Annotated in this window: 58 protein-coding genes and 1 riboswitch (2 of these 59 cut by a window edge); of the genes, 27 read left to right on the forward strand and 31 right to left on the reverse strand. The window is 43.4% G+C overall.

Annotation, left to right across the window (positions count from 1 at the left end):
- The 4 genes from AB6D07_RS01320 to radC (AB6D07_RS01335) all read right to left on the reverse strand — a co-directional run.
- Positions 1-161 carry the 5' portion of a hypothetical protein gene (locus AB6D07_RS01320; RefSeq protein ID WP_017102406.1) on the reverse strand. The gene continues 406 nt to the left of window position 1, outside the view, so only the first 161 of its 567 coding nucleotides appear in the window; its start codon is at positions 159-161; the stop codon falls past the left edge of the window.
- Between the two features lie 203 nt (positions 162-364).
- Positions 365-532, reverse strand: coding sequence for a 50S ribosomal protein L33 (rpmG, locus tag AB6D07_RS01325; RefSeq protein ID WP_002535344.1), 168 nt, complete (start codon positions 530-532; stop codon positions 365-367).
- 13 nt (positions 533-545) lie between these two features.
- Positions 546-782: a 50S ribosomal protein L28 gene (rpmB, locus tag AB6D07_RS01330; protein ID WP_004728407.1), complete on the reverse strand. Its 237-nt coding sequence runs from the start codon at positions 780-782 to the stop codon at positions 546-548.
- Positions 783-1,074: 292 nt separating this feature from the next.
- On the reverse strand, positions 1,075-1,749 hold the full coding sequence (gene radC / locus AB6D07_RS01335; RefSeq protein WP_012603038.1) for a DNA repair protein RadC: 675 nt from the start codon (positions 1,747-1,749) through the stop codon (positions 1,075-1,077).
- Between the two features lie 223 nt (positions 1,750-1,972).
- On the opposite strand from radC (AB6D07_RS01335), the gene coaBC reads away from it, so the two are divergent.
- From coaBC to lpxL, 3 genes are all read left to right on the forward strand, one after another.
- On the forward strand, positions 1,973-3,214 hold the full coding sequence (gene coaBC, locus AB6D07_RS01340; RefSeq protein ID WP_017102407.1) for a bifunctional phosphopantothenoylcysteine decarboxylase/phosphopantothenate--cysteine ligase CoaBC: 1,242 nt from the start codon (positions 1,973-1,975) through the stop codon (positions 3,212-3,214).
- 138 nt (positions 3,215-3,352) lie between these two features.
- Positions 3,353-3,943: a nucleoid occlusion factor SlmA gene (gene slmA, locus AB6D07_RS01345; protein WP_017100198.1), complete on the forward strand. Its 591-nt coding sequence runs from the start codon at positions 3,353-3,355 to the stop codon at positions 3,941-3,943.
- 22 nt (positions 3,944-3,965) lie between these two features.
- On the forward strand, positions 3,966-4,916 hold the full coding sequence (gene lpxL / locus AB6D07_RS01350) for an LpxL/LpxP family Kdo(2)-lipid IV(A) lauroyl/palmitoleoyl acyltransferase (RefSeq protein WP_017100199.1): 951 nt from the start codon (positions 3,966-3,968) through the stop codon (positions 4,914-4,916).
- A gap of 133 nt (positions 4,917-5,049) precedes the next feature.
- Here the strand turns inward: lpxL and pyrE are convergent, their stop codons facing one another.
- The gene (gene pyrE / locus AB6D07_RS01355) at positions 5,050-5,691 is read right to left on the reverse strand and encodes an orotate phosphoribosyltransferase (protein WP_009847982.1); all 642 of its coding nucleotides are present in this window, start codon (positions 5,689-5,691) and stop codon (positions 5,050-5,052) included.
- Positions 5,692-5,795: 104 nt separating this feature from the next.
- Positions 5,796-6,512 (reverse strand): ribonuclease PH, encoded by a 717-nt coding sequence (rph, locus tag AB6D07_RS01360; RefSeq protein ID WP_017097394.1) that lies wholly within the window; start codon positions 6,510-6,512, stop codon positions 5,796-5,798.
- A 282-nt stretch (positions 6,513-6,794) separates the two neighbouring features.
- On the opposite strand from rph, the gene AB6D07_RS01365 reads away from it, so the two are divergent.
- Positions 6,795-7,661 (forward strand): YicC/YloC family endoribonuclease, encoded by an 867-nt coding sequence (locus AB6D07_RS01365; protein WP_009847984.1) that lies wholly within the window; start codon positions 6,795-6,797, stop codon positions 7,659-7,661.
- A gap of 201 nt (positions 7,662-7,862) precedes the next feature.
- Positions 7,863-9,080 (forward strand): site-specific integrase, encoded by a 1,218-nt coding sequence (locus tag AB6D07_RS01370; RefSeq protein WP_017102408.1) that lies wholly within the window; start codon positions 7,863-7,865, stop codon positions 9,078-9,080.
- Between the two features lie 26 nt (positions 9,081-9,106).
- On the opposite strand, the gene AB6D07_RS01375 is transcribed toward AB6D07_RS01370, so the two are convergent.
- The 12 genes from AB6D07_RS01375 to AB6D07_RS01430 form a co-directional block, all read right to left on the reverse strand.
- The gene (locus AB6D07_RS01375) at positions 9,107-10,177 is read right to left on the reverse strand and encodes a macro domain-containing protein (protein WP_017102409.1); all 1,071 of its coding nucleotides are present in this window, start codon (positions 10,175-10,177) and stop codon (positions 9,107-9,109) included.
- Positions 10,178-10,185: 8 nt separating this feature from the next.
- Complete coding sequence (locus AB6D07_RS01380; RefSeq protein ID WP_017102410.1) at positions 10,186-10,794, reverse strand: DUF4433 domain-containing protein; 609 nt, start codon at positions 10,792-10,794, stop codon at positions 10,186-10,188.
- The gene (locus tag AB6D07_RS01385; protein WP_017102411.1) at positions 10,791-11,384 is read right to left on the reverse strand and encodes a DarT ssDNA thymidine ADP-ribosyltransferase family protein; all 594 of its coding nucleotides are present in this window, start codon (positions 11,382-11,384) and stop codon (positions 10,791-10,793) included. The genes AB6D07_RS01380 and AB6D07_RS01385 overlap by 4 nt, the downstream gene beginning before the upstream one ends.
- Positions 11,385-11,432: 48 nt before the next feature.
- Complete coding sequence (locus AB6D07_RS01390; protein WP_017102412.1) at positions 11,433-12,266, reverse strand: hypothetical protein; 834 nt, start codon at positions 12,264-12,266, stop codon at positions 11,433-11,435.
- Between the two features lie 2 nt (positions 12,267-12,268).
- Positions 12,269-12,814 carry a hypothetical protein gene (locus tag AB6D07_RS01395; protein ID WP_017102413.1) on the reverse strand — a complete coding sequence of 182 codons (546 nt, stop codon included), beginning with the start codon at positions 12,812-12,814 and terminating at the stop codon, positions 12,269-12,271.
- Positions 12,814-14,037 carry a restriction endonuclease subunit S gene (locus tag AB6D07_RS01400; protein ID WP_017102414.1) on the reverse strand — a complete coding sequence of 408 codons (1,224 nt, stop codon included), beginning with the start codon at positions 14,035-14,037 and terminating at the stop codon, positions 12,814-12,816. Before AB6D07_RS01400 ends, AB6D07_RS01395 begins: the two co-directional genes overlap by 1 nt.
- Positions 14,027-15,661: a class I SAM-dependent DNA methyltransferase gene (locus AB6D07_RS01405; protein WP_017102415.1), complete on the reverse strand. Its 1,635-nt coding sequence runs from the start codon at positions 15,659-15,661 to the stop codon at positions 14,027-14,029. The genes AB6D07_RS01400 and AB6D07_RS01405 overlap by 11 nt, the downstream gene beginning before the upstream one ends.
- 6 nt (positions 15,662-15,667) lie before the next feature.
- Complete coding sequence (locus tag AB6D07_RS01410) at positions 15,668-18,844, reverse strand: type I restriction endonuclease subunit R (protein ID WP_017102416.1); 3,177 nt, start codon at positions 18,842-18,844, stop codon at positions 15,668-15,670.
- 10 nt (positions 18,845-18,854) lie between these two features.
- On the reverse strand, positions 18,855-19,784 hold the full coding sequence (locus tag AB6D07_RS01415) for a restriction endonuclease (protein ID WP_017102417.1): 930 nt from the start codon (positions 19,782-19,784) through the stop codon (positions 18,855-18,857).
- Positions 19,781-19,957 (reverse strand): methylation-associated defense system helix-turn-helix domain-containing protein MAD1, encoded by a 177-nt coding sequence (gene mads1 / locus AB6D07_RS01420; protein ID WP_017102418.1) that lies wholly within the window; start codon positions 19,955-19,957, stop codon positions 19,781-19,783. Before mads1 ends, AB6D07_RS01415 begins: the two co-directional genes overlap by 4 nt.
- Before the next feature lie 127 nt (positions 19,958-20,084).
- A complete protein-coding gene (locus tag AB6D07_RS01425; RefSeq protein ID WP_016788474.1) occupies positions 20,085-20,270 on the reverse strand; it encodes an AlpA family phage regulatory protein in 186 nt (61 codons plus the stop codon).
- Between the two features lie 162 nt (positions 20,271-20,432).
- Complete coding sequence (locus tag AB6D07_RS01430) at positions 20,433-20,870, reverse strand: RNase H family protein (protein ID WP_017102419.1); 438 nt, start codon at positions 20,868-20,870, stop codon at positions 20,433-20,435.
- Between the two features lie 220 nt (positions 20,871-21,090).
- Here AB6D07_RS01430 and radC (AB6D07_RS01435) point away from each other — a divergent pair, with 220 nt between their 5' ends.
- The 5 genes from radC (AB6D07_RS01435) (at position 21,091) to AB6D07_RS01455 (ending at position 23,819) form a co-directional block, all read left to right on the forward strand.
- Entirely contained in the window at positions 21,091-21,567 is a 477-nt protein-coding gene (gene radC / locus AB6D07_RS01435) for a DNA repair protein RadC (protein WP_017102420.1), read from the forward strand.
- Complete coding sequence (locus AB6D07_RS01440) at positions 21,564-21,989, forward strand: DUF2787 family protein (protein WP_017102421.1); 426 nt, start codon at positions 21,564-21,566, stop codon at positions 21,987-21,989. Before radC (AB6D07_RS01435) ends, AB6D07_RS01440 begins: the two co-directional genes overlap by 4 nt.
- Before the next feature lie 26 nt (positions 21,990-22,015).
- Positions 22,016-22,444 carry a DUF2787 family protein gene (locus tag AB6D07_RS01445; protein ID WP_017102422.1) on the forward strand — a complete coding sequence of 143 codons (429 nt, stop codon included), beginning with the start codon at positions 22,016-22,018 and terminating at the stop codon, positions 22,442-22,444.
- A 211-nt stretch (positions 22,445-22,655) separates the two neighbouring features.
- The gene (locus AB6D07_RS01450; RefSeq protein ID WP_017084306.1) at positions 22,656-23,216 is read left to right on the forward strand and encodes a tyrosine-type recombinase/integrase; all 561 of its coding nucleotides are present in this window, start codon (positions 22,656-22,658) and stop codon (positions 23,214-23,216) included.
- Between the two features lie 102 nt (positions 23,217-23,318).
- Positions 23,319-23,819, forward strand: coding sequence for a lecithin retinol acyltransferase family protein (locus AB6D07_RS01455; RefSeq protein ID WP_017102423.1), 501 nt, complete (start codon positions 23,319-23,321; stop codon positions 23,817-23,819).
- A gap of 54 nt (positions 23,820-23,873) precedes the next feature.
- On the opposite strand, the gene AB6D07_RS01460 is transcribed toward AB6D07_RS01455, so the two are convergent.
- Entirely contained in the window at positions 23,874-24,536 is a 663-nt protein-coding gene (locus AB6D07_RS01460; RefSeq protein WP_017102424.1) for an inovirus Gp2 family protein, read from the reverse strand.
- A gap of 398 nt (positions 24,537-24,934) precedes the next feature.
- On the opposite strand from AB6D07_RS01460, the gene AB6D07_RS01465 reads away from it, so the two are divergent.
- Entirely contained in the window at positions 24,935-25,903 is a 969-nt protein-coding gene (locus AB6D07_RS01465) for a hypothetical protein (RefSeq protein WP_017102425.1), read from the forward strand.
- 119 nt (positions 25,904-26,022) lie between these two features.
- Here AB6D07_RS01465 and AB6D07_RS01470 read toward each other — a convergent pair whose 3' ends face one another.
- The 8 genes from AB6D07_RS01470 to ulaR all read right to left on the reverse strand — a co-directional run bounded on the left by AB6D07_RS01470 (position 26,023) and on the right by ulaR (position 32,147).
- Positions 26,023-26,232 (reverse strand): AlpA family transcriptional regulator, encoded by a 210-nt coding sequence (locus AB6D07_RS01470; RefSeq protein WP_017100828.1) that lies wholly within the window; start codon positions 26,230-26,232, stop codon positions 26,023-26,025.
- A gap of 301 nt (positions 26,233-26,533) precedes the next feature.
- A complete protein-coding gene (locus tag AB6D07_RS01475) occupies positions 26,534-27,532 on the reverse strand; it encodes an SEC-C metal-binding domain-containing protein (protein WP_017102427.1) in 999 nt (332 codons plus the stop codon).
- Positions 27,533-27,589: 57 nt separating this feature from the next.
- Positions 27,590-28,900: a type II toxin-antitoxin system HipA family toxin gene (locus AB6D07_RS01480; RefSeq protein WP_017102428.1), complete on the reverse strand. Its 1,311-nt coding sequence runs from the start codon at positions 28,898-28,900 to the stop codon at positions 27,590-27,592.
- Positions 28,890-29,180, reverse strand: a complete 291-nt coding sequence (locus tag AB6D07_RS01485) for a helix-turn-helix transcriptional regulator (RefSeq protein ID WP_016786714.1) — start codon at positions 29,178-29,180, stop codon at positions 28,890-28,892. The genes AB6D07_RS01480 and AB6D07_RS01485 overlap by 11 nt, the downstream gene beginning before the upstream one ends.
- 263 nt (positions 29,181-29,443) lie before the next feature.
- Positions 29,444-29,866 (reverse strand): type II toxin-antitoxin system HigA family antitoxin, encoded by a 423-nt coding sequence (locus AB6D07_RS01490; protein WP_017102429.1) that lies wholly within the window; start codon positions 29,864-29,866, stop codon positions 29,444-29,446.
- A gap of 4 nt (positions 29,867-29,870) precedes the next feature.
- Positions 29,871-30,188: a type II toxin-antitoxin system HigB family toxin gene (locus AB6D07_RS01495; protein WP_017102430.1), complete on the reverse strand. Its 318-nt coding sequence runs from the start codon at positions 30,186-30,188 to the stop codon at positions 29,871-29,873.
- A 545-nt stretch (positions 30,189-30,733) separates the two neighbouring features.
- Positions 30,734-30,946, reverse strand: coding sequence for a cold-shock protein (locus AB6D07_RS01500; RefSeq protein WP_004735656.1), 213 nt, complete (start codon positions 30,944-30,946; stop codon positions 30,734-30,736).
- Positions 30,947-31,370: 424 nt separating this feature from the next.
- Positions 31,371-32,147 carry an HTH-type transcriptional regulator UlaR gene (gene ulaR, locus AB6D07_RS01505; RefSeq protein ID WP_012603034.1) on the reverse strand — a complete coding sequence of 259 codons (777 nt, stop codon included), beginning with the start codon at positions 32,145-32,147 and terminating at the stop codon, positions 31,371-31,373.
- 211 nt (positions 32,148-32,358) lie between these two features.
- Between ulaR and AB6D07_RS01510 the strand changes: the two genes are divergently transcribed.
- The 10 genes from AB6D07_RS01510 (at position 32,359) to AB6D07_RS01555 (ending at position 44,329) form a co-directional block, all read left to right on the forward strand.
- Positions 32,359-33,201: a Cof-type HAD-IIB family hydrolase gene (locus tag AB6D07_RS01510; RefSeq protein ID WP_009847986.1), complete on the forward strand. Its 843-nt coding sequence runs from the start codon at positions 32,359-32,361 to the stop codon at positions 33,199-33,201.
- Positions 33,202-33,210: 9 nt separating this feature from the next.
- The gene (locus tag AB6D07_RS01515; RefSeq protein WP_009847987.1) at positions 33,211-33,942 is read left to right on the forward strand and encodes a ribulose-phosphate 3-epimerase; all 732 of its coding nucleotides are present in this window, start codon (positions 33,211-33,213) and stop codon (positions 33,940-33,942) included.
- A gap of 115 nt (positions 33,943-34,057) precedes the next feature.
- A complete protein-coding gene (locus tag AB6D07_RS01520; RefSeq protein WP_017099280.1) occupies positions 34,058-35,218 on the forward strand; it encodes an iron-containing alcohol dehydrogenase in 1,161 nt (386 codons plus the stop codon).
- 53 nt (positions 35,219-35,271) lie between these two features.
- The gene (locus AB6D07_RS01525; protein ID WP_017099279.1) at positions 35,272-36,015 is read left to right on the forward strand and encodes an HAD family phosphatase; all 744 of its coding nucleotides are present in this window, start codon (positions 35,272-35,274) and stop codon (positions 36,013-36,015) included.
- Positions 36,012-36,965, forward strand: coding sequence for a transaldolase (tal, locus tag AB6D07_RS01530; RefSeq protein ID WP_017099278.1), 954 nt, complete (start codon positions 36,012-36,014; stop codon positions 36,963-36,965). Before AB6D07_RS01525 ends, tal begins: the two co-directional genes overlap by 4 nt.
- Positions 36,966-36,975: 10 nt before the next feature.
- A complete protein-coding gene (gene tkt, locus AB6D07_RS01535; protein ID WP_017099277.1) occupies positions 36,976-38,970 on the forward strand; it encodes a transketolase in 1,995 nt (664 codons plus the stop codon).
- Position 38,971: 1 nt separating this feature from the next.
- Complete coding sequence (gene rpiA / locus AB6D07_RS01540) at positions 38,972-39,685, forward strand: ribose-5-phosphate isomerase RpiA (RefSeq protein WP_017099276.1); 714 nt, start codon at positions 38,972-38,974, stop codon at positions 39,683-39,685.
- Positions 39,686-39,765: 80 nt separating this feature from the next.
- Complete coding sequence (locus tag AB6D07_RS01545) at positions 39,766-41,196, forward strand: Sapep family Mn(2+)-dependent dipeptidase (protein ID WP_017102431.1); 1,431 nt, start codon at positions 39,766-39,768, stop codon at positions 41,194-41,196.
- 9 nt (positions 41,197-41,205) lie between these two features.
- Positions 41,206-42,789, forward strand: a complete 1,584-nt coding sequence (locus AB6D07_RS01550; RefSeq protein WP_017102432.1) for a PTS transporter subunit EIIC — start codon at positions 41,206-41,208, stop codon at positions 42,787-42,789.
- Positions 42,790-42,910: 121 nt separating this feature from the next.
- Positions 42,911-44,329, forward strand: coding sequence for an alginate export family protein (locus AB6D07_RS01555; protein WP_029222821.1), 1,419 nt, complete (start codon positions 42,911-42,913; stop codon positions 44,327-44,329).
- Positions 44,330-44,418: 89 nt separating this feature from the next.
- Here AB6D07_RS01555 and AB6D07_RS01560 read toward each other — a convergent pair whose 3' ends face one another.
- Both AB6D07_RS01560 and AB6D07_RS01565 read right to left on the reverse strand, forming a co-directional pair.
- Entirely contained in the window at positions 44,419-44,844 is a 426-nt protein-coding gene (locus tag AB6D07_RS01560; protein WP_009848000.1) for a phosphate-starvation-inducible protein PsiE, read from the reverse strand.
- Between the two features lie 141 nt (positions 44,845-44,985).
- Positions 44,986-46,356, reverse strand: a complete 1,371-nt coding sequence (locus AB6D07_RS01565; RefSeq protein WP_017102434.1) for an NCS2 family permease — start codon at positions 46,354-46,356, stop codon at positions 44,986-44,988.
- Between the two features lie 58 nt (positions 46,357-46,414).
- Positions 46,415-46,514, reverse strand: a riboswitch (purine riboswitch).
- 324 nt (positions 46,515-46,838) lie between these two features.
- On the opposite strand from AB6D07_RS01565, the gene gmk reads away from it, so the two are divergent.
- The 4 genes from gmk to recG all read left to right on the forward strand — a co-directional run bounded on the left by gmk (position 46,839) and on the right by recG (position 52,443).
- Positions 46,839-47,462: a guanylate kinase gene (gene gmk, locus AB6D07_RS01570; RefSeq protein WP_009848002.1), complete on the forward strand. Its 624-nt coding sequence runs from the start codon at positions 46,839-46,841 to the stop codon at positions 47,460-47,462.
- Between the two features lie 279 nt (positions 47,463-47,741).
- Entirely contained in the window at positions 47,742-48,014 is a 273-nt protein-coding gene (gene rpoZ / locus AB6D07_RS01575; protein ID WP_009848003.1) for a DNA-directed RNA polymerase subunit omega, read from the forward strand.
- Between the two features lie 45 nt (positions 48,015-48,059).
- Positions 48,060-50,186: a bifunctional GTP diphosphokinase/guanosine-3',5'-bis pyrophosphate 3'-pyrophosphohydrolase gene (gene spoT, locus AB6D07_RS01580; protein ID WP_012603022.1), complete on the forward strand. Its 2,127-nt coding sequence runs from the start codon at positions 48,060-48,062 to the stop codon at positions 50,184-50,186.
- A gap of 178 nt (positions 50,187-50,364) precedes the next feature.
- Complete coding sequence (gene recG / locus AB6D07_RS01585) at positions 50,365-52,443, forward strand: ATP-dependent DNA helicase RecG (RefSeq protein WP_029222822.1); 2,079 nt, start codon at positions 50,365-50,367, stop codon at positions 52,441-52,443.
- Positions 52,444-52,510: 67 nt separating this feature from the next.
- Here the strand turns inward: recG and envZ are convergent, their stop codons facing one another.
- Entirely contained in the window at positions 52,511-53,806 is a 1,296-nt protein-coding gene (gene envZ, locus AB6D07_RS01590; protein ID WP_012603020.1) for a two-component system sensor histidine kinase EnvZ, read from the reverse strand.
- Between the two features lie 308 nt (positions 53,807-54,114).
- Complete coding sequence (gene ompR / locus AB6D07_RS01595; protein WP_009848007.1) at positions 54,115-54,834, reverse strand: two-component system response regulator OmpR; 720 nt, start codon at positions 54,832-54,834, stop codon at positions 54,115-54,117.
- A gap of 178 nt (positions 54,835-55,012) precedes the next feature.
- Here ompR and greB point away from each other — a divergent pair, with 178 nt between their 5' ends.
- Positions 55,013-55,495: a transcription elongation factor GreB gene (gene greB, locus AB6D07_RS01600; RefSeq protein ID WP_017079316.1), complete on the forward strand. Its 483-nt coding sequence runs from the start codon at positions 55,013-55,015 to the stop codon at positions 55,493-55,495.
- A 688-nt stretch (positions 55,496-56,183) separates the two neighbouring features.
- Positions 56,184-57,671: the 5' portion of a Tex family protein gene (locus AB6D07_RS01605; protein ID WP_017102436.1), read on the forward strand. It continues 843 nt past the right edge of the window; only the first 1,488 of its 2,331 coding nucleotides appear in the window; the start codon lies at positions 56,184-56,186; the stop codon falls past the right edge of the window.

Consider the following 57,671-nt stretch of genomic DNA (forward strand, 5'->3'; position numbering starts at 1 on the left):
GCTGCTGGATTTAAAAGAGAAGGATAAGAACCGCTGACCTTAACTTCAGGTTCAGGCTCGATAAGGTACGTTTTGATCAAAGTTGGAAGATTTAACACCCCAATAAAAGCGATCACACTGAACATGAGTATGTTGTTCCATCGACGTCCACGATATCTCATCTGATTCTGCTCATCTAACCTATTGAGTAATCAGTATATCGTGAAAGTGGCAATACTTTCTATGTTGTACGGTTTTCTATCTATCAGACTCTATATCAAACAATAATAATTGAGTTACTCAAATTCTAGATATAAAAAAACCCAGCTATAAGCTGGGTTTTTAATTTATTCTTCTATAAAAGAAGAGACAAAGGGGCTATCAATTACTTGATTTTAGCTTCTTTGTACATAACGTGCTGGCGAACTACTGGATCAAACTTTTTGATCTCAAATTTGCCTGGCATGTTACGCTTGTTCTTGTCAGTTGTGTAGAAGTGACCAGTTCCAGCAGAAGATACTAGACGGATTTTCTCACGAATGCCTTTAGCCATTGCTTAATTCCTCTTAAACGTTTTCGCCACGTGCACGGATATCAACAAGAACAGCATCGATGCCTTTCTTATCAATAATACGCATGCCTTTAGCAGTTAGACGTAGTTTAACAAAACGTTTTTCGCTCTCTACCCAGAAACGGTGAGTTTGTAGGTTCGGCAGAAAACGACGCTTGGTAGCATTGCGTGCGTGTGAACGGTTGTTACCCGTTACTGGACGCTTACCAGTTACTTGACATACTCGGGACATGAATGTCTCTCCAAATCGTTTCAGCTCGATATCAACCTTGGTGGCCGAACCTCTCTATCAATTCTGAAAATAGAGGTAAAAACCATAATGGAAAATCCATTCAAGGCTATCAAAGGTCGCGTATTATACTAACTTGACATGCATTGCTCAAGACCCGAACAGATCCTTTTTAAGGATTTCGTGATCTTTTTTTGAACAGGGCAGCTATTTGAGTAATCAGAGCTGATTTAAGGTTCTAAAATGTGGGCGGAATGATAGCAGATTTAACGCAACTAACAACCTAAAATGTGATTCAAATCCATCCGCGCTCTGCAAAAGAGATAACTTCGCCATCTCCAACGACAAAATGGTCGAGAATTCGGATGTCCACTAGTGCCAATGCGTCGGTTAATCTACGTGTAATTCGCCTATCTGCTTGGCTTGGCTCTGCGACACCGGAAGGATGGTTGTGCGCTAGGATTAATGCTGCTGCATTATGATGAAGTGCCCGTTTAACCACTTCTCTCGGGTATACCGATGCTGCATCAATGGTTCCTTCAAACATCACTTCATCCTTTATTACCCTATTTTGATTATCTAGGAACAATATATAGAAGGCTTCTCGCTGGCGATCACGCAATATACTCGAAAGATACAACTTGGTATGGCTTGGGCTAGTGAGTGCATCCCCTCGAGATAAAGTCTCGGCCAAATAACGTTGCGTCATCTCCAAAACAGCCTGCAACTGGACATATTTCGCCTGCCCCATCCCTTTATGGGCACAAAACTCGGCCTCCGTTGCAGAAAAAAGATGGCGAAGCGAACCAAAATCTTTGATCAACTTGTCTGATAGCTCTAAAACATTCATTCCTTGTGTGCCCGTTCGAAGAAATATCGCTAACAACTCCGCATCACTTAAGGAGTCGGGGCCTCTACTCAGTAACTTTTCTCTTGGCATCGACTCAACAGGCATTTTACTTATAGGCATATAAAGGCTATCTAAGGTGATGAATACGATCCATCAGCCTAATCCGTTTGTCTACGGAGAGCTTCCACAGCGTTATAAAGAAGACTAATGCCTAGCAAAACCGTGTAATTGATAAGTTTGATAACATCAACTTGATGAGTGTCAAACCTGTTCCAATTCTGCTTCTAGGCACTAATCCTTTGTTCTGATATCGTTAGTCCCAGAGAAATTAAGGAACAGAATCATGCAAACATTGGTTAATCAACTGGATAACGCTGACCAACAAGGCCTAGCTGGAAAAAAAATCCTACTTGGCATTAGTGGTGGTATCGCAGCTTATAAATGTGCCGAACTGACTCGACGCTTAATCGAACGTGGTGCGCAGGTACAAGTCGTCATGACTAATGCGGCTAAGGAGTTCATTACTCCTCTCACCATGCAAGCTGTCTCTGGAAGGCCAGTGTCTGATAGTTTACTTGATCCTGCTGCTGAAGCTTCCATGGGACACATCGAACTGGCGAAATGGGCTGACCTAGTCTTATTAGCACCCGCAACCGCAGACCTTATTGCGCGCATGACCGCAGGCATGGGTAACGACCTACTGACCACTTTGGTTTTAGCAACCGATGCGCCAGTTGCGGTATCCCCAGCAATGAACCAACAAATGTACAGCCACCCTGCAACTCAAGAGAACATCGCAACGCTAAAACGTCGTGGATGTGAAATCTGGGGCCCGGCAGCTGGTGAACAGGCCTGTGGCGATGTTGGTATGGGGCGTATGTTAGAGCCAATGCAACTGGTCCATCGTTGTGAAGACTTCTTCCAACCTAAACCTCTGACTGGCCGTTCGGTGTTAATTACTGCGGGTCCAACTCGCGAAGCGATCGACCCAGTTCGTTACATTACCAATCATAGCTCGGGCAAGATGGGCTATGCACTGGCTGAAGCGGCCGCGAAACAAGGTGCTACGGTAACTCTAATTAGTGGCCCTGTATCACTCGCGACACCAAATCAGGTTAATCGCATTGATGTAGACAGCGCACAACAGATGTTTGATGCCGTGAATGCCAATGCTGCTCAGCATGATATTTTCATCAGCTGCGCTGCGGTTGCCGATTACCGCCCAGAGACCATTGCAGACCAGAAGCTTAAAAAAGTCGATAGTAAAGATGACATGACCATTCAAATGGTTAAGAACCCAGACATTGTGGCTTCCGTTGCCTCAATGACTGAAGATCGTCCATTTACTGTCGGCTTCGCAGCAGAAACTCAAGATGTCGAGAAGTATGCGCGCGGAAAATTGGAAAGAAAGAACCTCGATATGATTTGTGCTAACGATGTCTCTGTCGAAGGCCAAGGCTTTAATAGTAGTAGTAATGAGTTGCACCTTTATTGGAAAGGTGGCGATAAATCTCTACCTCTAGATAGCAAAGACTCTCTTGGTTTCCAGATCCTTAATCAGATCCAACAGCTTATTGACGTATAAACGCACAATTTTACCCTGACAATACGCTGACACCTCTCGATTCTGTTGACCTAGGTCTTACAAAACTAGGAACAGAATTGAATGGTGTTTATAATCCTGCTTCACTCAATCCTCATCTTTAGGAAAGGAAGTAAATAGATGGCCGGTACTCGAAAATCAAACCGTCGTGAAGAAATCCTGCAAGCTCTAGCACAAATGTTGGAATCGACCGAAGGTGCTTCTCGTATCACAACGGTAAAGTTGGCCAAGCAAGTTGGTGTTTCTGAAGCTGCTTTATACCGCCACTTCCCAAGCAAAGCTCGCATGTTTGAAGGCTTGATCGAGTTCATTGAAGAAGCGTTGATGTCTCGAATCAACCGTATTCTAGATGAAGAGAAAGACACACTAGAGCGCATACGCCTAGTGCTACAACTTATCTTGGTTTTCTCAGAACGTAACCCAGGCCTGACTCGAATTTTGTCTGGTCATGCTCTAATGTTTGAAAATGAACGCCTGCGCGATCGCATCAATCAGCTTTTCGAACGTATTGAGACGCAACTTCGTCAAATTCTACGAGAAAGAAAGCTTCGCGAAGGGAAGTCATTCCCGGTTGATGAAAAAATCTTAGCGGCTCAATTGTTAGGTCAGGTTGAAGGAAGTTTAAATCGATTTGTTCGCTCGGACTTCAAATATCAACCGACAGCGAACTTTGAAGAGTATTGGGCACTTCTGAGTGCACAAATCGAATAGTAATCAGCATTAAGCCAAATATATGAACAAAACCACATATGATAAGCCTGAATTTTCACTCTTACTGCTGCACCCTAAATACTGGCCCGTATGGCTAGGCTTTGGGTTGTTGGCTCTAATTGTTAACCTGCTACCTTACCGTGTGTTGCTCTCCTTAGGGCAGCGACTTGGCTTACTAGGCGTGCGTTTTGGTAAAAAACGGGTTGATATTGCAACTCGTAATATGGAGCTAGCCTTTCCTGAAAAGCCCATAGAAGAAATAAATCAATTAGTTAAAGAAAACTTCAAAAATACTGGATTAGCGTTGATTGAAACCGGCATTACTTGGTTTTGGCCTACGTGGCGATTTAAAATGTTGCTGGTTGATAAAGATACTGCAGTAATGAGATCGCATAGCAAAAACGGTAAAGGCGTTCTACTTTGTTGTGTGCACGCTCTCAACCTTGAAATTACCGCTCGCGCTTTTGCCGTACTCGGACAACATGGATATGGCGTGTATCGCCCACACAACAACGCTGTATATAACCTTATTCAGTTTTGGGGCCGAACCCACAATGGCAATCTGACTATTGATCGTAAAGATGTGAAAAAGATGATACGTGTTCTGCGTAACGGAGATCGCCTATTCTATCTCCCTGATCATGACTACGGTCGCAATAAATCTGTATTCGTACCTTTCTTTGCAGTAGAGGATGCAAGCACCACCACTGGAACCAGCATTTTGGCTTACACCAGTCGATGCGCGGTCGTTATTGGGTCTGGCTTTAGAAATGCCGACGGAAAATATGAAATCATGGCCGACGAATCAATCGAAGATAACTATCCGCAGAAAGATGAAAAAGCGGCAGCAGCGTATATGAACCGCTATCTTGAGAAGATTATCTTAAGAGCCCCAGAACAATGGATGTGGCTACACAAGCGCTTCAAAACCATGGAAGATCCAGAGGCGGAAAAAGGCATTCGTTACAAGTAAGCGAGCCTTGTTCTGTCCAATAAGATTTAAGTAAAAAAATGCCCGAAAGAGTTTCATCTCTCGGGCATTTTTCTTTTTTAAGCTCTAAACCTAAGGCACTAAACCATTAGGTTCAACTTCTTCAGTTTACGAATTAGATTCCGTATTGAGTTCGGTACGCTTTTACTGAATCAAGATGTGCTGCGTCTGTGCCTTTCTCTTCAAGAAAAGTCACTAAATCAGTCAGGCTAACGATTGAGATAATCGCACAGCCGAAGTCGCGCTCTACTTCCTGAATCGCAGACAACTCTCCTTTGCCCTTCTCTTGACGGTCGATAGCAACAAGCACACCCGCTAAATCAGCGCCGTTTGCTTGGATGATTTCCATCGACTCACGAATCGCAGTACCAGCAGTGATCACGTCATCCACTAACATGATGCGACCTTCAAGTTCGCTACCCACTAGGTTGCCACCTTCACCGTGGTTTTTCGCTTCTTTACGGTTGAAGCAGTAAGGCGTGTCCACATCATGGTGATCCGCTAGTGCAACCGCTGTTGTTGTTGCGATTGGGATACCCTTGTACGCAGGACCAAATAGTACATCGAACTCAATACCTGAATCTGCTAATGCTGCTGCGTAGAAGCGACCTAAGCGTGCTAGATCACGACCTGTATTAAACAATCCAGCATTAAAGAAGTAAGGGCTCTTACGGCCAGACTTTAAAGTAAACTCACCAAACTTAAGTACTTCTTTCTCTAGTGCAAATTCAATAAATTCACGTTGATATGCTTTCATGTTTTTCCTCTACGTTTATTCAATAAAACTTAACTTACGCTCTGCACTACCCTTTCGAGTTTTACAGACAAAAAAATAGCCCCCAAATTGGGAGCTATTAAAAACTATTCTGCTAACGCCGACTTCTGCGCTTCGACGATATCAGTAATGCCCTTATTCGCCAGAGCTAAAAGCTGCATCAGCTCTTCGTGACTGAACGGTTCGCCTTCTGCGGTGCCTTGAATCTCAATCATCTTACCGTCTTCCGTCATTACAACGTTCATGTCGGTATCGGCTGCTGAGTCTTCAACGTACTCAAGGTCACACAGTGCTTGTGCACCAACGATGCCCACTGAAACTGCCGCTACGTGGCCTTTCATTGGGTTCTTTTTCAGTTTACCGCTTGCTAGTAAGCTGTTGATAGCATCAGCCATTGCAACGCTTGCACCTGAAATAGAAGCAGTACGAGTACCGCCGTCAGCTTGGATAACATCACAATCGACAGTGATCATGATTTCACCCATTACTTTCAGATCAACAACAGCACGTAGGCTACGCGCGATCAGACGTTGGATTTCCATCGTACGACCACCTTGCTTACCGCTCGCCGCTTCACGACGGTTACGAGTGTGCGTCGCACGTGGAAGCATGCCGTATTCAGCCGTTACCCAACCCTTTCCTTGGCCTTTCAACCAACGCGGTACGTTTTCTTCTACCGTCGCATTACATAGAACTTTAGTGTTGCCGAACTCAACTAATACAGAACCTTCAGCATAAGCAGTGTAGTTACGAGTAATTTTAATTGGACGAATTTGATCTACAGCGCGGTCATTTGGACGCATTGGTATCTACCTTATTAACAGTCTGAAGTGATTTACTATCGAAAGAGTGCATCACCTAAGAAAGGGGTGAGACAGTTTTGATTGGGGCAAGATTATATAGCAGTTTATCTTTCAAATCTATTTACCATTCAAAGTGGCCTACTACTTAAGGCGACTTACGACTCAAAGATACTTACCGTGAAGGCTATTTATAACGGAAAATCGACAAGCTTCGGGAGCACACCATATCGTGATACTATGCGTGCGCGTTATTTTCAGAATGATAAAAGACAGGAAAATTCGATGATTTATAGTATGACCGCGTACGCGCGCAAAGAAGTAAAAGGCGATTGGGGTACAGCAGTATGGGAAATCCGTAGTGTAAACCAACGCTACCTAGAAACTTACTTCCGTATGCCTGAACAGTTCCGTGGTTTAGAGCCAATCCTACGCGAGCGTTTCCGTAAGCGTCTAGCTCGCGGCAAGGTTGAATGTAACCTACGTTTTGAAGCAAACCCAGCAGCGAAAGGCGAGCTAAGCATTAACGAAGGTTTGGCTCAGCAAGTAATCAATGCTGCTAACCAAGTAATGACGATGACAGGTGAAGACAGCCGTTTGAACCCATTCCAAATCATGAACTGGCCTGGCGTAATGGAAACGCCAGAACAAGACATGGATGCCATCAACAAAGATCTACTTGAAGCATTCAACGATGCCATCGCAGAGTTCATTGACGCTCGTGCTCGTGAAGGCGAAAACATGAAAGCGCTCATCGTTCAGCGTTTAGATGCAATCACTGAAGAAGTCGTTAAAGTTCGTGCACGCATGCCTGAGATCCTAGAGTGGCAACGTGAGCGTCTTCTTACCAAATTTGAAGATGCGAAAATCGAACTGGAAGGTTCTCGCGTTGAGCAAGAGCTTATCCTACTGGCTCAGAAGTCAGACGTAGCAGAAGAACTAGACCGCCTAGACTCTCACGTGAAAGAAGCGAATGTAGTATTGAAGAAAGGTGGCGCTTGTGGCCGTAAACTTGACTTCATGATGCAAGAGTTCAACCGTGAATCAAACACGCTAGCATCTAAGTCTATCAGCACAGACATCACAGCATCGGGCGTTGAGCTTAAAGTTCTTATCGAACAGATGCGTGAGCAGATCCAGAACATTGAATAATAGTTATACTTGTATTTAACTGCACTTACATCATTAAAATACAATAACTTAGATAAAAGCACTTTCCACCAATGTATTCTTTAATACATTATTAACCACCACCAACTGGTGGTTAATGTGGTGGGTATGATAGACTTACCATCAAGATAGGTGGTGGGTAAGAAAGTATTCACCAAGATCAGGTACGATTAGAGGTGAGTTATGGCTAAGTTGTCCGTAAAGAAAGTAGAAGCGCTCATTAAGGCTGGTGGCGAGAGAACACAACGCCATGCTGATGGTGAAGGCTTATACCTAGTGGTTCCAGCGTCAGGTACTGCAAGCTGGATGCTACGCTTTACCTCTAATAAAAAGCGCCGTGAAATGACGCTTGGTAAGGTCAATGACCTTTCCTTATCTAACGCTCGCCTCGAAGCCGCCACTAAAATGAAACAAGTGAGAGAAGGCTTTGATCCCCTCATACAACGCAAACGTGCCGAACAGGAAAGCATTAAAACCGTTAATGACTTATTCGAAGATTGGTACCCCACCTTAGTTAAGCGCCTTAAACACCCTAATATCCCCAAACGTGTTTACACTAAAGATATAGCACCACACATAGGTGACATCCCTCTCGATAAGATTACCGCACGTGATATTCGCACAACAATCACTGCGATTAATGACTCTGGTCGCCCGACTATAGCCAATGACGCTCTAGGTCACTGTAAACAGTTATTTAATCACGGAATGAAGCTAGACCTTCTTCAAGGTAATCCGGCCTCTGCATTTACTGTGAGGGATGCTGGCGGCATAGAACAAAGTAAAGATCGTTTCTTGACTGAAGATGAATTGAAACAGTTCTTCAGTATCGCTAGAGAGAACAGCACTAACTTTAGCCGCGATAACTACCTAGCTTGTGCATTATTGGTTTGTTTAGGTGTGCGTAAATCTGAATTGTGTGAAGCAAAATGGGACGAATTTAATCTAGAGGAAGGCTTATGGCACTTACCAAAGGAGCGCAGTAAAACTAATGTCGGCTTTACTATTCCATTAGCACCAGAAGTATTGAAATGGTTTGAGGAATTGAGAGTAAGGAGTTTTGGTTCTGAGTATGTATTTCCTAGCAGGCGAGCCAGTAAGAGCCCTCACATGGGGCCGGATACGCTAAACAGGGCAATCACTAAGTTATTTGGACATGAAGCAGGGAAAAAGAAACAGCCGCCTAACTTGATGGGCGACATGCCGCACTTTACTGTACATGACCTACGCCGCACGTGCCGCACGCTACTGGCAAAACAAGGCACTCCCGGCCATGTGGCCGAGAGATGCTTGAATCACAAGTTAAAGGGGGTTGAAGGTATTTATGACCAGTATGATTATTTGGAAGAGCGAACTACAGCACTGTTGCAGCTTGCTTTAAGCATAGACAAGCTAATTTAAACCAATTTAATTACAACTTACCTAGTTTATAGCATTGCGGGTGCCTTATAAGACAACCAGTTTTGCTCTTGTAGCCTTCGTAAGGCTGCAAGGATATGCACCGACTTCATTCTGGCTTTACGAGGGTTCCAACTATGCACTTTTGCCACTAATTCATCACCATCAATATTTGATGACTTAAGCTCTTGTGTTATCACCCAATGAACGGTTGATAGTAACTCCATACCATTTTGAGACTCAAACCCTTCTATTAGCTTGGCAACCTTATCAAAGCGCTGTTTGGTCTCTGTATGCTGCTCAAGATAATTAAGAGCCTCAATTACAGCATCGCCTTTAAGCTCAATCGGTGTTTCAGGCTTATTTAGACCATCGGCATAACCTGAAATAAAATGGCCTTCCATTTTATCGAGCACATGACGAAGTACATCAGCATAAGGACCATAGTGATGCTTTTGAAAGACAACCTTGTTTAATGGCTCACCAACCGCTGTTAGAAAGTACACGAGCTTCTGTACTTCAAGTAAAGATAAGCGATAACCAAATCCCGTTGACACATAGCGCTCTATCAAGCCAAGCACAGCCGCTCGGCCCGTTGTCATAGCAGGTCGTTTAGTTTTATTTAGCATAGCTTCTGCTTTAGGTGCTGCTTGTGGTGGGTAGATCCGCCATTCAACATCAGGCATATCAGCTAAATGTTCTTTAATGAGTAACTCGACTTGTTGCCAAGGTAATCCTCCCAAACCACTACCTAATGCTGGGATAGCGACCGATTTAAGTTCTAAGCGCTTTACTTCTGCTTTCAAGCTCTTTAAACCTTGCTCTATAAATTCAAGCTTAGAGCGGCCTTTCCAATGTGCTTTTGTTGGAAAATTAATCACATAAAATGGTGCACTGATTGAGTTTAGGGGTACGGATAATACTTGCCCTATGACGAGAGATTTATCATCACATGCTTTCTTATAAACTTTAAAGTTATCAGGAAATGCTTTTTTAAATTGCAGAGCTAAGCCTTTCCCCATCACGCCTACCGTATTTACGGTGTTGATGATAGCGTCAGCCTGATCATGCAAAATATTACCTGTCTGATAAGTGATCATAGTAACCTCTAGTAATACCATTCAGGTCGTATGACAACCTCTGGCTTATGCTGTTCAGCCTGAAGCAGGGCATTGACCTCACCTGCAATAGCTTCCGTCTTAACGCCAATTTGCTTAATTGTGGTCCATTGCACTGATTCAAAAGCTAAGAACTCAGCTTGCTTTTCTTCTTTAAAATCTTGCCAGTACTTCTCATTAATAATCCGCTGAATATCCAGTTCACCAATCCGATCAAAGTCATCAATCTGCTCGGCATAATCTAAATCTGCATGGATGTCGGTGAAGAAACAATGCTGATTGCTAAAACGAATAGTATCTGTATCACTAATTAAGTGTAGCACTCGGTCTTGACCACCTTGAAAATCAGGGTGCCCCTTATAGATAACAAACAGCATGACAGAACGAGGACAGAAGTTAAAAGGCACATACTGACCGATAGTTCCGCCAGCAGCCACATTTACAGGCCGTACAAGACGGCGCTGTTTAATATGGTTATAACCTATATTCTGATTCACTAACCCTAGTTCAAGACGCTTATCATCAGACCACAGACATGATTGTTGTAAGATACTACCGAGGTTATCAATATGTGTGATGTGTGAAACTTTTACTGTCATGTCATAACTCTTGGAAACATGTTGGGGCGTTTATTGACGTATAAGCTTAACTTGTACTGTCTTACCATTTTAGTCACTCTAGCTTCACAATCATCTGTTTTAACAAAAATGGTATAAATGTGGTCCGCATTTACAATTCCAGGAGCAAGGCATTCAGCCATACAAACACTCTTGCTATTTGCATCACTGTAGTCCCGTGTATTCATTGCGCCCCAATCAATAGCTTCCATTCCTTCATCGTATGTCATTAACGAGATTAATTCATTCGCTAACGGATGACGGGGGATTACTTCCCAATTTTGTGATTTAGAATGAGCTCTCAAAATGCCGAGGATAACAAATGCCTTTGTTGGATTGGCTTTGACAACGCCTCCGTCAAAAGGGTTATTGGCAAAAAAATGAAAAGGAACTTTCTCATCAAGGTTTAACCGCTTTCTTTTCTCAAGTATCTCCGGATCTGCAACATCAGAAAAACCAGCAAGTTCACACCTTGGCTTTATACCTTCACTTAATATCGAATCAAGATTCATTATATCTGTAATGTGATAGATAAGTTTTTGCTCTCTGATATCTGCTCTTTTGTAAGCCATTAGAACCCTTAACCTAAGAAAATAAACAACACTACTCTTAAAAGAGTATTAATCCATAGCCTGTACAGAGTTAGCCAAACGCTTTTCATGCCCTAAAGGTGTAGTGTAAAAACGCTGTTCAATACCGTAGAGCAAATATTTGAGCTCATCGTCTGAGTTGATTTCAAACTTACTGTTTTCTTTATCGAACGTTAACTTTTGCTCACAGTAACTATGAATATACGAGTACATTTGATCTCGCTCTTCCACTGGTAATGCCGCCAGTGTACCCATTGCCAATGCGATACGTTTACGATTAGGCTTCGATACTTTAGACGTATCATAGCCATCAGAAAGTTCGATAAAGTCCTCTTCTAAGAACCTTTCAACCTCTTCTTTTGTAGCTTCTTTGTAGAGCTCATCAATGCCTTTAAAGATGCTAGATATTGTCGTTAGGCTCTTAAATACTAACTTATCCTGCGCTTTGTAGTAGACAGCATCAGCCACTTGATTAACTACCAAACGCTTTTCAGTACTTTCAAGCTCCGCGGCTTCGCCGAATGCAATCATCTTCTTGGTAACAAAAAGAGAAGGCGTTATTTTTTGAAAATAAAAATCATCGCCTTGAATAGCATAAAGCTGAACAATATCTTTGAACTTAGCTTTTGGAAGGTCGTCATAATCTTTTGAATCAAAATCGACTTTAAGAATATCAAGACAGTATGGCTGTTGACTAAAGTTATCGATTTTAAACCACGAATCCTCGTCTAGGTTGTGGTCAGGGGCATAATCGACACAGGCATCATCAGTAACGAGCAACTCCTCGAACAGTGTTTCGTCGGAAAGCAACTTAAAGACATTCTTTTTATTGCGACCTTTAACTTTAGTCAGTACTGAATCCACGATTACCCTCGCTCAATAAATGTATAATTATTAATACGATAAGCTTTGCCTATCACTATATCACCTGGTGTTTTATAGCGCTCTCGGCTTATCAAAAAGATGGTTGCACCATTTTTCGTTGTGATGTTGTAGAACTCAAATCCAAACAATAAAAATAGTGGGTTGAAGTAAAGCGCCTGTGATAAGAAAGTAAACACGAACAGGACACCATAGACAAAAAACAAGGTTTCCCAGTTGCCGATACTTAATGCAACAAAAAAGTAGCCTAAGTAGCTAGGAAGAAAGCTGTTATTAGCATGTTCAACCTCAACCACCTGTCCCGCTTTGAACTCATCTTTACCAAGGTATTGACTGAAGAAAATACTCAGCCCACTTAACGAGATTGGTATTAGGAGGTAAATAATGTATGAAATTGCGTTCGGCAAGGTGGCTAAGTATGTGCACTTATCAAAAAAGTAACCTAACGTGTAGCCCTTCTGCACCACAAAGATCATCAACAACAAAGAAGTTGCGGTAACAGTGAGCAATAGCCGATACGCAACATTCATCATTTCACCGTAACTTGACCATTCATTAGCATTGGGAGAAGCCAATCTCTTAGCTTAATCAGCTCACTATTCTCTGCTTTAATATTTTCAATTTTACTTACGCCATTCGATGTTACACACACGAACTTTTCTAGTAGGTCTTTGTATGGCAATATTATCTTTTGTCGAGAAACTTGGGGGGCAGTCAATTGCCTCTGGACTGAACCCGAGTTATCAAACTCTATAGACTTTATGTATTCGTCTATATATTTTAAGTAGGCCTGATCGTTTGGCGTAACAACAATAAGCCTAATGATTGGTACAAATGGAATCATTCTTAAAAAGCTAACTCCAATAGTCCCTCTTGCGGATATAGTTACACTCGGCTCTTTTATCTTAGCTTGATCCGTGTAGCCATAGAGTCCATAGTCTTTAACTCCATTTGAGTAAATTGGAACTGAGCATTTAAGAGTAACTTCTTCAGAAAACACCTTTGGCTTATCACCACCTGCCTTAATTGTAGCGATTTCAGATAACTCCTTTACTTGCCAACCATTAGGGATTTCGCGTTTCAACCCTTCGTTATAAACCATCTTCCCGCCAGATGTTTTGTAAGGCTTTCCGTCTGTATCCGGAAAATCAAACTGTACGAACCAGTAGTCATAGACAATTTTTACCATAGCTTCTAGTTCGCTATGTATACGATTATTAAGTTCAAGTTTTTTGTCTAGTAAAGAAAGTACTTCAACGATTTTATCTTGATAAGTCTTAACAGGTACTTTAAATCTTAGCGCTGTTAGGTAATCAATATTAATGTTGTCTTGGATGCTTCCACTTGCAGAGTTTTGAATCGCTTTTCTGATATACGTGAACACATAATGCATAAAAAGCTCAGAAGATTCTTCTGAATCAGCATTAAAGCCAACTACACTATCAGGAAAACACATTGGATAACCTAAAAGAGCTGTTTCAGCTATATTTGCTGCAATGGTTATACACAAGGTATTTTCTGGCCAAATAGCGCTTTGAGCTAAACCAAGTTCACTATAAGCTGCACTGTGGCTACGAATGTAAAGTTCTGTACTCTTAACCTCGCCCGTTTGCACTAATGGGTATATACCATTCTCAAAAAGTTTAGGATCATTACGAGGTCGATGACGTGATTTCCCACGTCGAAAGGCACCTAAGTCAGACAACTTTTTATCTTGCCAATGTTCGTTATACTTAGACTCATTAAAGATCATACTTTAACCCTGACAGTTGCTGCTTTATATTTAATTCTAATTCTGCCGAATCTTTAAATAAGTTATCTAGATTACTTGTAATCCTCTGTATCTCTTCAGCAAACTGTTCTTTGCTAATATCAGCATATTCAATTTTCGCTTCAAAATACTGTCCAGCACTTAGGCTATGGTTTTTGGCTTCAATATCGGCATAATCAACTACAACAGAGAAATCGTCCACGGCTTCTTTAGCTTTAAATACATCAATAATTTGCTGCTCTTCTTCGACCGTTAGCACCGTCTTTTGGTTTTTTCCTTCTTTTACCTTTTTACCGAGGTTAGATGCATCAATCAAAACCACTTTATCTTTATTAGTATCATCGATAAACAGGATAGAAACGTTAGTACCTGTGGTGGCAAAAATGTTGGCTGGCATCGACACTACACCAGCCAGCATTTTTTTATCGACTAAGTATTGACGGATTTTCTTGTCAATACCGGACTGAGCGGTAACGAAACCTGTTGGCAATACTACCGCCGCTTTCCCACCAGGTTTTAATGATGAAACGATATGCTGTAAAAATAATTGGTAGATTGCCATCTTATCTTTGGCTTTTGCTGGTACTTTAGGTACGCCAGCAAAGAAGCGTTTTTTATGATCCTTCCCCTCCAGCTCTTCGTGGATATCACTAAAATCAAGCTTAAATGGTGGGTTAGAAACGATGTAATCAAACTGCTTTAAGACGGCGCCATCTTTGTGGTGAGGATGACGCATAGTGTCACCTTCAATCACATTAGGAATTGAATGTACCAAATTGTTTAGGATTAAGTTCAACCGTAATAAATTCGATGATTTCTTCGAGATATCCTGAGTAAATATTGAGCATCTGCTTTCACCAATGGCGTGTGCCACATTCATCAACAACGTACCAGACCCTGCCGATGGGTCGTAACAACTTACATTACTGACTTTTCCTTGCTGCTCTTCTGGTACAAGAATGTTAGCCATAATACGAGCAACGGCATGAGGCGTGTAGTACTCAGCATATTTGCCACCTGAATTGCTGTTGTAGTCTTTGATTAGGTATTCAAAGATCACGGCATAGAAGTCATACTTTTGGGTAAAAATACGCTCAAAGCTAAACTCAGCAATGCTATTAATGATTGCGCGACAGAAATCATCACGCTTACTAACGGTCACGTACTCACTGATAGATTCGAATAGAGCGACCTTCTCTCCAGAGTCGGTCATTACTGAGAAAGTATCACTGTTGAGCATAGAAATATCACGCAATGTGTCATCGAACAACTTAGCGAAGTCGGCTTCATTTTGTTTCGCAAATAAGGTTGAAATGAAGTGCTCTTGTTTTAGCTCTGCAGCATCAGCTGGCAGCTGCATCGCCAGCATTTCTCGCTCATCATCGTTTAGTGCGATAAACGCTTGTTCCCAGTTATCACTGCTTTCCAGCTTGGGTTCAATTTGTTTCGTTTCGTAGGTGAACTTATCGTTCAATAGCTTATACAAGAATACCTGAGTAATGATCTTAAATTCACTCGCGTCATTACCTAAACCGTTACGGGCACATGTTGATTTTAAGTCATCAATCAATTGTTTAGTTTTACTTTGGAAATCTTGTTCTACCATTTTGTCCTACCACGGCGTTCTGCCGTTAAATTCGTTTAAATACTCACGTACCACCAACGTATTGATATGCTTCGCAGCTACGGGAGTTAAGTTGATTTTTTGCTCCATTTTGAACTGTTTGATGGTATTAGGCATTACTGTACGTTCAAAATAGCTCTCGTTATTGAGTAACTGCTGATTGTTCAACACTTGCTCATCGGTTAGCTGCTTGATTGCAGCTAGCGCATCAAAGATACGGCGTTCAACTAAGTTTTCAGTGCTCTCAAACAGCTTACTATGCTGGCCTTCTCCTCGTTCCCCCTCAAGGAGTCGCTTATGAGTTCTAGCGTACTTTTCATCACCTAGGTACTTAGCCTTATAACGGCTGTTTTCTTGGTTAAGCAACTTTACTCGCTCATGAATCTTTCGCAAAGCACCGATGTTCTGATCCATCTGTTCTTGGCTTACTTCACTCAAATTCTTAGTTTTGAATAGGCGTTCTAACTCTTCTTTCAAAGCAATAAATTTCGGGGCAGCTTGGTCTATGTTACCAGCCAAAGCCTCACGGGTTTTGCGTAAGGTGTTTTTAAGTTCGTCTGCTAACTTAAGTTCACTTTCACCGACCTTGGTAAACATAAATACGACATCTTCTAGCGCCGCATTTAGTAAGTTAGTGGTATCGGTACTGTTCTCTATTTGCTCTTTTAGGTTCAATTTCCCCAATTGAGCATTGGTATATCGGTATAAGACGTTAAGCTTTGCAAAATCTAGCTCTTGAAGCTGCTCAGTATCCCCTTGAAGGCGGATAAGATTATACAGGTCTTTGGCACTCTCTAAGGCTTTTTTTAAAGCGAGTATCTGTTTGCGATCTGAGATCTGGCCAATCTGTTGCTGGAACAATTCAGTGTTCTCAGTATCGAATTGGAATAACACACCTTTTATGTGCTCAATCTCTTCGCGCACTTCTTCATGGCTTTTGAACAAGTTGGAATAACTGTCCATTTCATCGCCAAGTTCACTTTTTAACTCATCAAAATAGGCTTTATTGGTCGCGTCAAATTCAGCGCTGATATCAGCAAAATCAACTACGTAACCATAGCGGAACTCTTTGTAGGTGCGGTTTACACGTGTTAACGCTTGAAGTAGGTTGTGCTTTTTAATGACTCGACCCAAATAAAGCTTTTTCAGTCGTTTAGCATCAAAGCCCGTAAGCAGCATGTTGTAGACAAACACGAAGTCTATTTCACCTGCTTTATATTGCTCTACCCACTCTTTACGCTCTTCCTTGCTACCTACGTCATGTAAAATCAGAGCAGCTGAATGTACTTGGTTATCTCGTTTTAACTTTTCGTTGTAGCTAGCCCTTGGCTCATGGATAGCACTTTCTTTTATCCGTGCCTTTTCAGACTTAGAACTGGCAGGTAAAACAGGCTTGGTGGCATAAATAGCATTAAACTGTTTGAACAATTCTTTTGCTTGTTCAGAGCTATCACAAATCACCATTCCACCAATACTGTTATCTCCCCACGAAGAGCGGCTTTTTTCAAAGTCCTGAACGATGTAGCTCAGCATAGGTTCTACGAATCTAGGATGGGCATAAGCTTGCTTTTTATCAATACTGCCTTGCAGTAACTCGACCTCTTGAAGAGCTTCACGCATTGCCATTACATAGTTGCTAGCAATCTCTTCACGAATTAAACGTAAGGTATAGCCATCTGCAATTGACGCGTTGTAATAATACTTGTGGATGTAATTACCAAAAATCTGTTTAGAGCTAAATGCTTTGGACTCGTTAGTCGGATCTTTATCTTTTTCTGCTAACAGTAACGGAGTACCTGTTAAACCAATCTTAATTGCATTGGGATCTGACTGGGTGAGGTTGGCTAAGAAACTACCTTTAGGGTTGTAGCTACGATGCACTTCATCTAAAAAGTAAACACGTTGGATATTGACGTCATAATCTACGGTTCGTAAAACACTAGGGTCATCCTCGAACTTTTGAATATTAACAACGGTGATCTCCGGCTTACCCGAATCATTATGGATCACCTTAGTTGCCTTGATACTCTGAGCAAAAGCTTCTCTAGAGTTCACTGTATGAACCATTAACCCACGACTCGTAAATTCACGCTGTGCCTGAATAAGTAGATCAATCCGGTCAACAATAAAATAAAACTTAGGGATTATGTGTTGCTTTTGATAGTAATCGGTTAAGTGCCTTACGTTGTAATAGGCCAGAGCCGTTTTTCCACTTCCCTGAGTATGCCAAATAATGCCTTTCTTAATGCCTTCACTTAACTTACTTTCAATTGCTTTGGTTGCAAACAGCTGCGGATAGCGCATCACGTGTTTTTGCAGACCATCTGTTTCTTTAACATACGCTAGAGAATATCTCAGCATGAATGCAAGGCGCTCAGGGTTAAGTAGTGATGTGCATATTCTATTAGTTGGCGCATCATGGCCTTTGTTAGTGAGGAACTCAGGACTATGTTTAATAACAGTGTAGTTATTATCTTTTAGAACAAAGTTCTCAGTATCATCAGCTAAAGGCTTAAGTAGCTTAGTAAGATTAAGAACTTCTTCTTCTCGGAAGTAGTTGAAGGTAGGCTTTGTATAAGATGAACTCGCATAGAACGCCCCTTGAATAGGCTCGGGGCTACCATCATCGTACTCCATGTTATTAGAAAACAGCATGAGCTGAGTAATGTTAACGAAGCGTCTAAATTTGGGGTTTTGGAAACGTTCATTGATTCGTTTTCGTTCATCTAGAACACCATCTTTATTATTTGGTTTTTTCACCTCAATAAAGACTAAAGGCATACCATTAATGAGCAGAATGATATCTGGACGAAACTTTTCATCACCGTTCTTGTATGTAAGCTCTGTTACTACGTGTAGGCTATTTTTTGAGAAGTCATCAAAATCAATGAGCTTTGTACCGGAACGACTCGTCAGTTTTTCATAAAAAGCACGGCCAAGATCTTCATTGTCTAAGCTTAACTTTAAGTCATCCAAGCAGCGTTCAACATCTCCATCATCCACTCCAGGATTAATACGCTCAATCGACTCTTTGAAGATATCCGGGAAAATGTTGGTATCAGTGCACCAAGTAGCCTGCTTTAAAGATAAGTACTTATACCCTAGGCGGGTAAGGTGCAATATGGTTGGTATCTTTACCCGTGTATCTTCGTTTTGTTTGGTCATGATGTCTCTATTAATTCTCAAAAAATTCTTCATCGATTTTCTTCAGGTGCAATACATCTTCATCTCGGCTACCAATGTTGTAGCGCAGCATCAGTTTTGCCAACTCTTTACCATTGATAAGCACGATACGCATACCAAGGTCTTTCGCTGTTTGAATAGCTGATGAGGTAAATTCTGAAGTGGTAATAAAAATCCCTTTCTGTGCCTTCTTCAGATTGAGTGCACCAAAGAAGTCTCGAATTTCACCTGCGCCAACATTATTACCATCAGCATATCGCTTAGCCTGGATGTAGACCTGATCAACACCAAGTGGATCTTGATTGATTACGCCATCAACACCGTTATCACCACTTTTTCCAAGAGTATGAGCCATACCTTCATCACTTCCGCCGTAACCCATAGCTAATAGCAGATCGATAAGTAGTTGCTCAAAGAAAGCAGGGGTTACTTTACGTGTTCGGGATAAGATATCTGAGGCCAGGGCATCATTGATTTGTTTATACGCAGCTCTTAACACTTCATCTGGAGTGATTTCATCTACTGTATCTTCAATTACTTCAGTAGAGGCTGTTTGCGAACTTAAAGAGTCATTCTTCTGTTCTTTGAACGCAACAAACTCATCAAACTGCTTTAAGTATTGATTATTGATAACCGCACCTTTATCTTGCAGCGCTTGAATGCCTCTATCTGTAATAATGAAGTGTGCTCGCTTAGTAGCTTCAAGCAAACCTGCTTTAGTAAGGTAAGTGCGTGCCCAGCCAATACGGTTGTCAAGGATGGTTTGTTTACCGCTCGGCAATCGCTCTTCCCGATCTTCTTCTGAGAGATTGAACCGTTGTGCTAACTGATTAATCACATCCCTTAGTTTTACTTCTTTCCCATTGGCATCCTTTGCGATTTCAAGAAATGGGCGCATAAACTCTTGGTAACTGGGGATCATCCATTGTCCTTTTGTATTTCTATCCAAACTTCTAAATCTTCTCGCTTAAAGCGCCATGATCCACCAACCTTAAAGCCTGGTAGCTTGCCTTCGCTTGCTAATCTGTATGCTGTTTTCTCGGCTAACTTTAGATAAGCCGCTACTTCTTTAAGCGTTAGGATTTGGTCAACCATTCAAAGTGCTATCTCATATTGGTTTAGTCATCAAAGTTGATATGAGAGAATATGGGAAAATTAGGGAATGGACAATGTGTAGATATGTTTTTATGTGACTGTTGTTTTATATACTTATTATGCAATCTTAATCGAGCTCTGCTGCTTGCAACTTCTCTATCATCCAATCTTCTACCTCACTTTCCAGCCAAGCCTTGCGCTTACCCATCACGGTTACATTCTTAGGAAATTCACCAGCCTTAATCAAGTTGTAGATGCTGCTTCGACAGAGTGTTGTTTTATCCATGACTTGTTGTAATTTAAGAAATTTCATTTTGAAACCTTGTTATGTAGTTCAACTCATAACAAAGGCCTCTGCGTTATTTTTTACTTTTACCTATCTAACCTACTGTCAGGAGATGATTAAACAGACATATTAGGGTTGCACACAAACAAGAATCACTTGCTGGCTATGCCAACAAGTGATTCATTATTATTACAACTGGCCATTCGCCACTGCGACTGCGTATCTATAAGCGGCATCTTTTCCTGCGGAGCAAGCAGCTGCTTTCCTCACCTCAACTTGTTTATCTGCACTTCGTTTATCCACTAGCTCCCAAAGGTCTTGATGAGCTATCGGCTTTTTATTTGCTTTACGCCAATTTCGACGTTTCCAACCATCAAGCCAGTCATTAAAACCATCAACGCAATAGTCACTGCTTAAATAAATAATATCGCCATCACAAGCACGCTCTAGCCCAAAAGCAAGTGCTGATAACTCTGCGTAATTACGGTCTACGATGCTATCAAGGAACAACCAGTCTTCACCCGCTATTCTTTCATAGTCATCGAATACAACCTGCCCTAACCCAGCAGAGAGTCGTCCTCTTCGCTTCTCTACGATGGCTGCTTCTACATAAATTTCTTTTTTCATTTTTATACTCTCCAGAGACTAAAAAGCCGATACATCCTTTGCACCAGCTAATTGTGTTGATTGTTCATTCGTCGCTCTATTGCGATTGCTACATAACAACGGCAAGAGAGTTATTTTTTACCTGTCTCTGGAAATACTCCCACCTCACACCCCGATTCAAAATACTCTCAGATATATTTCATCAGTACGCATAACCATACAGATAATCGAAGGAGCTCTTATGCGTAACGCCAACAACCAACACGATTACCCATTCAAAACTTCAGAGTTAAATGAACTGCTAGAGCGTGCAGCCGAAGCACTGGCTGCGAAATACAAGCGAGAAGGCACGTTCACTAACCCAACCAATGTTAAGGAATATTTAAAGCTCAAGTTAGGGGCTCATGACCGCGAAGTGTTCGCCGTGATGTTTCTTGATAATCAACATCAATTGATCAGTTTTGAAAAGTTGTTCTTTGGCACTATCGATGCTGCCTCTATTTACCCACGCGAGGTACTCAAAGCAGCACTAAACCATAACGCTGCTGCCGTCGTTTTTTCTCATAACCATCCTTCAGGTATTGCTGAGCCCTCTCAAGCAGATAGACGCATTACACAGCGTTTAGTAGATGCTCTCAAGCTGGTGGATATCCGAGTGTTGGACCACATCGTTGTGGGTGAGGATTGTGTGTCATTTGCAGAAAAGGGGTGGGTATGAATAAGTTTGTTATTTCAGGGGTAAATGATGAACTCGTTAGTCCCATGCATTGTTTTCTTGAAGCACTTATGTCTGAAAACGTCATCCCCAATACAGTCGAGCGGGTAGCGTTAAACATACGCTCTAAAGATATAAATAGTCGCTTTCAACCAATCGAAATTCAATTAGAGCGAACATCAAGCAAAACACCTTGGCAACTTCGCTTTATTGCCACCTTTGATGTGATGGTTACTGGTAAGCCACAAAAAGAATTATCGCTGTATTTCAACTTCGCAGGGTGTTGGTTCTACCACCCAGAGATTAAGCAGTGCAACTTACAACGGCCAGAAGTTCAAACCTTACTTGCTAGCTGGCTTAAAGCCATCACTCACACTCTCATCACGCAACCTGCTATCTCAATCAACATCACATCCGTTCGTTAATCCTAACTTATTTCAAAGAGGTTCCTATGAATCAAGCAGCCAATCTGGCTATGTTCGCGTGCAAGCGAGCTAAGCCTTCACATCAACTGAAAGACCTAATCAAACGCTCTATTGATGATGTTAATTACCGAGGAAAAATGACCATCTGTTTTCAAGATACCAATTACCACCCGAAAGACGGCGGCTTTCACCCTGTATCTATTACGGTAGATATCAAAGATAGCCATATCGCTCTTATTGAAATCACTGACCTTGTTTATGTGGGAACCGGTACACCAGAGCTCGTTCCTGACTTAGCTTTTGATTTTGCTAACAACGTCGCTTTCGCTCGTTTCAGCGGATGGCTTGGTATGTACCTGCAAGAAACAACCGAGCTATATGAAATGTGGGAGTGTAACTTTCTAGCTTATGTAGAAATGAACGCCTACGACCAAGTTCAGGTTGAGTACAGTTAATCATCACTCGTAGCAACCCTATCCACTCACCGTCCCGCTCCACTTCATATCACAAACATTCAGCACAACCACCAGCACAGAGCCAAAACGAGGCTGCTTCCCATATTGTTAAAACGGGAAGCATCAATCCCTTGATGTATAAGGACTCTTTAATATCATCGGCTCTGTGCTTCCCAAAACACCCTTCTACAGACAAAAAAGGAAGCAGATTATGGCTGAGGTCCAAGCAGTCAAAGACGATGACACCATACGCCTAGTTGGTCATCTGTTGAGTATTCGCTGTAATCCACAAATGGCCGATGTGTGGCATATCGGATTAAACCTGGCACTGCGGATTTCTGATTTATTATCGATCCGCTTTGAAGACATTCATGGCGACCGAGTCATTATTCGTGAGAGTAAAACAGGCAAGCTCGCCAACATTCAACTCAATACCAAAGCGCAGCAGCACATCGCTAGATTGAGAGAGCAACATCCCGACCACATCTATTTGTTTCAATCCCACCGATGCCAACAGTTGAAAAACAAACCACCCCAGCCAATCTCGCGACGCGCTGTGTCCATGGCATTTCAGCAAGTAGGCCAAGAGCTGAATATCGCTTTAGGTACTCATTCGATGAGAAAGACCCGAGGTTACTTTCTTTATCAATCCACAAAAGATATAGGCCGTGTCATGAAAATGCTTCGCCATACTTCAGAAGGCGTGACGCTTCGCTATATAGGAATCACTCAAGATGAAGTCGATAAAGACTTTGTTTCTCTTGAACTTTAAGCATGAACATTTACTCAGGGGGCGGGACCGCTAATCCCTTATAAACATTAAGCTCAGAGCCCTTTTGAGTTTCGTTATCATCACATTTGAGAGGTAAATAACATGAATCCATATCACGCAATAGGGAGCTTTGTTGTAGGCAGCTTATCGAAAAGTTTAATCCAAAATTTATTCTGGAAAACCGACGGTCCAGTAAGGGGGAGCATTGTGTATTGCGATCTCGCATTTGGCTATGCTGAGCATTCAGGTGTATACATGGGAAATGGACGTATCATCCATCGTAATGGCAAAGGCCTTATCGAAGCTACATCAATTCGTCAGTTTCTGGCGGATACCACAGCCCTTTCGATTTACGTCAGTTGCAATACCCAAGGTAGAGCCATTGGCAATGAGTCTACTGCTCAAATAGCAGGAGCTATGCTCGGTGTACAAACAGACTACTCCCTGTTAAATGAAAACTGCCATCAGTTCTGTAGCCACTGCCTAAGTGGTGACATATTCTCAAACACGTTTACATTAACTCAGCTTAAACGTGATGCTCATGCGCACATTAAAGCTAGTCAGTGGCGTGTATGGGATTTGAGACATCGTCACAAAGGATAAGGGGATTCACTCCCCTTTATTTTTTGCTTTCTAGATAAAGACCTAGGTTCGAACCTAACGAATACTTCGACCTATACATCGATGACCTTCGTCATAATGCTTCGTGGCATACTTAGCAAAATAACTGAGCCTATTGAATAAGTCGTTAAATTGTTCAATAAGGTCCTCGCTTTTTCTATCAAGGACATAACATGCATTGTCAGGGAAGTGCACAAGACGGCGGATAGTACTAACATCACAATTCAATGCACTAGCCCAAGCACTGGTGATAGTCCATGCTAGAGAGCCTGATCTTATAGTATTGCCCAACCTACCAAAACGGTCTTCATTCAGGAATAAGACAAAGTGATAGTGGTCGTGTGCCGATTTATCACGCTCCCTAACCCACGCGAACCTAACAGTACAGGGATAAACTCTTGTTCCTTTGCGGTGACATCTTCTTTCATGTGCCTTAAGTTTGGCCTTGAACGACTGAACAAATCGAGTAGCTAAATCTGTACGATGAATACCTAAAGCTTCGTTGCCCAAGATTTCATCACGGCTAAGACAGTCAAGTAAAGCACCTTGGGGTTGACGAAGGTCAAACCGAACAGCAAAAACCCGCGGGTACTCATCCATTGCATTATCCATTGGTACACGGATAACTTCTAAGTAATCGTTGTTAAGCTCATAGGATAGGCCTAATGTTGGTAGTCCTTGGTAGGTAGATTTCTTCATGAGATTGATTCCTGTGTTGTTCATCTACAGGTATCTCTACTCATATATTTTTTCACCTTACTTCCTAACCTACTTGAGGTAGGTCTATTCCCTCTAGCTAACTCCTTTACCTACATATACTAACCATACCGTCACTTAAAATTGGCTTGTTACTCGGTCACAAACCAGCTCTGACAACACTTCATCTATCACACAAAGTATGAAATTCACTCTCAAGTTATTCCTTTTCAAAGGGAAAATCACTTTAAGCCTAGAGCAATCATTACCTAATCAAAAAATAGAACGACAAAAAAACACCAAAAAATTACTATGTAATCAATATTAAATGAAATGATATTTGACTTTAAATTATTATAAAAACATCATTAAAAAAATATGTAATTTTAAGGGGTTACTCTGTGGATACAGAAGAGTTGTTACATGTTCACTCCTGGATAGAAGCTATGTTCTATGCGTTGGAACTGGATAACAGGTACGAAAATGAAGGGGGAATAAAAACCTTAATTGATGAATGTAGAACGCTAAAGAGAGCCAACAGAGTCCTAAATGAATCTGTTGAAAGGATAGAAAAGCAAACTCTTACGAAAGTACCATTGAAAGAAATTGAGAATGATTTCTTTCAAGCTGAACGGCTACATGATGACGAGTTTTTACATCTAAAGACAAGTTATAGAGCTTGCGGGTTTGTTCTGACTTTTTTACTAAAAAGCTCACGCAGAGACAAATCAGACGACGATAAGTATAATTTCTCCCCCTTCCAAAATGGAAGTATGCGACGTTGGCCAAGATCTCGAGATTATCTGAAAAACCCTGTTTCATTGAAGTTAAATATCCCACGTGACAGCTTGAGATCCCTAACAGAATTGAAATCAAGATACCGATTGATAAGAAAGATATTTCTGAAAAGTAACATCAATCTAGAGGGCCAAGAGTACTTGATTGACTTAGTTAATGATCTTTGGCAAATGTGCTACTCCTCTTCGGAACATCGCAAGTTAGTCAAATGGTTTGACCAGAAGAATCCTAACCAGATTGAGTCATGCATTGACTATCTGTCTAAGAACACAATCAGATTTTCTTTACCTTGGGACCCTATATCAGAAAGTGAAAGCTATCATGCACTAGTCGCATATTTTGACTATCACCTATTGATGTACCCATTGGAAACAGAACTAACCATCAGGAAAATGAAAGCCTCTTGGAATCAGAAGAAGTTTCGAGAAAAAACAAAAGGCAAACGCCCTTACAGTGTTTCTATGACAGACCGTACTAAAACTCGGCTGACATGGCTGGTGGAGCAGGATGATTCGAATATTAGCGATGTGATCAAAAAGCTCATTGATGACAGATATGAAAAATTGAGGTGATTTCTTTATAGCTAAACTTTAGAATCACGACATTAAATAGCTCCCATAAATACACCATATGAGTCATGGAAAACCATCGCTAAACAACTATAGATTAGCGATGGTTTCTTATCTAGCTACTACCTCAAACAAGAAGCACTGACTCTCGCTAGCAACCATGCTTGCACTTCACTTTCTAGCCAGGCTTTTCGCTTGCCCATAATGGTGTAGTTACTAGGGAAATCGCCAGCTTTAATCAGGTTGTAAATACTGCTACGGCAGAGTGTCGTTGTTTCCATCACATCGTTTAGTCGAAGAAAGCGGTCACTGCGGCTTTGAATAATTTCCATCATATTCTCCTGGTTGTCGGTTTATCCAGGAAGATGAAATATATCTGTATTGGTTTTACTTATAGGTTGGCGCAAGCTATATACAAAGCCAAGTCTAAGAAAGCTATCAAGCAACGATCAAGCAAATTTAAATTTATACTTATCATAAGCTTGAAAGCTAAAACTAGACTAAAACAACTTGATTCATTGATGTTATGAAGCAATCATCAAACAAATAAGCCTATGTACGATTACTCTCATTCTCGAAACAACCTGGCAAACTCTCAAGCTGAAAGGCCTAACCCTGAGCTTCTAATTCACGCTAAACATCGAATTGGAAAACTTGCTTCATCAATGGCTGCACTTCTACTTTATCCGACGCTCTAAGCTCATTAACATGCCTCATTGGAGCAACCGTCACAAAGCCCCAAAACTCCAGGAAGCGTTTAATAAAGCGCGATTCAATCATTGTGCCTAGTAGCTGACTTGGGGACGAGTACTCATCTTCAGGGCATCTCAGCAGTAAGTCTGGGAATGCGGTCATTACCTCTTCAATCAACTGCTTTGTGTCGCCATGACTTTGCAAGCGCCACAACATAAATAGCCAGAAGGTTCTTAGATCAATATCGTGCTCCCATCCATCTAGGTACCCCCAATTGTACTGAGAAGTTGCAGCTTTGAGCATAGGGATAAAGAACGCTTGAATACCGTGCGTTAGGTACTGCTTTTGAGCTATTTTTTTAACATGATAATGGCCACTTCTGCGATAGATAATACCTGCGATCTCTGCCAGCACTCGGCTGTAATGTAGGGCATTAAACTTATCTTCGTTACTGCCTGCATATTCACTGATGCTGATATGTCGTTCAAATTGAGATACTGCAAACTCTGGCAATAACTCATTAGACTGCTTAACAATTTTTGTCGGTAAGTTACCTTTACTGGTGGCTTTAAACGAGCCGTCGCCTTGCATGCCTTCCTCTAATATCAATGCTAAGTAACGCATCACTGGACTAGTTATTAGGTTATCTGGCGTGTGTATTAGTACCCCTTTCAACTCACTGAAAGGCGCATATAACCAATTATTCATTTGTGCTGGCGAAAGGCCACAAAAGTCAGGATGAGGCCGATCATTAGCCGCCTTCATTTTTTGCTCTGCAACGATATTGAGTTCTTCTAAAGACAAATTAGGGTTCATTGCAGCAACTTGCTCAATATCATCCAACATTGATGCGTGTTGCTTAGAGATACTGTTCATGCAGCAACGTTTGTACTTTTTACCACTGCCACAAGGGCAAGGTTCATTTCGACCTGGTTTCATGTTTTATCTACTCGTCTTATTTTTCTTAATGCTACGTCACCTCAAACCAACATCATCTCAAGCTAAAAGTGTCGCATTTTCTTGCTTGCGCTCTGCGAGTGTTTTTTCTATTGCTAACACAGTGGTCTTACTCACCCCATGCTCCTCAGCAAGCGCCCTAAACTGACTAATGGCATCCACTACCTCTTTAATGCATTGCTGTGCTTCCTTCCAATTAGCAAAACCTGCACTGGCAGCGAGCTTTTGCATCACTTTGAGTGGTGGTACTTTTCCGTATCCTGCAAAGGCGGTGGCATGTTCATTAAAAGGGTGAGGGCTAAATGTTACATCGTAAAATGGGGCGAGTTGCCAACAGCCATCATCGGCTTGTAAAAAGCCCCAGTTTTTACTGTGATCGTCTTGGTTAGCTGCAAACAAGTTAAACATTGCGCGACGAAATTGAAGTTGCCCAGCAGCAGGTGATTTACAAAGTTGACGGCTGGCTTTAATCAGATCGCTGTAATCTAAACTCGGGCTTCGAAAATCAGCATCCAATAAGCCGCAAGCACTGTGCATATGTAAACGCCCTGCCTTATCCTGCGCGGGTAAATAGTCGAAACGCTTTAACGCAAGCCATGATTTAGCGCCGCTACTCGCAGGTGCTTCAATTAGCTGCCAAATCGGTGGCTGACATTTTGCCAATTCAGCCATTTCTAAATAGACCGCTTCACACAAACCTTCTTCGTGGCCCAATGCTAAGTTCTTCGAAGTAAACTTAACTAACCATGCTTCATCGCCAGATTGTGCATAAGTGCGGCATTGCGTCGCGTCACCAGAAGGCATATAAATTTGCGCTTTAGGGCGAGCACCGCCGGAGCTGCCGACTGCTACCAACGTTGCTAACACTTGCTGAGTGCTACCGTCTAGATCGTCAGAGAGGGACTGGTCGAACAAGGTTTGGGCTTCAAGCCCAAGTGTTTCCAAATCAATATCTGAACGCTGATCTAATGAAAGCTCTGATACAGGCGTAAAAGACAATGCCCCCATTCCTTGCTGACCGACAAAAGCCAACCTGTCCATTGCTGTTACTTGTGCTGGCAAAATACCTTGTTGGCGGAATACTCGATCCTGCAACAGCAAACCCCAACCATCGGGAAGACTATCGCCAAAAACGCCGTGAACGCCTTGGTGTGGCCCTTTCGGTGCTTGCTGTAATCGCACATCTCCTTGAAGAGTAAAAGGGGATAAATTGCCAAACGTGCTTAGATAACTTTCATCGTACTGAAAGAAAACACCCTGACGGTTTTGCGCCAATATACCCACAGATACAGTTTCGCCTGTTGTGAGAGTGCGCTCCACATTCAACTTTTGAATGGATTTAAAGCTCATCTTTAAGCACCTCTTCTATACTGGTCGGTAAAGCGGTACGGTCAGCCGTTGTTTGTGTCAGTTGATAAAGCCTGTCTAGTGAATCCAGCGACTGCCACAAAAGCAGCAGCTGACGAAATGATATTTGTCCGGTAAGTTCAAACTTTTTTATGGTCGAAGCAGGTACACAACTACGCTGGGCTAGCGCCTCTCGCGATAGCTTCGCTTGTTTGCGTAAACCCCGCAGATGAATAGCAAAAGCTTGGCTTACATCGGTATCATCTAAAAGTGAAAAGTTCATGCGCAGCCTTAATAGACACAATAATATCCATTATAGTTACAATAAGTTAAAAATAGCCACTGATATATCCATTTAATGCATAGGTATAAATCGGTCATCTCAATGAAGTTCTTAAAAAGTCGGGGATTTAACAAGTAACCGTACCTTAAATTTTGGTATATTGTTATCACTTCGTGCTTTGACAAAAACCGAGAAACCACTAATAAGAGCTACGCTATTAGAATGAGTATCTCGGTTTTTATTAACGATAGCCAAAACTACCACTAACCGATAAACAACGAAGCTGGCACCCCAAAACGCGCTGATAGTGCCTTAATGTGGTTGAGCGTTAGAGCGCGCTTCCCGCTTAAGATCATCGATACCGTCGATTTGGCACCTATCTCTTCTTTGAAATCACTTAACGTCAGTTGGTGCTGATCGATGATAACTCTTAGCATGGCGATTCCTGGCTCAAGCTTATCAATAGCTTGATTAAACTCACTAAACTGCTCAGCTTCTTCTTCATACCTCTCAATCACCGGAAACATCAAGTCAATCACTGGCTGATGAGCGTCATAATCTTCGATAAGCACTTCCATCGTGGCAATCAGCTCTTGATATTGCTCAGGCGAAGATATACCACTCACCCAAGGCATTACTTGGTTCAGTTGATTAGCGGCTTTGTCTAACACAGCGATATCTAACATAGTGTTACCTCTTCAGTTTCTTTTCACGGTATTGCTTTGTAATGCGGTCGTACTCGGCATGGCTGACAATGTTCTTAATGAAGCATCGACCTCCTACAAATTCGATAAATGCAATAAGCCTTAAGTTGTTACCGCCAATATCAATCACCCACCACTTATCAACGTATTTAAAGTTGTCTAGTGACGGAAAGACTTTTCGTAGCTCATCTGGGCTTTTTGCCTTACTCTCTTTTAACACCTTGTACGTTGCATCTAGTGCATCGGAATCGTTTGGATAGAGTTTTTTCGCATTTTCAAAAGGTTGCTTACTTATAACGTGCATGTACTATCCAGCTTGTTCACTATATGTGAACACTATACCTAAACCAAGCTTAGTTCACAATATGTGAACACCAAGGAATAACCAAAATGGATAGCTGGATAATCAATGGTGGTTAAATCGGTGGTTAAAAATACAAATTAAATAAAATACAGACACAAACATATGATTTAAAATGAATTAATTATTATAATCAACGTTCAGATCCAGAACATTGAATAACAGTTCGTCAGTAACACAGTGTGGATAGTCACTAGCTGAATCAGTGTTGATTAGATCAAGAGAAGCTCCTAGTTTTAGGGGCTTTTTTTATGGACACAATAATGACAATCAGGATGACTAAGTGAGCAAATTATTACGCCGGAGATGTACTTAGCACAAAAAATAGATACAGCGATAGATAGAACGGAACAGGTGTACAAAAGGATTTTTAATATTTAGAGGAGGTGTTGCAAGTGGAGAAGAATGTTACGGTAAAACTGAGGGAAAACTGGTTTGAAAGAGAAAGTGACGCAAGTTGCTATTGCAACCTGCGCCGACTTAAAATCTTATAGAGCTACAACGTTTGCAGCTTGAAGACCTTTTTGGCCTTGCTCTACTTCGAAAGACACTTGTTGGCCTTCTTTAAGAGTCTTGAAACCTTCAGAAGCGATTGCACGGAAGTGTACGAATACGTCAGCGCCGCCGTTGTCTTGAGTTAGGAAACCGAAGCCTTTCTCTTCGTTAAACCATTTTACTACGCCGTTTGTTTTGTTAGACATGATGTGTCCCTTATATAAAAATAAAAAATTAATCGCCAAAAGTGCGATGCGCTGAAAGCTTGAATTATTTAATGTATCTATGAAGCCAAGGGAAACACTGAGAATAACAATGAAGCAATACTAAGGGTTTTACTTTACAACTGGATGTTTCATTTAATAACCCTGAAAACAGAGCAAGCACATTCTTGGTGATCCTGACCAGGTTGTAAAGCGTTATTTGAATAAAATGACTATTTTTTGTTCAATTAACTTCTATTCAGCCCCACAACATCACTGAACTTCATTTACAAAGCTATGATCTGAAGAAATTTACTCTTCCGCGGTTTGGTTCGGACAACACACACACGGCCAGTAATAATGTTCTACTAGAATCAAGAGTACGACAAAAGCAAAAACAAACGCCGCAACAGCACTCTCCACGTAACTAAACTACCTGTATCTTCACACCAAGTTCTCGTAAAGCATCAAGCACCTTAGGGTCAGCGCCGTCATCTGTAATCAATGTGTCAATCTGAGAAGCGGTAGCGAGTAACTTCCCACCATGCTTACCTACTTTGCTGCTATCTATCAGAGCCACAATACGATCACCATACTCCAGCAGCTTTTTCTCTGCCATATAGACCAATAGATCAGAGGTATGCACACCCGCTGTCGTAACACCCGTACCCGTAAAGAAGACAAAACGACTTTTATGGTCATCTGCTGCTTCTTCATCTGGAGAAATAGTGATCTGACGTTCGGGTAGATATTGGCCACCAAGTATGATGATACTTTGATGATCTTGACTAATCAGCTGATAAGCCAATGGCATAAAATTCGTCACAACTTGCACATCACGATGCGCTAAATGCTCTCCCATCAAAAAAGTCGTATTGCTACCACTCACAATAATACTGTCGTGTTCTTCACACATATCTGCCGCAGCTTTAGCAATTCGCTTTTTCGCTACATAGCTTTCTATATCTGTTTCGCAGGGGATAAAGCTGCTTGGTGCATGAGTTGCGGCTAGGGACGAGTCAAAATTGATTACCTCTGCCCCATTACGGATTTTTTTCAGCCTCCCTTCTTCCGCCAACTTTGTAATGTCCCGACGAGCTGTAGATAAAGAGATATCTAACATCTTCACATAGTCATTTGTCGTTATAAACGTATGACTCGTTAGATGATCTAACAAGCTTCTATGACGCTGAGCTTCATTCATTGTTCATACCATTAAGTTCTTTTGAATTATTTTGACGCATTATGAACTTTTGAGCAATTAGATTCTCAAAATGAACTCTTTTGAATTAATCTGACTCTAAATATGTGATCGAAACCATTATTTTGTTCATAATAAATCAAAAATGACTTTACGTGACCGTATTTGACCACTTATAGTCAATTTGCGTCATGAGAAGTCACTGGAGAGTAAAATGAAATACCAAGCAGTAATGATTGATTTAGATGGAACACTGTTAAGTGATGCTGAGCAGATCTGCGTGACTAACAAACAAGCGATTTGTCTTGCAGTTAATAATGGATATCAGGTGAGCTTGGCGAGTGGTAGACCGCACCAGCTGATGATGCCATATGTTGACCAGCTTCAATTATCGCTACCAATCATCTGCTGCAATGGTGCCTATATTTATGACCCTAAAACACAACGTGTTCAACATCAGCACACAATTAGTCATGAATCACTAACGGGTCTGTTGAGCTTACTGAATGATGGACATTTCGCCTTCACCATCTATTCAAGTAAAGGCATCTTTGCTCAAAAAGAATCAACTCATACAAAGGGTTTAGAAAAAAAGGCTGAGGTTATTAATGCCGCAATGGAGCTGCAGATTATCCCAACGCTGACCGAACTCATCGCTCGCAGTGGCGATGTATACAAAGTATTAGTGTCTAGCCAAGACAAAGAATCTCTAAACCAGTTGCGAGATTCCTTAAAAACGCACTTCCAAGCTGACTTATCAACACCGAATAAATTGGACATTACGTCTAAAGCAGCCACCAAAGGCCACGCTCTTCAGCAGTGGCTAAATGACCAAAGAATTTCATCTCATAACACCATTGCTTTTGGGGATGGGGACAACGATGCCTCTATGTTCCGACTTGTCGGAGAACCTGTCGCAATGGCTAATGCCAGCCCTGCTTTAAAAGGCATGGCTAATCTAATTGTTACCAATAACAACGGCTGTGGAATTGGCCAGTACCTTCGCTTGATAGTGCAAGAAGGCCAACACACATGCCAAAACACTTTTAGTTACTAAGGATAAATCATGAAAAAAGTAAAAATTGCCGCAGGATTAGCACACGTAGATTACGGCCACATTGCAGACGTAGTGAAAGAAGTATCTGATGCTGGTGCCGATTACATCCACTGTGATGCAGCAGATATGCATGACCTGAAAAACCTGCAATTGATGGGGGGGCATCAAATTGTTGAAGGCATTCGTCCTTACACTGAAAAGCCAATTGAAGTTCACGCTTACTTCAAAGATTGCGACAAATTATTTATCGATAAAATCGCTGCTGCTGGTGCAGACATGCTGATTCTACCAGCTGAGCATTTTATCGGTGCTCCTCTGTGTTACATCATTAAGTACTGTCAAAACCACGGAATGAAATTTGGTTTAACCGTTGGTGCATTAACGCCAGTGTCATTTGTTAAAGAATCTATCTACTACCTAGACCGTTTACACATTGTTATTCACGGCATTACTGATGGCGATGATGAATGGTTATGGCGCAAATCTGCGATTGCAATGATCCGCGAAGCACGTGAACTCATCAACGAACGCAACCCTAACTGTGAGCTATGTGTTGATGGCGGTATCCGTAACCACAACATCGAAGAACTGCTTAATGAAGATATTGACGTGATGGTTGCATCGACAAATATCTTTGGCCACAAAGACGGCATCACAGCAGGCGTTCGTGACTTCCGCGCAGCAATCGACCAACTGGAAGATAAAGCAGCGGCAAACACAAAAGAAGTCGAAACCGTTTAAGTAATTGCCTAGCGCAGCTTCTATCGAATCGATGCGCCACAGCAATCTAGAAATAACGGTGCTAAACCTCCCCCCCTCTATGCTCGGGTTTGGCACCACTACCAAGGATTAAACCATGACACAGTTTCAACACTATCAACCGACCAAGCTAACCTTTGGTGCGGGTGAGATTCAGAAAATAGGTCAGCTTATCGCTCAATATGGCACACGTTGCCTAGTCGTATCCGAACCTATTTTTGATGCAGTAAAGCCAGCCTATGACCGCATTTTTACTTTGCTTTCAGAGCAAGGAATTGAAGTGACTCATTTTGATGGTGTCGTACCGAATCCGCCTACAACCGTCGTTGAACTTGGCCGCCAAGTGGCCATCGGAAATAACTGTGATGTGGTTTTGGCCATTGGTGGTGGTTCATCGATTGATACAGCAAAAATCATTTCGGCAACGATCAATGCAGAGTCTCTAGATTGGGCTCATTGGTTTGCCACTTATGATTCACCGTTTGGGGACGTCAACCCACTACCCGTGAAAGTCGTACCTTTGATCGCTGTACCTACAACATCGGGAACAGGCTCTCAAGTGACGCAAGCGGCAGTGATTACCGACCTTGAGCAACATGCAAAGCTAACACTGTTTCACCCTGAATTTTTCCCTTGTGAAGCGTTAATCGATCCAGAGCTCATGCTGACACTGCCTCCACGTATGACAGCTATGACCGGATTTGATGCTTTTTCACATGCGTTTGAATCATTTACGGGTACTCGACCATCTCCATTTGTTGATGGTATGGCGTTAGAAGCAATGAAGCTTGTCATTGATCACCTACCGAGTGTTGTCGACAACGGCGCAGATTTACATGGCCGCTGCCAACTCGCGAAAGCAGACACACTTGGCGGGATCTCGCTAGCTAATGGCGGTGCGGGGGCACCACACCCTTTAGGCGAAATCTTAGGTAGTAGCAAAACAAACCTACCACATGGATTAACACTCGCAGTGGTTTATCCAGCTTATGTACAACTTCAATGGCGCAAGCAACCAGAGAGATTTGCTCAAGTGGCTGAGTTATTTGGTGCTGTGGGAAGTACCGAAGAAAAAGCTCAATCATTAGCGGCTGCTCTTGTGAAATTCCTTGAACGTATCTGTCTTGAATCGAACTTAACTCAAGTAGGTGTCACCAAAGAAGATGTTCAAAAGTTGGAGCCGGATTTTTGCTTTGATCTACCACTAACCAGTGGTGAAGAAATGAAAAAAGTATTGCAGGCCAGTTTGGTTGAATAAGCGACAGTCACAAATTCACGTTTGTCATAATTAAAGAAAATGGAGATTGAAACATGGAGTGCAAGAACAACACTTTAGGTCATACAGCTTTGAAATTGGAAAGAGAGGAATTCATTGCCAGTAACCTGAAAGCGTTGGTCTTTGACTTCGATGGCCTTCTCGTCGATACCGAAACCTGTATGTTCAAAGCCTGGGAAGCTTTGTTAAAACCATACGGAGTTGAAGTTTCGCCACTCCAGGTTGCTGGCCTAGTTGGGAGCTCAGCGCCAGCAACCTACCTTTATCAACTATTCAACAAAGCGTCGAATCAAAAGCTGTCCGATTCACAAATTCGCGATCGAGTGATCGCTCATGCCTACCAATTAATTGCTTCAATAACAGAACGAGAAGGTGTCCGTCAGTATCTAGACTTTGCTAAATCACACTCATTGAGCATTGCACTGGCCACCAGCTCAGAGGCTGAACATTACATGCCAATTCTGAATCGTTTGAACCTTACACCCTATTTTGACTGTTTTATCGGAGCAGAAGACATTGCCTCAGATAGACGGAAACCACATCCCGATGTGTATTTAGCGGCATTAGAACAACTCGGTGTATCTGCCCATCAAGCCATCGCTTTCGAAGATTCCCCTCCTGGAATTATGGCGGCTCGATCGGCAGGAATACCAACAGTTGCAGTAACCAATTTGCTCACTCGTCACCTCGATGTCTCGCTAGCCAACGTGGTGCTGAGTTCGATGAATGATCAAACGCTACTGCAATTGATAAACCAACTTACCGAGAATGAACGATGAATAAATTAGAACAACTGAAAAAGCACACCACTGTCGTTGCCGACACAGGTGATATTGATGCTATTGCTGCATTTCAACCTGAAGACGCCACAACTAACCCATCTCTAGTACTAAAAGCCGCAGAAATGCCGCAATACGATCACTTAATCGCCGATGCGATCACTTGGGCAAAAGCACAAAGCAACGACAAATCACAACAGTTGATCGACGCTGGAGACAAACTGGCGGTCAACATTGGATTAGAAATTCTAAAAACGGTACCGGGGCGCATCTCAACAGAAGTCGACGCTCGTATGTCATTCGACAGAGTCGCAAGCTTGGCAAAAGCTCGAAAGCTTATCGGCATGTATAACGAAGCTGGCATCAGTAACGACCGAATCCTAATTAAGTTAGCGTCAACTTGGGAAGGCATTCGAGCAGCTCAAGAGCTAGAGAAAGAAGGCATTAATTGCAACCTAACGCTGCTGTTCAACTTTGCACAAGCCAAAGCCTGTGCAGAAGCCGGTGTATTCTTAATCTCACCTTTTGTCGGTCGTATCCTAGATTGGTACAAAACCAATACCGATAAAAAAGAGTACCTTCCTCATGAAGATCCTGGTGTCGTTTCAGTCTCTGAAATTTACAACTACTACAAAGATCATGGCTACAACACGGTTGTGATGGGCGCGAGCTTCCGTAATGCCGATGAAGTCCTAGCATTAGCGGGCTGTGACCGTTTGACCATAGGTCCTGCAATTTTAGACCAACTTGCAGCACAAGAAGGCTCTGTTGAGCGCCTACTCTTTGCCGACCGTGACACCATCAAAGAGACACCAACAGCTATGACTGAAGCACAGTTCCGCTGGGAGATGAACCAAGACCCGATGGCAACAGAAAAGCTCGCCGAAGGCATCCGTAACTTTGCCGTCGATCAAGGCAAGTTAGAAACCATGATCGAAGCACGCCTGTAGGAGAAGCAGAATGATTACACGAACTAAATTAGCTGACGCTATTCGCGTTCTAAGCATGGACGCTGTACAAAAAGCAGGATCGGGCCACCCCGGAGCACCGATGGGCATGGCCGATATCGCTGAAGTTCTATGGCGTGATTTTCTAAAACACAACCCGAGCAACCCTAACTGGGCCGACCGCGACCGTTTTATCTTGTCGAATGGCCATGGCTCAATGCTTATCTATAGCTTGTTACACCTATCTGGTTACGAGCTATCAATGGATGACATCAAATCTTTCCGTCAATTACACAGTAAAACCGCAGGTCACCCTGAATACGGTTACGCTCCAGGTATTGAAACCACTACCGGCCCATTAGGACAAGGCATCACCAACGGTGTCGGCATGGCTTTGGCTGAAAAGGTGCTGGGTGAACAGTTCAACCGTGAAGACCACGATATTGTTGATCACCACACCTACGTGTTCATGGGTGACGGCTGCATGATGGAAGGTATTTCTCATGAAGCATGTTCACTTGCCGGTACGCTTGGACTAGGGAAACTGGTCGCTTTTTGGGATGACAATGGCATTTCGATTGATGGCGAAGTCGACGGCTGGTTCTCTGATGACACACCAAAACGTTTTGAAGCCTACGGTTGGCATGTTATTGCTGATGTTGATGGTCATAACGCTGATGATATTCACAAAGCAATTACTGAAGCTAAAGCCGTAACAGATAAACCAACCTTAATTTGCTGCAAAACCGTGATTGGTTTTGGCTCACCAAACAAGTCAGCCAGTCATGACTGTCATGGTGCTCCGTTAGGTGCTGATGAAGTCGCATTGGTTCGACTCAACCTCGGCTGGGACCATCCTGAATTTGAAATTCCTCAAGATGTATACCAAGCATGGGATGGGAAAGAGAAAGGACAAAGCAATGAAGATGATTGGCAAACACGTTTCAATGCTTATCAAGAGGCGCACCCAGAATTAGCCGCTGAGTTTTTGCGTCGTAGCCAGAACCTATTACCTGAAAATTGGGATCAGCACACTCAAGACCTAATCCAGACTTTGCAAGCGAATCCACAAACCATCGCGACTCGCAAAGCATCACAAAATACTATTGAAGCATTCGGACCATTACTGCCAGAGTTTTTGGGAGGTTCTGCCGATTTAACCCCTTCAAACTTAACTAACTGGTCAGGCTCAAAAGCAATTACCGCTCAAGATGCGTCAGGAAACTACTTGAGTTACGGCGTTCGTGAATTTGCGATGTCTGCAATGATGAATGGCGTGGCGTTGCATGGAGGCTTTATCCCATACGGCGGTACGTTCTTGATGTTCATGGAGTACGCTCGTAACGCGCTTCGTATGGCAGCACTAATGAAGCAACGCAGTATCTTCGTTTATACCCATGACTCTATCGGTTTGGGGGAAGATGGTCCGACACACCAACCGGTTGAACAAATCGCATCGCTTCGACTTACCCCAAACATGAGCACTTGGCGTCCTTGCGACCAAGTAGAAACCGCGGTGGCTTGGAAGTCTGCTATCGAACGTTTTGATGGTCCAACGTCATTGATTTTCTCTCGCCAGAATCTTGTTCAATTCGAGCGTGATCAAGACACGCTTTCCAATGTAGCGAAAGGTGGATACATCCTTTCTGACTGTGAAGGCGAACCACAACTTATTTTGATTGCAACCGGCTCTGAAGTGGCACTTGCCATGGAAGCAAAAGCACAACTCAGCCATATTCGCTGCCGCGTAGTTTCAATGCCGGCCACCGATATTTTTGACGCACAAAGCGCGGAATACAAGGAACAGGTTTTACCAAGCCATGTGACAGCACGAGTTGCCATAGAGGCTGGTATCCGTGACTACTGGTTCAAGTATGTCGGGCTACACGGCGACATTGTGGGAATGACAAGCTTTGGTGAATCAGCACCAGCAGAACAACTCTTCGAAATGTTTGGATTTACGGTTGAAAACATCGTTGAAAAATCCCTAGCGGTTCTGGAGAAGTAATATGAGCATGGCACAACGCTTTATTGAAAACCAAAGCCAAGACTGCCTGCGAACTAAGGCTGCAAAAGTAGCCTTAGAGCAAGTCCTAAAAACGCTAACACCTTCTAGCGTGATTGGTATCGGCACAGGTGCAACAGTTGAAGTATTCATTCAACTATTGAAAGAAAGTGGCGCTGAGTTTGCTCACTGCGTATCCAGTTCGGTTCGCTCAAGTCGAGCTTTATCCTCTGCAGGGCTGAATGAGATATCCATATCTGAATGTGGCCGTGTTGATTTCTACATTGATGGCATTGATGAAGGTCTTACAACCGGCATGACCGTGAAAGGTGGTGGTGCAGCACTGGCTCGTGAAAAAGTACTCGCGACGCTTGCGCTAAGCTTCATCACCATCGCAGATAGCGGTCGATTGGTCACTCAACTCGGAAAGTTTCCACTCCCTGTAGAGGTTTTACCTGCCGCACAAACCGCTGTGTTTAATGCCTTACAAAGCCTTGGTGGACACCCGACGTTGCGCCAAGACTGCACCACTGATAACGGCAATATCATTCTCGATGTTGCTCATTTGGACATCGCTGAACCAAAACGATTAGAACTCCAAATTAACGCTATTCCTGGCGTCGTCGAGAACGGTATTTTCGCGCAAAGATCGGCTGATTTCATGGCTTTTTCGAATGCAGAAGGTACGTATTTATTATCAAAGCAACACGTTCAATAGCTGGGATTTATAATCAAAATGAGACCTCGCTTGCAAGTCTATTTACAAGCATGTCAGTAAGGATAATTTAGGAATAAAACATGACGGAAAGCAATTTTTCAGCTCAAACACTGCGCTATTTTGATTCAAATATTGAAACGTTTACGCGTGATCTATCTGAGCTAATTGCTATTCCGTCTGTACGAGATATCAGCAGCTGTTCACCCAATGCTCCTTTTGGTTTACCGATTAGAAACGCATTCGACTTTCTCATTAACTGGGCGAAACGAGAAGGGTTTGAAGTCCGTGATCATGATGGTTATGCCTTGGACATCAGCTTTGGCGAAGGCTTACAAGAAATCGGCATATTGCATCATGTAGATGTGGTAGAAGCAGGTAATTTGGACTCATGGTTAACCCCTGCATTTGAGATGCACCAACAAGGTGATGACTTATTGGGGCGAGGCGTTACCGACAACAAAGGCCCGTTAATGGCCAGTCTGTATATTCTCAAGATGTTTAAAGCGCTTGATGTAACACTCGACAAAAAAATAAGAGTGATCATCGGCGGCGCAGAAGAGACAACTTGGGAATGTGTAGAGCATTATTTTAATCATAACCCTCAACCGGATTATGGTTTCTCTCCAGATGGCGACTTCCCAATCGTTAATGGAGAAAAAGGCATCCTATATGCGTCATTGCAACGAGAATTCCCAACTCACAATGGCCTAGGAACTTGTCAGATCGTAAGCATTGAAAGTGAGCGTGACAGAACATCCACCTGCTATCAATTATCGATTTATCTGACAGGAGAAAAAGCGGCTGAAGTAGCAGCAACATTTGAAACTTCAGCAACGGTCACTCTTGCCAATGTGGCACAAAGTGACAACCACCAACAAAAGGAGTTGTACTGCGTTGAGTTGTCAACGCCGTGGGAGAAATCTCGCAACCCGCATAAGGTCGATAACTGTATGGATCAGTTTGTTCGTCACATGCGACATGTTGAAGGGTTAGACACTAACTCTCGAAATTTAATTGATTTACTAGACGCGTGTTTTAGTGATTCCAATGATGCTTCGAAATTAGGGCTAGCACACCAAGATAATGAAATGGGGTCGACTACATGCTGTGTCTCCTCCATCAATTTGAGTCAACATGGCTACAACTTGGATTTTGATTTTCGGTTTCCTAAAGGACTGACTATCGATCAAGCTCGTACCCAACTCCAGTATGTATCCCAACAATACGGAGTGAGATTGATTGAACACCAGTACTTACCTCTATCTTACCTCTCACCCGAAAGTGAACTTATCCAAGCAATGGGAAAAGCTTATTCCGAAGTTACCAAAATGGACGCTCAATGCTTTAGCAAAGGTGCAGCTTCTTACGCGCGCGCGCTAAACAATGGTGTGGCATTCGGACCTACTTTTCCTGGTGATGTGACTCGTGTCCATGAGCCCAATGAAAGGCTCAGCCTCGAGTCATTAAAAAGAGCAATAACAATATACGTGAAAGTTCTCATATCACTTTAGGAGTAAATTATGAGAGATAAGGTTCAAGCACTTGCTGGAGGTATGATGGTATCCGTCATCGTACTGGTTATCGCAGGTATATTTATTGGTGTAGGCGCTGGTGTTGTAAACCAAATGTCTGCTACCGACTCTGTTATTTGGGCATTCTTTAAGCTGATGTTAGATCTTGGCTTGATGGTCATGCGCAATCTACCGCCTTTCTTTGCGATTGGTCTAGCGTTCGCGCTGGCGAAATCTGAAAAAGGTTGGGCAGCCTTCACTGGCTTTACCATGTTCATGTGTTTCAATGTCGCTATCGGATCGATCGCTGCATTTCACGGATGGACTCAAGAAACTACAAGCGTTGCGTCATTAATGAATGATGCTGGCTACGACAAAGTAGCAGCGCAAAACTTCAACTCTTTATGGGGTGAGTCTTTAGGTATCTTCGCTTACAACATGGGGATCTTTAGCGGTATTCTTGTTGGTTGTATTACGGCTTGGATCCACAACCGTTACTACAAATTCGAAATGCCTGCACTCTTGAGCTTCTTCTCAGGCCCTCGTGCCGTAGTGATTTTTGCTTACTTCGCTATCATGCCTATCGCGCTGTTTGTTTACTACGCTTGGCCACCGATCGCTGGGGCACTGCAGTCCATCACTACCTTGATTACTAGCTCAGGTATTTTTGGCTCTTTCCTATTTGGCGTATTTGACAAAGGCTTATTGCCATTTGGCTTACATCACCTTATCGCCTTCCCTATTGAATACACTCGTGTTGGTGGCGTAATGGAGATTGATGGTGTTGTTTACGAAGGTGTTCGTAACATCATGAATGGCCAAATGAGTTCACCAGAGGCAACGAGCTACATTACACATAACTTTACCAGCGGTCGTATTCCAATCCAAATTGGTGGCCTAACGGGTGCTGCTTATGCAATGTACGTAACAGCAAAAACAGCCAATCGTAAGAAGGTAGCCGCTATCATGGTGCCTGCGGTATTTACGGCTGCTGTTATCGGTATTACCGAGCCACTAGAATATACCTTCCTATTCGTACAACCATTCCTATTCTTTGCAGTGCATGTTCCGCTAAATGGTCTTGCTTATGTGATCACCGAAATGATGGGTGTTTCAATTCACGGAAATCAGCTGCTATTTATGGTGCCTAACCTACTACAACCTGAAAAGGTTCATGCTTGGGCTCTATTGTGGATTATCCCACTATACTTCGCGATTTACTTCTACACATTCAAGTTCTTCATCCTAAAGTTTGATTCAAAAACTCCAGGTCGCGAAGAAGAAGATGGTGATATCGCCCTGTATTCAAAAGAAGACTTTAAAAAGAAAAAGGATCAGACCTCAAAAGGACTGCCTGTTGAAATCATTAAGGCACTGGGTGGAGCTGACAACATTGAGAACGTGACAAACTGTGCAACTCGACTGCGTGTTTCGCTGCATGACGAATCACTAACGGCAAGCGATAAAGTTTGGAAACAACAGCTCAACGCAATTGGTGTCGTCAGAATGAATAAAGGCATTCAAGTGATATATGGAGCCAACGTTATTACGATTGCCTCTGGTCTCAAAGAAGCCCTTGGTGTCGACTCTTAGCTAAGCGCAACTTCCGTAGCCCTACTGTTACGAATCTATAGAAACCAATAACTGACAATTCCTCCTGTGACTACAAGTCACAGGAAGGGATTCGTGCACCTGAAATATGGGAAATATAAAAATGAAAGCAATGACAAAACATGCAGTTACTTTACTTGCTCTTTGTGTTTCTGGCGTCCTACACGCAAACGAAAATACAACATCAAGCTGGTCTGAGCGCAACCCTATCGTCTTCTGGGGAGATAGAGCCAATGAGGACTGGAGCTATGTCGATGGTCTAGACGAAAGTCAAAAAAGCTTTTCAGAAAAACTCAAACGCTTGGATATTGATGACAGTGGTGACTGGAAAGTCTCATTTAGCGGTAATGTAAAAGCCGCAGTCGATAACCGTTGGAATCACATGTACGACGGAGAAAACCGCAAGAAAAATGAACTGCGTACTCGCATGCAATTCTCCACCGATGTGACTTACCAAGACTGGATGCGTGTATTTGGTGAAATTCGAACCAATTACACTAACCTCGATAGTCCGGGTCCAGTAGACGATGCCGGTACTGACTTCCACCAGTTGTTTACCGAATTCAAATTACTCGATGACGGTGAGCAATACCTAAGTACCCGCCTTGGTCGCCAAGAAATATACTTAAATGAATGGCAAATGATGAACCGTGAACCAACGCCAGTTCAATCAAGTTGGAATGCAGCCAGCGCAAAATACAGCGTAGCAGGCATCAATTTTGACGCATACTACGGCGAGGAAGTATTCCCTCTCTACAAAGATGGCAGCTTCGGTGGCAACTGGGATGATAAAACCAATGGCAAAAAATCGACCGGCTTATTCGCTAATTGGAGAACTGACTTCGGGGCAATGCAAGCCTACATAATGAGTAATAAACTCACCAATGAAAGCTTTGTTAATGCACCAGACGGTGACGTCGACATTCAAGTTTTAGGCTTACATGCCCATGACTTTGTGAGTGAAGGGTTTGGTTACATGCTCGACGGTGTTTATCAATTTGGTGATCATGCAGGTAAAGATATCTCAGCCTACATGGCTTATGCCGATTTGAACTACAACTGGAAAGCAGACTGGAACTATCGCTTAGGTCTGAACCTACATTACGCATCAGGTTCAGATAAAAACAGCGACAAAGTGAACACGTTTAACCCTTTGTGGACAGGTGACCCACTGGGTTTCGCGCATGATGGCGCTTACGGTAACGCAATGCAGGTCGGTTCTTACACTGTGATTGAGTATCAGCCGAAACAATCCATCATCGCTGGCTTTATGTCGACATGGCGTGCCAACACAGATGATGCAATCTACACACTCAACCAAGATGTATTATTTGGTGCAGAGTCTGACGAAAAATACGCTTACACCCAGTTCTATCTGCAATTCCATAATTACATCACAGGCAACTTAAAGTCTGAGTTAAATATGTACTACGCATTAGATAGCGACTACACACGTGACGTAGTCGGCAGTAGCAGTGATGACATTTCCCGTGTTGAAATCGCACTGATCTATAACTTCTAACACTGCTTATCAGGTTAGTATGTTACTAAATGAATTCGCCCAGCAATGCTGGGCGAATTTTTTAGATCATCATATTTCAGTTAATTGAATTACTCATCCGGCTGCTTGGTTCGAAGATCCACATATGGCCAGTAATGGTGCCCGACTCGAATCAAAAGTGTTGCTGCTGCTAAGATAAACGCTGCAACAGACAACCAAACGATGAGAACTGCATCTAACTCTTTCATGCCTAAAGTGATGTAGCGAGCTATTGCCATCATCGCGATGTAAATCGGATATCGAACCGGAATCTTACCGTTCATCACAAACTGCTGAACCATCGCCAACACTTCTAAATAGATAAACATCAGTAGAATATCGGTCAATTGCACTCGACGTTCAGCAAAAACATGCATGAACTCTTCGACCATCGCAAACAAGGTCGCGAGCGTGATCGCCACCAGCAATACCGCTTCCATAATGTGAAATACTTTTAAAAACGGCTTACTAAAAGATTTAGGTAAGTGAGAAGGCATAGTCACTCTTAAAAAAATAATTAATCCAGTCTCTACATTAGCATGCGCTCTAGAGAAGCGACGAATACAAAAATGGCCCCACATTCACTGCAGAGCCATTTGTTTGTCTTTTACTTAACGACTTCTAGTGACTAATTAGCCTTACAACAGAATCAGATACGTTAAGAACACCACACATAGCCCGTAGATCAGTGGGTGCACTTCTTTGCGCTTACCTGCAACAACCATTGTGAATGCGTAGCTGATGAAACCCATCGCCATACCGTTCGCTGGTGAGAAGCTTAGCACTGTGAACATGATGGTGAAGAAAGCTGCAATGCGTGACTCTTTCTTTTCCCAGTTAATCTGACCAAGACGACCCACCATGTAGATGCCTACCACAACCATCGCAGGCGCGACCATTGCCGCTGAGAAGATAGAGAAGATTGGGTATAGGAATAGAGACACTAGGAATAGGCCAGCCACCATGGCTGCCGCTAAACCTGTTTTCGCACCTTGAGAAGAGGCAATACCCGATTCAGAGAAAGCAGTAATCGATGTGGTACCTAGAATTGAACCAATCACAGTACCGCCCGCATCAGCCACTAGCGCCGATTTTGCATTCGGCACTTTACCGTCTTTGTCGATGATACCTGCATCACGGCCAACACCCACAATCGTGCTCAATCCATCGAAGAAATCGACAATCAAGAAGATAAGTACGATGAACAACAAATCGAACATTTTCTCAGGCGTAAAAGCTGAGAAGTCAAAGATAGCGCCAAAGCTGCCTGCCATACTTGGTGGCATTGAAACGAATTGGTCAGGGATTGGGGCGTTTGATGTGCCCATGAATACATCAGCAAGAATGGTCAGTACGATAGCTGAAACAAACGAGATAAACGTGGCCAACTTAATATCACGAACCATACAGCCCAATGCGATGAAGATGCTCACATAAGCGATGATCACTTTTGGATCGGAAATGTCACCTAAACCAACCAGTACGAACGGGTTAGAAACGATGATACCCGCATTCTTAAGGCCTAAGAAAGCAATGAACAAGCCGAGAGACACAGTAATCGCAAGCTTCAAATCTTCAGGAATCGATTCAATCATCGACTTACGGATATTAGTCAGTGAGAAGGCAAGATAAAGAATACCCGATAGGAAGATGCCAAATAATGCTTCATTCCAAAGTACCGCCACTGAACCACTTAACAATAAACCTTTGAAGAAGCCATTCATGCTCATGCCAGGTGCTAGCATGACTGGATAGTTACCCCAAATGCCCATGATAAGCGTTGCAATAGCAGCAGAAAGAGCGGTCGCCGTAAAGACTGCACCTTTGTCCATTCCCGGAATGCCACCCAAAATTGCTGGGTTAACCGCCAAGATATAACTCATCGCTAAGAAGGTAATAAAACCTGCGTATAGCTCAGTGCTGATCGTGGTCTTTCTCTCTGAGAGTTTGAACAGGGTGTCAAATGAGCCAGATGTCTTCTGGGCTTTCAGGGTGGAGTCGGTATTCACAACAAAACCTATGTATTAAATTAAGAAATTTGAGATTCAAATGCTGTGAGAATAGAGGGATCTCTACACTAAAAACTGTAGTCACCAAGGTAGGCTCGGTAGTAGAAACATTTGATCCATTTCATCAAACATATACAGCATTTAATCGTTTGCGCGGATTGTAAGGATTGAGATTAAAACTTCAACAAATTTTGTTCAGATCACATAAAAAACTGAACATGATCGGTCATTACATTTATAGGAAGATCAGACAAAGGATCATTTGAGAATAAATAACGATCAAGCCAGTTGTTCTCAATCATCTAAATATGCTACTCTTCGCCTCCATTTTTCTGACCTAATTTTCACCAGTTGTCTCTATTAGTTTTACTTGTTATCCCTTTTTAGATGCAACCATCGGAACAAAAATTAGAGTCAGTGCTATCTTTTATAGTGTCGGTTTATCGCCCTCACTCAATCCAACCAACAGTGGAAATATACAGATGGGCAAAGGTACTCTTTACATCGTATCTGCACCTAGTGGCGCAGGTAAGTCGAGCTTGATCTCAGCAATGCTAGAAACCAATCCAACCTACGCAATGAAGGTATCTGTTTCACACACCACTCGCGGTATGCGCCCTGGTGAAGAAAATGGTGTTCACTACCACTTCGTAGAGAAGCATCATTTTGAAGACCTTATTAATAAAGGTGAATTCCTAGAGTACGCTGAAGTTTTCGGCAACTACTACGGTACTTCACGCGTTTGGATTGAAGAAAACCTAGACCGCGGTATCGATGTATTCCTAGATATCGACTGGCAAGGTGCTCGTCAGATCCGTGAACAAATGCCTCAAGCGAAGAGTGTCTTCATTCTTCCACCATCAAATGGTGAGCTAGAGCGTCGTTTGAATGTTCGCGGTCAAGACAGCGACGAAGTTATTGCAAAACGCATGAGCGAAGCAAAATCTGAGATTTCTCACTATGCAGAATACGATTATGTGATCGTGAATGATGACTTTGATGCAGCCCTAATGGACTTCAGAGCTATCATTCGTGCGGAGCGCTTAAAAGAAGATAAGCAAGCAGCGAAATACAGCGGCATGCTTACAGCACTACTAGCGGAATAATCTCTGATACCAATCGTAGTAAACAACTGGTCATTCTAGCTTGTGAAAAAGCCTGATAACGTCGTTAGAATTTTTGATTGTAGGGTCACTACTTGTCGAAAAATTCTGCCTTGTTCTCAAACTTTTGTTCGGCGCTATCTCTGAACACTTATTTACTGTGATTGGTATAACTGGATTTTCCATTGAGATAAGTATACGGTGAACTAGAAAGTCTCTAGTTAAACTTGTATACTTTCTCGTCATCAAAAATTTATTAGTTAATTACTATTTGGAGTCCTCATGGCACGCGTAACTGTTCAAGACGCTGTTGAAAAAGTTGGCAACCGTTTCGACCTAGTTCTTATTGCGGCTCGCCGCGCACGTCAAATGCAAACTGGCGGCAAAGATTCACTAGTGCCTGAAGAAAACGATAAGCCAACGGTTATCGCTCTTCGCGAAATCGAAGAAGGTCTTATCACTAAAGACGTACTAGATGCTCGTGAGCGTCAAGAGCAACAAGAGCAAGAAGCGGCTGAGCTTGCAGCAGTAAGCAGCATCGCTCACACTCGCTGATAGAATCAACGTCATTCGAACTAATTAACCTTCCGGGCCTTTAATTTGTATCTATTCGATAGCCTCAAAGACGTTGCCCAAGAATACCTAACAGAGCCTCAAGTTGAGGCTCTGCGTCAATCTTATGTGGTAGCGAGAGACGCCCATGAAGGGCAAACCCGTTCAACGGGTGAACCATACATTATTCACCCTGTAGCTGTTTCAAGAATCCTGGCAGAAATGCGTCTGGATATAGAAACTCTGCAAGCAGCCCTACTCCACGATGTAATTGAAGACACTGAAGTTACAAAAGAGGAGCTAGAAGCTCAATTCGGCAATACCGTTGCTGAACTGGTTGATGGTGTATCTAAGCTGGATAAGCTTAAATTTCGTGATCGCAAAGAAGCGCAAGCAGAGAACTTCCGTAAGATGGTTCTCGCGATGGTGCAAGACATCCGCGTTATCTTGATCAAATTAGCTGACCGTACTCACAACATGCGTACGCTTGGGGCACTTCGTCCTGATAAGAAGCGTCGTATTGCTCGTGAAACCCTAGAGATTTATTCTCCGCTAGCTCACCGTCTTGGTATTCATAACATTAAGACAGAACTAGAAGAGCTGGGCTTCGAAGCCCTTTATCCTAACCGTTATCGCGTCCTGAAAAACGTAGTGAAAGCTGCGCGTGGTAACCGTAAGGAGATGATCCAACGTATCCATAGCGAAATCGAAGGCCGCCTTGAAGAAGTCGGTTTGCCTGCTCGCGTACTTGGTCGTGAAAAGAACCTGTTCTCCATCTATAACAAGATGAAAACCAAAGAGCAGCGCTTCCACACCATTATGGACATCTACGCTTTCCGCGTGGTGGTTGATACACCAGATACTTGCTATCGCGTACTTGGTCAGGCCCACAGCCTGTACAAGCCTCGTCCTGGCCGCATGAAAGACTACATTGCAGTACCGAAAGCCAACGGCTACCAATCTCTGCACACGTCAATGATCGGCCCTCACGGGGTGCCAGTTGAGGTCCAGATCCGTACTGAAGATATGGAGCAGATGGCAGATAAAGGTGTCGCGGCGCACTGGTCTTACAAAGGCAATGGCTCACGCAGTAGCAACGGGACAACCGCACAGGTTAAAGCACAACGTTGGATGCAGAGCTTACTTGAGCTGCAACAAAGCGCAGGTAACTCATTCGAATTCATTGAAAACGTTAAATCTGATCTGTTCCCAGATGAGATCTTCGTATTCACGCCGAAAGGTCGCATTGTCGAACTTCCAGCAGGCGCAACAGCAGTCGATTTTGCTTACGCGGTACATACCGACGTCGGCAACATGTGTGTCGGTGCTCGTGTAGACATGAACCCTTACCCACTCAGCAAATCGCTGAAGAATGGCCAAACTATTGAGATCATCAGTGCTCCGGGCGCACGTCCGAATGCAGCATGGCTCAACTACGTAGTGACCTCACGTGCGCGTACGAAGATCCGTCAGGTCCTGAAAACGATGCGTCGTGAAGAGTCGATTACCCTTGGCCGTCGCCTACTGAACCATGCACTTGGTGAACACTCTATTGCCGATGTCGGTCAAGAGAATATCGAACATGTATTGTCTGATCTACGTCTCGATAACATTGAAGACTTGCTAGCATCGATTGGTCTTGGTGAACTGATGAGTATCGTTATTGCTCGTCGTTTATTGGGCGATGCTGACGAACTGACTGAAGTGGCAAACAACAGCGATACGCCTAGGAAGAAATTACCTATCCGTGGTGCTGAAGGCCTATTACTGACGTTCGCTAACTGTTGTCACCCGATTCCAGATGATCACATTATTGCTCATGTATCTCCAGGTCGTGGTCTTGTGGTACACCGAGAAACGTGTCCAAACGTTCGTGGTTACCAGAAAGAACCGGATAAATACATGGCGGTTGAATGGTCTGACGATTACAACCAAGAGTTCACAGCTGAACTTCAGGTCGAATTGCAGAACCATCAAGGTGCGCTGGCTGAGCTAACTAACGTTATCTCGAAAACAGGCTCGAACATTCACGGTATCTCAACCGAAGAACGTGACGGACGCTTGTACACAGTGACTATCTTGTTGACCACGAAAGATCGTGTTCATTTAGCGAGCATTATGAAGAAGCTACGTGTGATGCCACACGCGCTCAAAGTAAGACGTCGTAAGAACTAACGTTCGAACTTATTGGCAACTTTGCTAAGAATTGAAATCCCCTTAATGCTTTATCGCTTAAGGGGATTTTTTGTGGCTGCGATTCTAGAGTTCCCCTAGTTTCATGCTATTCATGCCTGTACAAAAATCCAGTAAAATGCTTGAATAGATTATCTCTCTTACGTTTATGAGCCTTGTTATGTCACAGCTTTTATCTGCTATCCCTCTCAACTCTTTATCTGGAGTCGGCGCAAAAGTCGCAGAGAAACTGGAAAAGGTTGGGCTTAACAATGTACAAGACCTGCTATTTCACCTACCTCTGCGCTATGAAGATAGAACTCGTATCTATCCCATCGTAAAGCTGCATGCCGGGCTGTGGGCTGCTGTACAAGGCAAGGTGATGCATGTTGATACCATTTTCGGTAAACGTAAGATGCTTGCAGTAAAGATCAGCGATGGTAACGGCACCATCACCCTACGCTTTTTCAACTTCACCGCCGGTATGAAGAATAACTTTGCCGAAGGCAAACAAGTGCATGCTTATGGTGAGATCAAGCGCGGCAATATGGGGCTTGAGATTGTTCACCCTGACTACAAATTCTTTGCTCCTAGGCAACAACCAGATGTTGAAGCGAATCTGACTCCGGTGTATCCAACCACTGAAGGGCTAAGACAAGCCACGCTACGTAACCTTACAGATCAAGCCTTAGAGTTAATCGACAAGGCAGCGGTTAATGAGCTTTTACCATCAGGCTTATACGACCACCAAATTACCCTCGCACAAGCTCTGCATACCATTCACAGGCCGCCCCCGGGCATTGACCTAGAGCTGTTTGATGAAGGCAAGCACCCTGCGCAACTGCGACTAATTATGGAAGAGCTACTGGCTCAAAATCTGTCTATGTTGTCTGTTCGTAGTAAGGGGCAACAAGACAAAGCGATGCCTTTTCCTCCAGTAAATACTCTTAAAGATAAGCTACTCGCTCAGTTACCGTTCTCGCCAACCAATGCACAAGCACGGGTCACCAAAGAGATCGAAGCTGACTTGGAAAAGCCGCACCCTATGATGCGTTTAGTGCAAGGTGATGTGGGCTCTGGTAAAACCTTAGTCGCTGCACTCGCGGCTGTTCGCGCACTCGAGCACGGTCAGCAAGTAGCACTTATGGCACCCACTGAACTACTCGCAGAACAACACGCGATTAACTTTGCCAACTGGTTTGAGGCAATGGGTATTCAAGTTGGATGGCTAGCAGGTAAACTCAAAGGCAAAGCTCGTGAAACTGAACTAACACGAATTGCCAGCGGCGAAGCGCAAATGGTGGTCGGTACTCATGCGCTATTCCAAGAGCATGTCGAGTTCAACAACCTTGGTTTAGTAATCATTGATGAGCAGCACCGATTTGGCGTCCACCAGCGACTAGAGCTGCGTGAAAAAGGCGCGAAGCAAGGTTATTACCCTCACCAACTGGTGATGACGGCAACACCAATTCCACGAACGCTGGCGATGACGGCCTATGCCGACCTCGAAACCTCGATTATTGATGAGTTACCACCGGGGCGAACCCCAATTCAAACCGTCGCGATTCCTGATACTAAACGCGATGACATTGTTGAGCGTGTGAAAAATGCGTGTCTCAATGAAGGCAAACAAGCTTACTGGGTGTGTACGTTGATCGATGAATCCGAAGTATTGGAAGCTCAAGCTGCCGCTGATACGGCAGAAGAGCTGCAACGCAAACTGCCCGACGTAAAAATTGGTTTGGTTCATGGCCGAATGAAACCCGCTGAGAAACAAGCGGTGATGCAGGAATTCAAAGAGAACAAACTGCACCTGTTAGTTGCTACAACCGTGATTGAAGTCGGTGTGGATGTACCGAATTCGAGCTTAATGATCATCGAGAACCCAGAGCGTCTTGGTCTAGCGCAACTGCACCAACTGCGTGGCCGTGTTGGCCGAGGTTCGGTCGCAAGCCATTGTGTACTGTTGTACCACTCCCCACTATCTAAAACCGCTCAGAAGCGCTTAGGGGTACTTCGTGAAAGTAACGATGGCTTTGTGATAGCTCAGCGTGACTTAGAGATCCGTGGCCCCGGTGAACTACTTGGCACGAAACAAACAGGCTTGGCTGATTTTAAGATTGCCGACTTAGTCCGTGACCAGCGTTTGATACCTGAAGTGCAGCGTATCGCGCGTCATATCCACGATAGCTACCCAGACAACGCCAAGGCGATCATCAACCGCTGGCTGGGTGAGCGCGATGTGTATTCTAAGGCGTAATTCGCCCTCATATCTTGCTTAAAACGTAAAAAGGCTTCTACAAGGAAGCCTTTTTCGTGCGTATAGCCTAAGGTTTCACAGGGAAACTGATCTGCGCCTTCAAGCCACCCTCACTGCGGTTATTCACCACCACCGCACCTTGATGCTGACTAACAATACGTTTCACGATCGCTAAACCTAAACCTGTCCCTTCACTACCACGAGCCGTGTCACCACGAGTGAACGGTTCAAACAACTTCCCGATCTGGTCTTGTGGAATACCCGGACCGTTATCTTCTACCGTTACCCAAGCCAGTTTGTTATCAGCCGTCATACCAGTCGATACTTTGACCCAACCATTACCGTAGCGCAGCGCGTTCACCACCAAGTTACTCACTGCACGCTTCATCGCGATCGGGTTACCCAACGCAGGTTTCATGGTTTCTGGAATATCGGTTTCAATCTGAACCTCATAGCCTCCTTCAGAGCTAGAGACCTCACGCGCAATATCATCGACAAATACCGCCTGGAATGAGTCTCGGTCCACAGGCTTTAAGTAATCCATAAACTGACTGATGATCTCATTACACTCTTCAGTATCACTGATGATCCCTTCCGCTAGATAACTGTCTTCTGGCGACATCATCTCAGTCGCTAAGCGAATACGCGTGAGTGGTGTACGCAGATCATGGCTGATACCCGCCATTAGTAGGGCTCTATCTTCTTCAAGTTCTTGAATGCCTTTCGACATCTGATTAAAGGCTCGAGTTACCGAGCGAATCTCTTGCGCCCCTTGCACTGGAAGTGGCGGTGGAATATCACCACGCCCAACACCTTGCGCGGCTTTCTCTAGGGCTATCAACGGCCGATTTTGCAAGCGGATAAACAGCCACCCACCAGCAACAATCAACAACGCCATGATCAGACTGTTACGAAATAGAGGCGCAAAGTCTTCTTCTTGGAGCTCAGACAGGGGAATACGAATCAAGGAGTTAGGCAACTGCGCAATGTCCATCCACAACACGTAACTTTCTTTGCCCAAAACCAATCGCACTTCGGTTTCAGAACCGAGCTCTTTGGTCATCTCCTCACTCATCAGGTCTATCGCGACCGCATGGTAGTACTCGCCCGACGCTTCACTGTCCTTGGCATGAACCGTAACCCCGAGCTGCTCAAGTACACGCTGACGCAGTGGCGCATCAATCTCGATATCACTGCCTTGGTCCAATACTAGGTTTAGTTCGTGAGCCAAAATCTTATTAAACTGCTGCAAACTCGGCATCAATGCATAATTGAACACCGCGTAATAAGAAAAGATTTGGCTAGCAACCAACAGGGTTAAGAAGAGCACTATCGACTGAGTAAAGGAGCTACGTATGCGCATAGAAGACCTAAAGTGAGGGATGATAAAGGGATATAGTGGGAACTATAGCTGTAATACCAATCACAGTAAGTAAATGATCATAAATAGCGCCGGAAAAAGGCTTGAGAACAAGGCTGAAATTTTTGATAAGTAGTTATTCTACAATCAAAATTTCTAACGAAGTTATCGAGCGTTTTAACAAGCTAGGATGAGCAGTTATTTACTACGATTGGTATCTCTCATTGTGCTGAATACAAAACGGGCCATCGCATATTAATGAGATGACCCGTAAATAAAGAATTCTGAATCACAGAACGAGCAAAGCTAGATTACACAGCTTTGCCATCTGGAACGAATACATAACCCAAGCCCCACACCGTTTGGATATAACGAGGTTTACTTGGATCTTCTTCTACTAGACGACGCAAACGCGAAATCTGAACATCGATAGAACGTTCCATCGCTGAATACTCACGGCCACGCGCCATGTTCATCAGCTTATCGCGAGACATTGGCTCACGAGCGTTAGTGACCAGTGATTTCAGAACCGCAAATTCACCTGAGGTAAGAGGCATAGGCTCTTCACCGCGGAACATTTCACGTGTACCTAGGTTTAGGCGGAACTCACCAAACTCAACCACAGACTCTTCTGTGCTTGGCGCGCCCGGTGCTTCAATCACTTGGCGACGCATTACCGCTTTGATACGAGCAAGCAGTTCACGTGGATTAAATGGTTTTGGCAGGTAATCATCAGCACCCACTTCCAAACCCACAATGCGATCCACTTCGTCACCCTTTGCGGTCAGCATCAGGATTGGTAGCGAGTTGTTTGCGTTTCGTAGACGACGACAGATCGAAAGACCGTCTTCGCCCGGCAACATTAAATCCAATACCATCAAGTGAAAGTTTTCACGGGTTAACAGGCGGTCCATCTGCTCACTGTTTGCCACGCTACGCACTTGAAAGCCTTGCTCTGACAGATAGCGTTCTAGCAGTGCACGTAAACGAGCATCGTCATCGACCACTAAAATTTTGTAGTTTTCTTGCATGTAATGGTTCCACCTATTAAAGCTTAAACCTAAGGTTAAGCATTCTTGGTAAATTGTATATTGGTATAAGACATTAAAAATGTAACATTATTGAGGGAAAAGTCGCCTAAATAATTGTTAACGTATGTTGCCTTTCTATATATTCTATCTTAGATCATCATTTCATTAAGTCAGATTTATGAAAACCAAACTTATCACCCGCGAAGGTTATAACAAGCTCAAAGCAGAACATGACCACTTATGGCACGAGAAGCGTCCTGAAATCACTAAGATAGTCACTTGGGCTGCAAGCCTTGGAGATCGTTCAGAAAACGCAGATTACACCTTCAACAAGCGTTTGCTTCGTCAGATTGATCGCCGAGTACGTTTCTTACGCAAGTTCCTACCTGATGTCACGATCGTGGACTACTCACCGCAACAAGAAGGTAAGGTATTTTTCGGTGCTTGGGTCGAGATTGAGAATGATGATGGGGAAATGAAGAAGTTTCGTATTGTCGGCCCTGAAGAGATCTACGGTGATGCGAAAGGTTATATCTCTATCGACTCGCCAATGGCTAGAGCTCTGCTGAAGAAGGAAGTGGATGATGAGTTTACGGTAACCACACCGGAAGGCGATAAAGAGTGGTTCATTAACTCGATTCGCTACGCAGACGACGCGTAAAGTTTATTGCTCATGCCTTGGCTTATGGCTTAGCGTGATTAACCGGCCATCACAGATCGAGCAGACAAACCCAAACTCCAGATAAAAGAAAACCCCGCTAGGCTTGCGCCTGGCGGGGTTAAGTCTCTATCGCAGCAATCCAGCTACTGTTTATCTCTTCGAGATAAGGTGCTCCCTGCATCTGTCCTTGATAGTGGCTAAATCCTTTAACCAATTTCCTTTTTGTTCATCGCCATCCTAGCGGTGTCCATTCTAGCCTGTCATCCTGACTGGCGAATCTCATCCAGAGATTATTACTTCCTTGCTGACCACTCATCCTAAGTAATCAAATCTTCGTCCTGAAGATACCTAGTCCATTAGGCTTTTTCCTGTTCCTGCCAACTCCCTGTCGACAAGTTAAATATTACGGTATTTGGGCGAGTTTCCTAGATAGTCCCAAAAAACATTTCGAGTGAGAAATACGCCCTAAAACACCATATCATTTAAAATCAATAGCTTACATATAAATTAAGACATATTGACAGGCTTAAGACGACTTAGGCTTACATCACGTGTGAGAGATCTCGCACAAAGCGGATATCACAAACGGAAATTCGACTTCTGACACGATAATTACACAGCCAAAGCTAGAAAAAGCGTACGCTCACCCCCATGTATTTGTCATGATATTAAATAAGAGATTCATCGGATGAGCCAAGCTATCTGTCGACTGATTGCTGAAGAACTGAATGTTCGTTCAGAGCAAGTCATCGCCGCAGTCAACCTAATTGACGACGGTAACACCGTTCCCTTTATTGCCCGCTACCGTAAAGAAGTCACGGGTGGCTTAGACGATACCCAACTACGTAACCTTGATAGTCGCCTTTCATACCTTCGCGAACTTGACGATCGCCGCCAAACGATTCTTAAGTCGATTCAAGACCAAGGCAAGCTCACTCCAGAACTGGAGCGTGACATCACTCAAGCCGACAGCAAAACGCGCCTAGAAGATTTATATCTGCCATACAAACCTAAGCGTCGTACCAAAGGTCAAATCGCGATTGAAGCAGGCTTAGAGCCACTTGCTGATACTCTTTGGAATGAACCACAGCACGATCCTGAATCCGAAGCCGCTAACTTCATCAGTAGCGATAAAGGCATTGTTGATACTAAAGCCGCGCTAGATGGTGCACGTGCTATCGTGATGGAGCGTATTGCAGAAGACGCAAATCTACTTGAAAAGATTCGCAAACATCTCACGCGTAACTCTGAGCTCGTTTCACGTGTCGTGGCAGGCAAAGAGCAAGCCGGCGAGAAATTCAAAGATTACTTCGAACACAACGAAACACTCAACAAAGTACCTTCACACCGTGCGCTTGCGATGTTGCGAGGCCGAAATGAAGGCTTCCTAACGCTGGCAATGAATGCTGACCCAGAACAAGAAGAAGGTGTACGTGGTTCATACTGCGAAAACATCATCTCTGATCACTACGGTATTACCCTGAGCAGCGCACCTGCAGATGCATGGCGTAAGCAAGTGATTAGCTGGGCATGGCGTATCAAGGTTTCCATGCACATGGAAACTGAGCTGATGGGCGCGATGAAAGAACGCGGTGAAATCGAAGCGATTGAAGTGTTCGCAACCAACCTTAAAGACTTGTTGATGGCGGCGCCTGCTGGCCCTCGAGCAACTTTGGGCTTGGATCCGGGTTTACGTACCGGTTCGAAAATCGCAGTGGTGGATTCAACCGGTAAGGTTCTAGCAACAGAGACCATTTACCCTCACCCACCACAGAAGCAATACGACAAATCTGCACACGTGGTTGAGCAGATGGTTCGCCAATACAATGTTGATTTGATTGCGATTGGTAATGGTACCGCTTCACGCGAAACAGACAGCTTTGTGGCTGATGTGATTAAGCGTGGCAACCTAACAGCGCAGAAAATCATTGTTAGCGAAGCGGGCGCATCGGTTTATTCTGCTTCTGAGCTAGCGGCAAAAGAGTTCCCGAATATGGATGTCTCGATTCGTGGTGCGGTGTCTATTGCGCGTCGTCTACAAGATCCACTGGCAGAGCTTGTGAAGATTGACCCTAAATCGATCGGTGTGGGCCAATACCAACACGATGTGAGCCAAACCATGCTTGCTAAGCGCCTAGACGCGATTGTCGAAGACTGTGTAAACGCCGTTGGTGTT

Origin of the sequence: Vibrio sp. 10N.239.312.C11, from assembly GCF_041466065.1 — a bacterium.
Classification (GTDB): Bacteria; Pseudomonadota; Gammaproteobacteria; order Enterobacterales; family Vibrionaceae; genus Vibrio; species Vibrio tasmaniensis_A.

What these genes read in the sequence shown, in the direction of transcription:
- AB6D07_RS01430 (WP_017102419.1), bottom strand. Translation starts at nt 20,870, where the DNA reads ATGAAAAAAGAAATTTATGTAGAAGCAGCCATCGTAGAGAAGCGAAGA.
- envZ (WP_012603020.1), bottom strand. Translation starts at nt 53,806, where the DNA reads ATGCGCATACGTAGCTCCTTTACTCAGTCGATAGTGCTCTTCTTAACC.
- rpiA (WP_017099276.1), top strand. Translation starts at nt 38,972, where the DNA reads ATGAGCATGGCACAACGCTTTATTGAAAACCAAAGCCAAGACTGCCTG.
- AB6D07_RS01365 (WP_009847984.1), top strand. Translation starts at nt 6,795, where the DNA reads ATGATTTATAGTATGACCGCGTACGCGCGCAAAGAAGTAAAAGGCGAT.
- AB6D07_RS01370 (WP_017102408.1), top strand. Translation starts at nt 7,863, where the DNA reads ATGGCTAAGTTGTCCGTAAAGAAAGTAGAAGCGCTCATTAAGGCTGGT.
- AB6D07_RS01385 (WP_017102411.1), bottom strand. Translation starts at nt 11,384, where the DNA reads ATGGCTTACAAAAGAGCAGATATCAGAGAGCAAAAACTTATCTATCAC.
- AB6D07_RS01560 (WP_009848000.1), bottom strand. Translation starts at nt 44,844, where the DNA reads ATGCCTTCTCACTTACCTAAATCTTTTAGTAAGCCGTTTTTAAAAGTA.
- AB6D07_RS01455 (WP_017102423.1), top strand. Translation starts at nt 23,319, where the DNA reads ATGAATCCATATCACGCAATAGGGAGCTTTGTTGTAGGCAGCTTATCG.
- rpmG (WP_002535344.1), bottom strand. Translation starts at nt 532, where the DNA reads ATGGCTAAAGGCATTCGTGAGAAAATCCGTCTAGTATCTTCTGCTGGA.
- AB6D07_RS01525 (WP_017099279.1), top strand. Translation starts at nt 35,272, where the DNA reads ATGGAGTGCAAGAACAACACTTTAGGTCATACAGCTTTGAAATTGGAA.
- AB6D07_RS01500 (WP_004735656.1), bottom strand. Translation starts at nt 30,946, where the DNA reads ATGTCTAACAAAACAAACGGCGTAGTAAAATGGTTTAACGAAGAGAAA.
- ompR (WP_009848007.1), bottom strand. Translation starts at nt 54,834, where the DNA reads ATGCAAGAAAACTACAAAATTTTAGTGGTCGATGACGATGCTCGTTTA.
- rph (WP_017097394.1), bottom strand. Translation starts at nt 6,512, where the DNA reads ATGCGTCCAAATGACCGCGCTGTAGATCAAATTCGTCCAATTAAAATT.
- AB6D07_RS01400 (WP_017102414.1), bottom strand. Translation starts at nt 14,037, where the DNA reads ATGATCTTTAATGAGTCTAAGTATAACGAACATTGGCAAGATAAAAAG.
- lpxL (WP_017100199.1), top strand. Translation starts at nt 3,966, where the DNA reads ATGAACAAAACCACATATGATAAGCCTGAATTTTCACTCTTACTGCTG.
- mads1 (WP_017102418.1), bottom strand. Translation starts at nt 19,957, where the DNA reads ATGGTTGACCAAATCCTAACGCTTAAAGAAGTAGCGGCTTATCTAAAG.
- AB6D07_RS01450 (WP_017084306.1), top strand. Translation starts at nt 22,656, where the DNA reads ATGGCTGAGGTCCAAGCAGTCAAAGACGATGACACCATACGCCTAGTT.
- AB6D07_RS01460 (WP_017102424.1), bottom strand. Translation starts at nt 24,536, where the DNA reads ATGAAGAAATCTACCTACCAAGGACTACCAACATTAGGCCTATCCTAT.
- AB6D07_RS01440 (WP_017102421.1), top strand. Translation starts at nt 21,564, where the DNA reads ATGAATAAGTTTGTTATTTCAGGGGTAAATGATGAACTCGTTAGTCCC.
- AB6D07_RS01490 (WP_017102429.1), bottom strand. Translation starts at nt 29,866, where the DNA reads ATGTTAGATATCGCTGTGTTAGACAAAGCCGCTAATCAACTGAACCAA.
- AB6D07_RS01480 (WP_017102428.1), bottom strand. Translation starts at nt 28,900, where the DNA reads ATGAGCTTTAAATCCATTCAAAAGTTGAATGTGGAGCGCACTCTCACA.
- AB6D07_RS01410 (WP_017102416.1), bottom strand. Translation starts at nt 18,844, where the DNA reads ATGACCAAACAAAACGAAGATACACGGGTAAAGATACCAACCATATTG.
- AB6D07_RS01395 (WP_017102413.1), bottom strand. Translation starts at nt 12,814, where the DNA reads ATGAATGTTGCGTATCGGCTATTGCTCACTGTTACCGCAACTTCTTTG.
- AB6D07_RS01515 (WP_009847987.1), top strand. Translation starts at nt 33,211, where the DNA reads ATGAAAAAAGTAAAAATTGCCGCAGGATTAGCACACGTAGATTACGGC.
- AB6D07_RS01375 (WP_017102409.1), bottom strand. Translation starts at nt 10,177, where the DNA reads ATGATCACTTATCAGACAGGTAATATTTTGCATGATCAGGCTGACGCT.
- AB6D07_RS01470 (WP_017100828.1), bottom strand. Translation starts at nt 26,232, where the DNA reads ATGGAAATTATTCAAAGCCGCAGTGACCGCTTTCTTCGACTAAACGAT.
- AB6D07_RS01510 (WP_009847986.1), top strand. Translation starts at nt 32,359, where the DNA reads ATGAAATACCAAGCAGTAATGATTGATTTAGATGGAACACTGTTAAGT.
- AB6D07_RS01545 (WP_017102431.1), top strand. Translation starts at nt 39,766, where the DNA reads ATGACGGAAAGCAATTTTTCAGCTCAAACACTGCGCTATTTTGATTCA.
- AB6D07_RS01495 (WP_017102430.1), bottom strand. Translation starts at nt 30,188, where the DNA reads ATGCACGTTATAAGTAAGCAACCTTTTGAAAATGCGAAAAAACTCTAT.
- tkt (WP_017099277.1), top strand. Translation starts at nt 36,976, where the DNA reads ATGATTACACGAACTAAATTAGCTGACGCTATTCGCGTTCTAAGCATG.
- greB (WP_017079316.1), top strand. Translation starts at nt 55,013, where the DNA reads ATGAAAACCAAACTTATCACCCGCGAAGGTTATAACAAGCTCAAAGCA.
- tal (WP_017099278.1), top strand. Translation starts at nt 36,012, where the DNA reads ATGAATAAATTAGAACAACTGAAAAAGCACACCACTGTCGTTGCCGAC.
- AB6D07_RS01555 (WP_029222821.1), top strand. Translation starts at nt 42,911, where the DNA reads ATGAAAGCAATGACAAAACATGCAGTTACTTTACTTGCTCTTTGTGTT.
- recG (WP_029222822.1), top strand. Translation starts at nt 50,365, where the DNA reads ATGTCACAGCTTTTATCTGCTATCCCTCTCAACTCTTTATCTGGAGTC.
- rpoZ (WP_009848003.1), top strand. Translation starts at nt 47,742, where the DNA reads ATGGCACGCGTAACTGTTCAAGACGCTGTTGAAAAAGTTGGCAACCGT.
- gmk (WP_009848002.1), top strand. Translation starts at nt 46,839, where the DNA reads ATGGGCAAAGGTACTCTTTACATCGTATCTGCACCTAGTGGCGCAGGT.
- AB6D07_RS01405 (WP_017102415.1), bottom strand. Translation starts at nt 15,661, where the DNA reads ATGGTAGAACAAGATTTCCAAAGTAAAACTAAACAATTGATTGATGAC.
- AB6D07_RS01485 (WP_016786714.1), bottom strand. Translation starts at nt 29,180, where the DNA reads ATGAACTTTTCACTTTTAGATGATACCGATGTAAGCCAAGCTTTTGCT.
- radC (WP_012603038.1), bottom strand. Translation starts at nt 1,749, where the DNA reads ATGCCTATAAGTAAAATGCCTGTTGAGTCGATGCCAAGAGAAAAGTTA.
- radC (WP_017102420.1), top strand. Translation starts at nt 21,091, where the DNA reads ATGCGTAACGCCAACAACCAACACGATTACCCATTCAAAACTTCAGAG.
- slmA (WP_017100198.1), top strand. Translation starts at nt 3,353, where the DNA reads ATGGCCGGTACTCGAAAATCAAACCGTCGTGAAGAAATCCTGCAAGCT.
- AB6D07_RS01550 (WP_017102432.1), top strand. Translation starts at nt 41,206, where the DNA reads ATGAGAGATAAGGTTCAAGCACTTGCTGGAGGTATGATGGTATCCGTC.
- pyrE (WP_009847982.1), bottom strand. Translation starts at nt 5,691, where the DNA reads ATGAAAGCATATCAACGTGAATTTATTGAATTTGCACTAGAGAAAGAA.
- coaBC (WP_017102407.1), top strand. Translation starts at nt 1,973, where the DNA reads ATGCAAACATTGGTTAATCAACTGGATAACGCTGACCAACAAGGCCTA.
- AB6D07_RS01425 (WP_016788474.1), bottom strand. Translation starts at nt 20,270, where the DNA reads ATGAAATTTCTTAAATTACAACAAGTCATGGATAAAACAACACTCTGT.
- rpmB (WP_004728407.1), bottom strand. Translation starts at nt 782, where the DNA reads ATGTCCCGAGTATGTCAAGTAACTGGTAAGCGTCCAGTAACGGGTAAC.
- AB6D07_RS01520 (WP_017099280.1), top strand. Translation starts at nt 34,058, where the DNA reads ATGACACAGTTTCAACACTATCAACCGACCAAGCTAACCTTTGGTGCG.
- ulaR (WP_012603034.1), bottom strand. Translation starts at nt 32,147, where the DNA reads ATGAATGAAGCTCAGCGTCATAGAAGCTTGTTAGATCATCTAACGAGT.
- AB6D07_RS01445 (WP_017102422.1), top strand. Translation starts at nt 22,016, where the DNA reads ATGAATCAAGCAGCCAATCTGGCTATGTTCGCGTGCAAGCGAGCTAAG.
- AB6D07_RS01380 (WP_017102410.1), bottom strand. Translation starts at nt 10,794, where the DNA reads ATGACAGTAAAAGTTTCACACATCACACATATTGATAACCTCGGTAGT.
- AB6D07_RS01475 (WP_017102427.1), bottom strand. Translation starts at nt 27,532, where the DNA reads ATGAAACCAGGTCGAAATGAACCTTGCCCTTGTGGCAGTGGTAAAAAG.
- AB6D07_RS01415 (WP_017102417.1), bottom strand. Translation starts at nt 19,784, where the DNA reads ATGATCCCCAGTTACCAAGAGTTTATGCGCCCATTTCTTGAAATCGCA.